The organism is Mucilaginibacter sp., assembly GCF_028287845.1.
In the GTDB taxonomy this organism is placed as follows: domain Bacteria; phylum Bacteroidota; class Bacteroidia; order Sphingobacteriales; family Sphingobacteriaceae; genus Mucilaginibacter.
This window is the reverse complement of the sequence record NZ_JAQBOW010000005.1, coordinates 1-57671: the sequence shown is the minus strand read 5'-3', so window position 1 is coordinate 57671 and position 57671 is coordinate 1. Positions and strand designations below refer to the sequence as shown.

The following is a 57671-nucleotide window of genomic DNA, read 5'->3' as shown; positions in this document are numbered from 1 at the left end:
GAGTGGGTAGCGCATGTAAATCAATCGGTAGAAATTGATTTTTATCATACGTGGCATTATCATTCGCTTGATAATACAGGCTTGCCAATTTTATTTATTTATAGTGAACAATCTGATTTTATTGCCGTACCGCTTATTCAACGCGAGATACCGGAATCAAATTACTATGACTTGACCTGTGTATATGGGTACTCCGGACCGCTATCAAACCAAAAAATGGATGGTATTGATTCAACATTGATAAGCAATTTTAAAAAAGCTTTTCTTGAATTTTTATCAGACGGAAATTATGTTTCAGTGTTTTTGAGGTTGAACCCCTTTTATAACCAACAATTGCTGCTTGAGGAATTTGGCGGTATTTACGACAATGGCCAGGTAGTAGTTATTGACCTCACTAAAAGCATTGAACAGCACCGAAAGAATTATAGACATACAACCTGGGACAGTATTAGAAACTCATTAAAAAAGGGTTACTATATTAAAGAAGAGAAAGGGCCGGACGCAATTAAAATTTTCCGCGAAATTTATAACCAGAATATGAGTAGGATAAGAGCTGCCGACTCGTACTTTTTTGATGATAGCTATTATTTAGAACTGCTTAACAATACTGAATATGACGCCCGGGTATTTACGGCATATAAAGGCGATGTAGCTACTAGCAGCACAATTGCGGTATTTACCAATGAAATAATTCAATTGCATTTAATTGGTACAAGGACCGAATACCTACAGGATAGCCCGGCAAAATTTTTAATTGATGGCATAGCACAAATTGGTTGTAAATTGGAGATGCGTTATTATAATCTTGGTGGGGGGCTTGGATTTCAAAACGACACGCTTTTTTATTGGAAAAAAGCATTCTCTGATTTGCTTCTTGACTATAAAAGCTGGCGCTATATAGCAAATCCGGTTATCTACCAGCAATTACTTGATCAAAAGGGTATTGATAAAAATACCGAAGTAGACTTCTTCCCATTATACAGGTACACGCCGGCTTTTCAAACATCCTAATTCTCTTGATTATGATCTACATCAGAAACTTACTATTTCAAGATAAGTTCCATTCCAAGTGGTTGGTGCTTTTTACAGATATGCTGATAGTTATATCATCAATTTGTCTATCGTTTTCATTAAAGGGAAAACTGAATCTAAAACATGACAACCTGTTTTATATGGCATTGTATTGCGGCAATGCGCTTTTAATTTTCACTTTAATGCGAGTACACACCCGTATTGTAAGATACTCGAACACCAGAGATATGCTGCGCGTTTTGTTTACGGTATTGCTAAGCAGCATGTCGTTTGTTTTTCTGTGTTTGTCATTATTTGGTACCTATTTTAGTGTGGCGGGGCTTGGCGCAATTTTACTCGTCAATTTTTTCATCTCGTCCTCTTTGCTTATGGGCGTGCGCATCATTATAAAAGACCTTTTTAAATACATTGACGAACCTGGTTTTTCAATAAAGAGAGATAATGTTTTAATATATGGGGCGGGAAACCATTCCATATTGGTAAAAAAGGCGCTCGAAACCCAAAAAGGCTTGCTAATCAACGTACAGGGTTTTATTGATCCCGGTTTGGATAAGCTGTATAAATATATTGAGCAAACCCAGGTTCACCCTGTAAAGTCTATCCAAAATTTGAAACAAAAGTTCTCCATATCAACAATGTTTATTACAGCCGAGGACCTTAATACAGACAGTAAAAGAAGTGCTGTAGAAAAATGCATTGAGTACGGGATCAAGGTGATAACGGTGGCTCCATCAAACCAGTGGCTAAATGGTATGCCAACTTCGCATCAATTTAAAGATCTGAAGATCGAAGATCTGTTAGAGCGTGCGCCTATTCAACTATGTAAAGAGCATATATGCAGTGAAGTTAAAGGCAAGAGGGTTTTGGTTACCGGTGCAGCCGGCTCGATAGGAGCAGAGATAGTGCGGCAAATTATGGGATATAACCCGGAGTTTGTTGTGTTATGCGACCGGGCCGAAACACCATTGCACGATATTCAACTGGAGCTTGAGGATGGTATTTATGCACATAAAAGCCGAATATTTGTTTCAGATATTCAAAACTCAAACCGGATAAAAGCACTCTTTAATCTTTATAAGCCGCAGATTGTTTTTCATGCCGCAGCATACAAGCATGTGCCAATGATGGAAAATCATCCTACCGAAGCAGTGCTGACAAACATTTGGGGTACAAAAAATCTGGCAGATATATCGGTTGACTATGGTGTAGAGAAATTCATCATGATATCTACTGATAAAGCTGTACGGCCCACCAATGTTATGGGGGCATCAAAACGTATTGCCGAAATGTATATTCAGGCCTTAAATAATTCGGTTATATACAACCAGCTTAACTATACAAAAAGCGTGGACAGCCGAAGATGTAAAACTAAATTTATTACTACACGCTTTGGAAACGTGCTTGGCTCTAACGGCTCTGTTATTCCCAGGTTTAAAGCACAGATAGAACGCGGGGGGCCAATAACTGTTACACATCCCGATATTACCCGCTATTTTATGACCATTCCTGAAGCCGTGCATCTTGTACTTGAAGCTTCGGTTATGGGTAACGGTGGCGAGATATTTATTTTTGATATGGGAAAACCCGTGAAAATAACTGACCTGGCCATTAACATGATTAAACTCGCAGGGTTTGTTCCTGATGTGGATATAAAAATACTTTTTACCGGCCTTAGGCCCGGAGAAAAACTTTATGAAGAATTGTTGAATGATAACGAGACTGTTATACCCACCTATAATAAGGATATTAAAATATCTAAAACCATACCCAACTGTTATGACGAGATAAATACCGTAATTAAAGAGTTACTGGATATTAACCTCCTAAATAACGTAGATGGAATGGTTGGTAAAATGAAAGCCATTCTACCAGATTTTATCAGCAATAATTCTCAATATCAAAAGCTGGATAAAAGTTCTATGCCTGCAGAGATCGTATAAACTTACTGGCCCGACCTACTTGTACCCCTTACCGCCGCCTTCCGGGGATTTATCAATACTCCCATGAAAAAAAAAATGCCATTCAATAGCACCGAAAGCCCTTCCGTGTCAGTATTTGATATGAATAAAAATACAATTCTGGCCTATTGGGATAGAGGTTTGATTTGTCGTTTTGTTAATAATGCTGTTTTTAATTGGTTTGGAATCCTGCCCGAACAGATGATAAATAAAATTAATCTTCGTGATTTTTTAGGGCCGGTTTACAAACAAAATGGCCCGTTTATAAAAGCAGCGTTTGATGGTAAAACACAGATTTTTAATAGTATGATCCCCACACCATCGGGTAAGGTATTAAATGCGAAGATAACCTACGTGCCCGACTTTGATGAAAACGATGTTAAAGGAATATTTGTGCATGTAGCCGATATGAATAATGTTGTTAACCCGACTTTAAATGATAACCTAAAAAAGACCTTGCCTCACAATCATCAAGGTCTTGAAGATATACAACAAGCCTTAGCAGCAAGTGTATTGACAGGATTTCCGGGAATATCAAATCTTGCTAAGAAGTATTATGTATCAGAATCAAAGCTAAAAAGAGATTTTAAGGAAAAATACGGGATAACCATATTTGCGTACTATCGCAATTTGCAGATGGAATTGGCAAACAAGTATCTAAGTGCCAAAAAGTATAATAAAAACCAGTTGGCTTTGATGTTCAATTTTTCAAATCCATCAAACTTCTCAGCGTGCTATAAAAAGTATTTAGAACACAGGCATATAAGCGATATCAATAATTATAACCTTGCAAACTATAAGGATTTTGTCGAACAGTCTGTTGCTGCAGTCGCTCTGTTTGATATAAACATGCATTTTATAACAACCTCACAAAAATGGCTTAACGAATACAATTTAAGCGATACAGAATTGGCTGGTAAAAGTCTTAACGAGGTTTTGCCCAACATTGAAGAAAAATTCAGAGCGCTTCAGCTCGACTCGTTAAAAGGAATAGTTAATAACTATGCTGACCTTGCTGTTACACAAAAAGACGGAACGCCGGGATGGATAAGATTAGATATACAGCCCTGGTACAAAAATATTGATGAAGTGGGAGGTGTGTTGATATTTACCAAGGATATAACAGCTTTAAAGCAGGCAGAAGAAAAAGACAAACAATTTTTTGAGATATTAAATAAAACCAATGAAATTGAACGTATAGGTACATGGTACCAAAATTCAATAACAAACACAGCTGTCTGGAGTAAAATTACAAGAGAAATATTAGAAGTTGATGATGATTATGTTATAGCCAACCTCGAAGCCTCGTTAAAGTTTTACAAGCAAGGTAAAAATCGCGATTTGGTTAAAAGCTCATTAAATAATGTATTCAAAAAAAGAGGGTCTTTCGATATCGAAGTGGAATTAATTACAGCTAAGAAAAATTTAAAACGGATAAGGTTAATTTGCTATTCAGAATTTAAAAATGACCAATGCGAAAAAATATCGGGAATATTTCATGATATAAGTTATTAAAAATATTATTATTTACTTTCAATTAATAAACATAATATATGATGTAAATCAAGTAGTATTTGTTAAATTTTATTCGGTTTTACTTGATATTGAGCAAATTTCATGTGCTTGCTGGTTATAAAAAGTATAAAAAAAGAAAAAAAAATATTAAATTAATACCTTTTTCAGGTATTAATTGGTCGCTAATAGGTTGTTTCATAGTGCAATACGAGCGAAATTTATATTAGAAATATTTAAGGCCATTATTATAGAGTTGATCATGTTTCTATTGACTGTGGTTAAATGATCAATACGGTTGAAATTTTCGGCTTATAATGAATTAGTTTAATGAGTAAAACTTTAGCAGTAAATATGAAAATAGTTTTCACCAATTAATTTATAATAATATGCATAACCATATCGATTATCCTGCAAATTATTCGGCGTTTGAAACAATATCTGCAAAAAATGCCGCAGAAAAACCGGAATTGCACCAGGGACGGATTTTGGAGCGTGTGGTACGCTGTGACCGAATGGGCATTAGCGAAATAGCCAGAAGACTACATGTTAGTAGGCGAACCCTGTACAACTGGTTTGAAACAAAAGAATTAGGCCTTGACATTATTTGTAAAATAGGCTTTATAATAGGACATGATTTTGCCAGGGACTTTCCGGAAGAGTTTGCAAAAAAAACAAACTTATTTAGTGGCGAGGTTATGGCCGATTTGCTCGAGCCCGGCGATAAACCCAAAGACCCCATTTATTATTGGATGGACAGGTACATTAAATTATTAGAAAAATTTAATGAATTGCTAAGCCACGAGCAAAAAAACAATGGCGAAATTACTGTTTAATAAAATTAATACCAATTTAACAACCATAAAAACCGTCCTGGCTATGCCTAAGAGGGGATAACTTTGCACATTCGTACACAGGAAATAAGAGATATGTTCTATATCTTTTAAAAATAATGACGAGATACCGCATTTTTTTAATATTAATTTTGCAGCTTTGTTATATTAAAGCTGATTCAAGTTCAAAAAGCCGCTACAAATTTTAAGAATACCTAAATTTTTAGACTTAAAGGATTGCTATGTCATTTGAGACCGATAAAACTTTTATTGAGTTAAGATTGAATGCGGCTGAAAACACAAATACAATGCTGGCTTACTGGGGCAAGGATTTGGTTTGCAAATATGCCAATAAAGCCTATATGTACTGGTTTGGTATTGAACATACAGGGCCAATTGATAAAAAACATATACGAGAATTATTGGGCCCTTTGTATCAACAAAACTTAGGGTATGTTAATACTGCATTAGGTGGAAAAGTTAGTGTTTTTGACCGCAATATTGAATTGCCAAATGGTCAGAAAAAAATAGCAAGGACTATTTACTTCCCGGATATTGAGGACGGCGAAGTAAAAGGGTTTTACGTAAATGTTTTGGATGTTAGTGATTTAAACCAAAAACCAATTACCAACCCACAGCATGTTCTTGATAACAGGATCAAAGACTTAAAACCCATAAAAGACATATTGAATGATGTTGTAGAAAATTTAAAATCACACCTTTTTGACGGATTCCCTGGTATTGAATTACTTGCCAAAAAATATTTTATCTCTGAATCTAAATTGAAAAGAGATTTTAAAGAACGGTATGGCGAAACTATTTTTGCGTATTACCGCACTTTGCAAATGGAACTGGCTCATGATTATATCACCTCAAAAAGAGCAAACAAAGGGCAGATGGCTCTCATGCTTAATTTTTCCAACCCCTCAAATTTCTCAGCCTGCTATCATAAATATATTGATGATCTATCGGCTAAAAAATCTATAAATAAGCTTCAATCAGAAAATGATGAAAAGCACAGAACCTTCATTGAGCAGGCACCGTTCGCTATCGCTATGGTTGATAATGACTTGTGTTTTTTAACTGCTTCCCGGAAATTTGTTATAGAATATAAGCTGCAAAACAAAGGTTACATAGGCAAATGTTTATATGATCTGTGGCCCCGAATAAAAGAAAAATATCAGCACAAACTTAATTTATGTTTAAAAGGAAATATAGATCATTCGGAAGGGGATCTTATAGAAAAAATTGACGGATCGTTAGGCTGGGCACGTTGGGACATACGGCCATGGTATAAAAGCGATACCATTATTGGCGGTTTATTAATATATACCGAAGAGCTTAAAAACACTAAATTTAAAGAAGAAGAGTATAAACAAATATCCACAGCGCTCAATAAAACGACTACGATAACACGAATAGGGACTTGGGAGCGTGATTTTAAAAACAATACAGGTACCTGGAGTAAAGTATTGAAAGAAATATTGGAAGTACCGGAAGATTTTGATCCGGTTCTGGATGATACCTTTGTGTTTTTTAAAGACGATGCCAGCTCAGATATGATTATAAAACTACGCAAAGACGCAATTGAAAATTGTACCCCTTTTGATATTGAAATGGATATAATAACCGGAAAGGGTAACCCTATTAGAGTCAGATCTATCGGCTTCCCCGAATTTATTAACGGAAAGTGCGAAAAAATACGCGGCATATTCCAGGATATTACTGAAACGATGAGTTATCAAGATCGTTGTAATAAGCAGCAATCGTTCGAAAAAGCAACACCAATTAGGTGATTACTGTTGATATTAATATCTAAAACACAAAAGCCTGCAATCATTTGATTGCAGGCTTTTGTGTTTTAGTCAAATTCCTTATGAACAAGGTAACTAATTGAAAGTGATAAAGAAAACACTATAATAGCTTATTCTCTTTATTTTACGTACTTATCACGAGCAAAAAAAAACGTCCTACTGTTTTGCTTTTAAAGCTTCTGCTATTGCTTTTTCAACCAGTGGCTCCATAATCTTATAACCTTCAAGCGTTGGATGAACACCATCTTTTGCAAGATTTTTAGGTAAACCCTGGTTCTCATCTACCATTGCAGTGAAGTAATCCAGGTAAACAAAATTGTTTTTTTGAGCATACTCCTTCATCATATCGTTTAAAGCCTTCACTTTTGGTTTAGGATCGATAGATGGCCGCCATGGAAATGCTGCTGCAGGCAAAACCGATGAAAGCACAACTTTTATATGGTTAACTTTAGCCAATTCGGCCATTGATATAATATTACCCATTACATCTTCTAGTTTTGAAGGGCCGTTATTTTCGGCTATATCATTGATACCCGCCAATATAACCACTACCGCAGGTTTTAAGTTGATCACATCCTCTCTAAAACGCACCAGCATTTGCCCTGTTGTTTGGCCGCTTATGCCACGGTCATAATAAGGCTTGCCTGCAAAAAAGGTCGAATCTTTATTTATCCAAAAGTCTGTAAGAGAATCGCCCATATATACCACGCGTTTTTCGCCTTTGGCTGGCGATGGTACTTTGCTGTTGGCTTGCTCGAAACGTTTAATATTTGGCCAGTCAGGGTTTTGTGCCTCAGCAGCTACCGTAACAAGCAGGAAAAGTAAAATAATGCTGTTTTTCATCGTGGCAATTTAGAAAATTATTTTTCTTTTATATCAATTCCAATTTCATCATAATGTCAGTTTGTACATCATCGCCCAATTTAAAAGGATGGCTGTCAAATGCTATAAACCCCATTTTTTGATAAAACTGTATGGCGCTTTCATTCTTATTCCATACACCAAGCCAGATGTAGGGTCGGTTTGCTTTCTTAGCCAGCTCAAATGCCTTGTTGAAAAGAAGTTGTCCAATTTTTTGACCCTGATATTCTTTAATAACATAAATGCGTTCAATCTCTAAGCCTTGTTCTTCCCATAATTCAGTTTGCGTCGCGCCGGTATTGATCTTTATATAGCCTATAGGTTCACCGTTATTCTCGGCAAAATAAAATGCTGATCCCGGTTGATTGAGTTCTTCACTTAGTTTTTGCTCAGTGAGGTGATCAGCCAGATAAGCTTCCATATTTTCTTTTGTGTTGAGGTGGGCAAAAGAATCTATAAATGTTTTCCTGCTTATTTGGTGTAACGCTTTAAGGTTAGCTAACGTAACTTGTGTTAGTTGGATGTTAGTAATATTCATAGATAGAATCAGATTTTATATATGAAAATTATGATTTATGCCTAAATTAATTAATACGTTCTAAAAGCAAAAAAGCTATTATTTCAACCGGTATACAGTCCATATATACGATCTGCTTATCCAGTTATTAACATTAAACAGATGTATCCAGTCTGGTACAAGACAGTACACTTTTGTTTTCTTGTAGCCGGCTATAAAAGGTGTAGGATCTATTTTGGGATCAACAAAAATAACGGCCCGCCCATTGGTCCGCTTTAAAATGGTATCAAGTTCATGCGTGCTATGCACAACTTCAATGTTCATGTTTTTTGGCTTATAGAAATTTATCTCCAATCCCAGGATATGGTAAGGCGAGGTTTCAAAGCTCACCAAAGTAGCAGGCTGTTTTTGCGCAAAATTGTACATGAATTTATAGTAGGCAAAAGCCTCATGAGCAGGCATGAATATTTTTACGCTAAGCAAAGCAATATTAAATCCGGCCAGTATAGGTAGCGCCCAACGAAATATTTTTTTAGCGGGATATTGTTTTAGTAACAGATCAAAACCTTGACAAGCCAAAAATATCAAAGGAAATATAAGTGGTAATAAAAATCTAATTTCTTTATGGCCTATTACGCTATGTCCCAGTATAAAAACTATGCATATCCAGCTAAATAAATGTCGTGGGTTTTTCCATAGGCCTATTAAAAATAGCGGCAGCAAAAAATAACTTATTGGCGGTACAGCATAATCAAAAAACAACTTTAAATAATACCACCAAGGGGATGTGCCATAATTATCAGCAACATGCTGAACAATATTTACCCGGTAATAATTATAAGGCGAAAAAACCCAGGCGCCGTATAACCACTTATCTGCCAGTACAGCTAACCCAATTGCCACCAGGCCAGACAATATAACAACCAGCCAGTTTTTTAAGGGCCATTTGGCATAAACTATTATCCATATTATTAGCGGTATAAAAGCAAAAGCCATTTGCAGGCGTATCATTAAAGCAAAGCCGAGTAATATACCTGCTACTATTATTTTAAAATAGCGTTTATAAGAATTTGCCGCAAGTAAACCCGGTAATAAAGTGAGTGCTGTTAAAAACAATAAACCGGCAATGTTTTCGGCAGAAAAACGAACACCTATATAGGGTATGAACCACAGCAGGAAGCTGCACCACACGTACACCTGTTTGCCTTTTTCGGTAGTAAATTGGGGCAGCATAAGTATTACTACGCGGCAGGTTAGCAACCAGGTAGCTATGCCCATTATTAACCGCATTATAAAGCTTACCCAAAATGGGTTATACAAATTCAGTATTAATAATGCTTTACTTATAATATAAGCAACAAAGGGCTGCAATGCCGACCGGCAATGTGCAGCAAATTCCCACGGCAGATCTGTTGCCGGCGAAAGGCCAAGTTTATAATTGCAAAACTCTAACACCTGGAAATGCTCGTCGCATTGGTTATAGCCCAAGCTAAACCAGGCTGCTATTAATTGTACCAATAAACCTAATAATAGTAATTTGCGGTATAAGGAGTGTTGTTGAAAAATCATTCTCAAAAATAGGTAGCGGTAAAGAAAGCAAAATAACAGGGAATAAACAAAGCTGATTTAAGTTAATATTGCTTGCTTTGTAATAGATTTACTTAGGCCAAAGAATAAATTTACCTGAATTAATTATGATCAAAAGACCATTAAACAAAAAGCTTGTAATACTTTTTATAGTAAATCTATTCTTTTTTGGCGCTGATGCACAAAGCACCAAGCCTGTAAAATTCAGCGTTATAGCATTTTACACTGCCAAGAATGACGAGGCGCACATAAGCTATGTGCATGAAGCCAATCGTTGGTTCCCCGAAATGGCTAAGCAATATCATTTTGCATATGATTCTACCAGTAACTGGAAAAATTTGAATGCCCAATTCCTGGCAAAGTACCAGGTGGTTTTGTTTTTGGATACCCGCCCCGAAGATCCCGAACAACGGGAAGCCTTTAAAACCTATATGGATAATGGTGGCGGATGGATGGGTTTTCATTTTGCGGCATTTGCGCTTACCCCTTCAGGAATACCACAAAATTGGGACTGGTACCACAACACATTTTTAGGATCGGGCCAATATAAAAGCAATACCTGGCGCCCAACAGCTGCAATTTTAAGCGTTGAAGATAATAAGCACCCAGCAACCAAACATTTGCCTAAAAGATTTAAATCGTCGCCAAACGAGTGGTATAGATGGGAGAATGATTTGACTAAAAATCCGGATATTGATATACTGCTGGCTATCGATTCTACCAGTTTCCCGTTAGGTACCGGCCCTAAGCCTCATGAAATATGGCATAGCGGTTATTATCCTGTAGCCTGGAGTAATAGAAACTACAATATGGTGTATGTAAACATGGGGCATAATGATATGGATTATGAGCATCAATACAACAAGTTTACTACTTCGCTATCGTCAAGCTTCGCCAGCCGTGAGCAGGATAAATTTATAATTGACGCGTTATTATGGTTAGGTACGGCTAATAAAAATGGCAAATAAAACATGAAATCATTGCATGTAAAAAATCTTGTTTCATTTTGTTTCATCACATTAAAATTAGCCTATTTGCAATTATTTGATTATCAGTTTAATATAGAAAATTATACCTAAAAAAACAGACGAATAAGTTGTTACATTTTGTTACATCACTTTTTCGTAGTTGTTTTATTTTCAATAGGTTAAGTCAAAATCTTGTTTCACTTGTTACATTTTGTTTCACATTCGCGTGAAACAAGATCCTTATTTTTATCCCCAAATAACTGCATCAATTTTGGGATAAATGAGTAGTTTTAAAGGCTAAAATAATATGAACATCTACCCTCAACTACGCACAGTAAATGTAATACGTTATGTAACCCCCTTACGCGAAGGCGGCTCATTGCCCGCTATTGCCGAGGCTGATGATGACTTTTTATATGTGTTAAAATTTAGGGGGGCAGGGCAGGGTGTAAAAGCGTTAATTGCCGAACTGCTTGGCGGTGAACTGGCACGTTATTTAGGCTTAAAAGTACCCGAAATTGTTTTCGCTAATTTAGATGAGGCTTTTGGTCGCACTGAACCTGACGAAGAAATACAGGACCTGCTGAAAGCAAGCGTGGGGCTTAACCTGGCCCTGCATTATCTTTCGGGTGCTATAACGTTTGATCCTACAGTTACGGTAACCGATGCAAAACTGGCATCTCAGATAGTTTGGTTGGATTGTTTACTTACCAATGTTGACCGTACACCGCGTAATACCAATATGCTGATATGGCATAAAGAATTGTGGCTGATAGATCATGGTGCATCTTTATACTTTCATCATTCATGGGATAATTGGAAAGAACAGGCTACGCGCCCCTTTGTACAAGTTAAAGACCATGTATTATTACCTCGCGCTACCCAGCTGGAGTTGGTTGACGCAGAGTTTAAGTTGATTTTAAATGAAGAGGTAATACGCAATATTGTAGGGTTAATACCGGATGAATGGCTCACTGATGAAACATTATCAGCCACAGAACGCCGGGAGGTATATATTCAATTTTTATTGCTGCGTATTGCAGCATCTGACATCTTTATAAAAGAAGCACAAAATGCCGGGGAAGTACGTTTTTGAGTACGCAGTAATTCGTGTTGTGCCCAGGGTAGAACGCGAAGAATTTATGAATGTTGGTGTAGTTCTGTATTGTAAAAAACTGAATTTTTTACGGGCGATAATTACTGTAGATGAAGACAAGCTTTGCTGTTTTACAAACGGGGATGCTGTTGAAGAAATAAAAACCAACCTACATGCGTTTGACCAAATATGTCATGGCGGACAGGAAAGCGGACCAATAGGCGAATTGGATGAAGCCTCTCGTTTCCGTTGGCTTACAGCAACACGCAGTACCGTAGTACAGGCCTCGAAAGTTCATCCGGGGCTATGTGTTGATCCGTTACAAACATTGATTAGATTGCACTTGCAACTGGTGCTATAAAAAAAGCGATGAGTATTTAAACTTATAATTTAGTTTGGATCTGTGCGCCGGAATAGCGAATAGTTTTTATTGTTTTGCCAATTGCCAAGCCTGTTCCGCTAGTCTTATTCACCAGTACTAAATTAAACACCCTGTCTTTTAGCATGTCGGGGAACGTGCCTTTTCTGTTATCTATAGTAAGGGTTTTTGTTTGATTGTTCCATTTAAAATCAATAGTACTATAAACACCGCTTTCATAATTGTAATTGTCGTTTTCATCCTCATACAAAGTAAAAGTTCCGTTTGCACCGGGGTATATTCTTATTTCCAGCTTATCTGCTTTTTTCTCAGAAGTATATTGCTGGAAGGGCCCGAATGGTATAATTGAGCCTGCTTTAACAAATAGTGGTATTTGGTCTATAGGTACTTTACTTGCTATAATATTACCACCTGTATAGGTTTCGCCGGTCCAGAAATCTGTCCAGGTACTGCCTTTTGGTAAGTATACATGCTGAGTTTTTACAGTGCCGAAATCAGTTACCGCGTTGCCCGTTGCCCTGCTAACGTATAAAGAATCTGTAACAGGCGCCACCAGGAAAGCTTTACCGAACATATATTCATTGTTGATATCAAATACCTTTTCATCCTTAGGGAAATCCATTACTAATGCGCGCATCATTGTAGATTGGTGCGCGGTAATTTGCCATGCATTTGAGTAGTTATAAGGGAGCAAGCGATAACGCAAGTTGATGAATTTTTCCTGTGCGTCATAAGCCCATGAGCCTTTTGCGCCGAATTGAAAAATTTCGCGCGGTGTACTGGTACCATGCGACCGCATTAACGGAGTAAACGTTGCAAATTCAAACCAGCGGGTATAAAGTTCATGAAATGCAGCGTCCTTTATACCTTTTGGATATTTTGTAGCCGAGAAAAAGCCGCCTATATCCGTATTCCAATAGGGGATAGCACTTAAAGAAAGATTTAACCCACCCGAAATTTGGTTGCGGAATGATTGCCAGGTACCCTGTATATCGCCAGACCACGTAGCTGTTGCATCACGCTGTTGCCCTGCAAAAGCCGAGCGGGTAAGAATAAAAACTCTTTTATCTGCCGATGTTCTGCGCTGATGCTCATACACCCCGCCAGTAGTTAATAGCGGAAATGCATTACTTACTGATTTAAAGCTGCCTGCATAAGTTCTTACTTTATCGGTATTGTTAGTATTAGCTTGCTCGGGTTCGGTTGCGTCAAGCCACCAGCCGTCCATACCCAGCGAGAATATGTTCCTGTTCATAAAATCCCAGTAAACATTGCGTGCTATGGGGTTAAACGGATCATAAACTTTTACGCCTTGTGTTGTTGGCCAGGTTTTAAAATCAAACAAAGCTTTAATATTATCCATTGCTTTAAGTATAGCCGTATTGGGCCCAAATGATGGCCATACAGAAATAATAATATGCGCATTTAAGGCATGAACACTATCAATCATTTTTTTAGGTTCGGGATACAGCGGGTTGCCAAATTCGGTCGAGTTCCATGAGGTTTCCTTGGTTCCCCAATATTGCCAGTCCTGTACTATACCATCAAGCGGCACATTTAGCGCCCTGTATTTTTTTACAATACCTACCACTTCTGTTTGACTCTTGTAACGTTCGCGGCTTTGAAAAAAGCCAAATACCCAGCGTGGAAACATAGGAGCATCGCCGGTAAGTGTGCGCATTTTTGCAACAACGCCATCGGCATTGCCGCCGTTCATAAAGTAATAATCAATGCCATCGCCTAATACAGATTGAAGCGTAGTAGTGCCGGCATTATCTTTAAAAGTAGTAGTAGAATAGTTATCCCAAAAAACGCCATAACCGCCCGATGTTTGAAAAAACGGAACAGCGATATCCATATTAAGGTTTCTTAGCACTACGGTTTTATTACGATAATTCATTATGCCCTTTTGATGCTGGCCCAAACCATATACCGCCTCATTATTTGCTAATGTAAAATCCTGCGAAATTGAATAAGAGTTTTTACCGGTATCAACAACCGATGTAAACTGTGCGCCGTTATCTTTTTCGGCAAGCAATAGTTTATTAGCAGGAGTGAGGTATTGAATTTTACCGGTATTTACATCAACCTGTACTTTTAAGGCATTGCTTGTAAGTACTAAATTATTATTGGTTTTAGTTACCGTAAATTCTGTTTTTGCAGGACGCTCTACCACACTATAGCTGTTCTTATAGAACTTTGCACCAACAGGGTATTTTATTATCCGTACTACATCAGGGTTATAGAACTGTATTTCGATGTTATTTCCGTTAACCACGGTTTGTAATCCAAGATCTGTTTTTTGAAAAGATTGAGCTTTGCTTTGTATTGCGCCAATTATTAGCAAAAGAGTAAATGTCTTTTTTAGCATGATATTATAAGTTGGTTTCACCGGTAAGGTTATTTAAATTGGTAATTCAAATATAAATAATATGTCGGCTGCGGGCTATATATAATATAATCGTTACTGTGGTTTAGCAATTAGTTATCCGGTAAAGAACCGTAATGCTGTAATGACCGGGCACATGTGCTGTCCCAGGGACACATGAATACACCTGGGACACTTGAAGTAATACACGTGAAAACGAAGCTGTTTCAAAAGCAAAATTAATGGTTATTGTTTAATAACCGGTTGATGATCGTGCAGGCGCTGCTTGCGTGTTAATGCTTCCAGGTAGTAATAATCCGCATAAATTATCGGCACATCTATCTCGCTATGGGCCGGAAGATGGCCGATGCTATGCAATAATAAAAACCCTTTGCTTTCGCCCTCTTTTGCCCTGTAGTTGGATAGATTGCTTACTATCTTATTGGCTGTTGAAGTGTATGATTTGCCATTAACACTATATGTACCCAACTCATATAAAGCCGATGCTGTAATTGCCGCAGCCGAAACATCATGAGGTTGATTAGCCTTATCCGGCACATTATAATCCCAATAGGGTATAAAATCCTTAGGCATATTGGGGTCATTCAAAATAAATTTGGCAATGTTTTCTGCCTGTTGTAAATACTTTTTGTCCTTAGTTTCCCGGTAACATAGCGTATAGCCATATAGTCCCCAAGCCTGGCCACGGGCCCAGGCAGACTCATCCGCATACCCCTGTGCGGTTACTTTATTAACCACCTTTCCGGTTTCGGCATCATAATTAATTACGTGGTAAGAGCTGTTATCGGCCCTGAAATGATTTCTTAGTGTTGTATTAGCATGGGTAACCGCTATTTTATAAAAAGTAGAATCACCGGATAAGCGGGTAGCTTCAAATAGCAGCTCCAGGTTCATCATATTGTCAATTATCACCGGGTATTTGCCAATCTTTACATTATCCCATGACTTAATTGCGCCAACTACCGGGTTAAAACGTTTAATTAAAGATTGTGCTGCCTGTACAATTACCGCTTTGTAAGCAGGGTCTTGTGTAAGGCGATAAGCATTGCCAAAACTGCAATATATCTCGAAACCCAGATCATGGGTGGTAGTGTTGGTTTTTTCCCGCTCAATAAAATCTGTATAAGTTTTTGCTTCTTTTAGCCATTTTGCATCTTTAGTATGCTCATATAAATACCAAAGCTCGCCGGGGAAAAAGCCGCTGCACCAGTCTCTTGAGTTAATCAATAAAAGATTGCCGTTTTTATCTAATGTGCGCGGAACTACTAAACTGTTATTTGTAGTTTGAGCCTTTGTATTAGCTACCTCTGTTAACATTAATGAAGTTTGTGAGGTTGCAAAATTAAAGGCGCCGGCAACATCACTTTGGGCATTCACTTTTAAAGTAAATGAACTGATAAAAATTACCAGCAGCAATTGGTATTTAATACGCATAACTATTGTGCAACTTTAATTTTTATAACTAATTTTTTCACCTTGTCGTACCCGTCAACATGTATAACCGGGCGATGCGAGTTTTGCGGAAAAAATATCATCAATGTTTCCGGGTCTGCTATATAATAATTGCCTTTAGTGTTAGCATCGTAATGTGCAATGTCTTTAGCTTCGTCATATGGGTCGGTAACCACAGCGGTTGCCGGGTTCATTACACCTATGCGCTCTTTTCCGCGTATCATTAAATGCAGATCAATATACTTACGATGCGACTCCCACATCGTTTTATCATATTCTTTAGTATTAGCATCAGTTATAGTAGCAAAAACATTATCGCCATCAATTAAATGCTTTCCCGGCGATAAGGTATCCAGCTTTGTATTGTTTATAAAAGCAAATGCCTTATCCCACGCTGCTTTATTTTTATGATATTGTTTGGCAAACTCAACATTATCAATACCGGCATATAGTTTTGTTTTAAAACCATTTCTCCATTCGCCCTTATCAACCCACTCTTTGGCAGATTTTTCGGTCCAGTTATCAGTAGTTTGCGCAATGGTTGTTTTACTGATAAAACAAATCATAATTAACACCATCAACTTGTAGTAGAGTATCTTTTTCATTTAAATAAATAATTTAGAGCCAGCCTAATAGTGATGGCGTAATTGGTTTAAAATTCAATATTACAAGTATTTGGCTATATAATATAACAACAGCATTAAAATTTACGCAAACGATGTAATTAATTTCAATGAGTGAATGAGTGAGTTTTGAATGATTGAATGTAATCCTACTTTACAAATTTAAAATTCACTCATTCACTCAATTACTCATTCACTCATTGATTACATCGTTTGCGTAAAAATATGCCTGCATATCGCTTTTAATTGATTGATAAATTGTAAAATTGTCTTGAAAATAATCATAGCTAAATTGTCTTGAAATTAATATACAGTGTACACCCCGGGGATTTTAAATCCTACCAAACAGCTGTTATACGCGAGCGGTTTTTGCTTGATGGCATAGTTAAGCAAAATGAGATCAATTGCGTTTACACGCACTATGATAGGATGATTGTTGGAGTGGCAAACCCTGTTGATAAGCAGTTAGAACTGGAAAATTACCCTAATCTAAAAGCCGAATACTTTTTACAACGCCGGGAAATAGGCATTATAAACGTAGCCGGTGATGGTGAAGTTATTGCCGACGGACAAGTTTACACTGTAAATAAACTGGATTGCCTTTATATTGGTAAAGGTGTAAAAAGCGTAAAGTTTTCAAGTAAGGATAAGGTTAATCCGGCGGTGTTTTATATGCTGTCATGCCCGGCTCACGTCAATTATCCAACTACTTTGCTAACCAATGAAAAAGCAGTTAAAGTAAATGCCGGCGACGCTTCAACAGCAAATAGCCGTACTATAAATAAATATATACATTCAGCAGGTATACAAAGCTGCCAGCTGGTAATGGGGCTTACTATTTTGGCTGAAGGGAGTGTTTGGAACACCATGCCCGCGCATGTGCATGACAGGCGCATGGAAGCTTATTTTTACTTTGATGTACCGAAGGGGCAACGTGTATTCCATTATATGGGCGAAGGGGAGGAAACAAGGCACATACTGGTAGATAATTACGAGGCCGTAGTGTCGCCACCATGGAGCATACACTCGGGTAGCGGAACGGCCAGCTATAGTTTTATATGGGGCATGGCCGGCGAAAACCTGGATTATACCGATATGGATGTTTTTGATATTGGAGATATAAAATAGATATAATAATTAACTAACAACAATTGTCATTTCGACGAGGAGAAATATTATACTCCTTGCATAATAGATAAGATTTCTCTCTCGTTAGAAATGACAGCTATAAAAATTAAAAAGTGGAAAATAAATTTTCGTTAGAAGGCAAAGTGATTGTAGTTACCGGCGGTACCGGTATTTTGGGAAACTCATTTGTAAATGGTATTGTTGAGGCAGGCGGTACAGTTGGTATATTAGGGAGAAATAAAGATGTTGCCGAAGAGCGGGCAAATGCTATCAATAAAAACGGGGGCAAAGCTATAGCCCTAATTGCCGATGCTTTGGATGAAGATGCGCTTGTAGCGGCAAAGGATAAAGTATTGGCTGCCTATGGCAAAATAGATGGTTTGGTAAATGCAGCCGGTGGCAATATGCCCGAAGGTGTTTTAATGCCCGACCAGGATATTTTTAAAATGAACATGGCCGGTATGAAGAAAGTAACCGAACTTAATTTATGGGGCACAGTTATACCTACGCAAATATTTGGCGAAGCTATTGCTAAAACAAGTGGCAGGGGCAGCATAGTCAATATATCATCCATGAACTCTAAAAGTGCTGTAACCCGTGTATTGGGTTATAACATGGGTAAAGCTGCTGTTGATTGCTATAATCAATGGTTCGCGGTCGAGTTGGCTAACCGGTATGGTGATGCTATCAGGATGAACGCGTTGGCTCCGGGATTTTTCCTTACCGAGCAAAACCGCAATTTATTGACAAAGCCCGATGGTGGCTATACAGAGAGGGGCGAAAAAGTGATTAGAAACACACCATTTAAACGCTTTGGCAATCCTGATGAACTGATAGGCGCATTGGTATGGTTATTAAGTGATGCATCGGCATTTGTAACCGGATCAATGATTTGCGTGGATGGCGGTTTTTCTATTTTTAGTGGCGTATAATAGCTGTTATAAATATAAACTTATAATTTGACGGCCCTTAATTCGGGCAAACGCATTAAGTAATACATACCGTTAGGGGGCTCCCATGGGAGCCTTTTTAACTTTACAGCTTATTTTTATAAACAGGTCCTACGGAGTCAAGTGTCCGCTTTGTTTCAGCAAATATTGGCTCCGGAGGAGCTCCCTGTTTATAGCGAGACAAGACAAATTCTTTTTGGCTCCTATTGGAGCCTCCTTGAGTTATTTTAATGCGTTTGCCCCGGTAATTATACCAGGTCGTATCTCATCAAAATTTAAATTTGTATTTTAGCAGGTATTATTTGTATAATTCAAATCCTCTATGAATTTTAAAGCTATTACAATGAATGATATTGCAAAGGCGCTGAATCTTTCAGCATCTACGGTATCAAAGGCATTAAGTAATAGCTATGAGATTAGCGAAAAAACCAAAAAGCTGGTTCTTGAATACGCGCAGGCAAACAATTATCGCCCTAATCTGATTGCCCAAAGTTTAAAACATGGGCACAGTAATTCCATTGGTATTGTTGTTGCAAATATAGATAATCACTTTTTTTCGCAGGTAATAAACGGCATCGAATCTATTGCTTACCAGGAAGGCTACAATGTTATTTTTACTCAAACCCATGAATCTTATGATCTGGAGGTTAAAAATGTAACCCACCTGGCGCACCGGTCGGTTGATGGTTTGCTTATATCCTTATCAACAGAAACCCAAAACATTGAGCATTTACAAAAGCTACAAGAACAGGGACTGCCTATTGTGTTTTTTGACAGGGTGAGTGATGAGATGGATACGCACAAGGTTATTGTAGATAATTTTAAAGGCGCTTATGAGGCTACTGTTCATTTAATTAAATCAGGTTATAAAAATATTGCACATATTACCAGTACCGCCAATACTTATGTTACCCGCGAAAGATTATCAGGTTACACACAGGCATTAACCGATAATGGTATCCTCATAAATGAGCAACTTATTAAATATTGTGAGCTTGGCGGCAGGGATCAAAACGAAATTAAAGGTATACTGAACGAGCTGTTAACCAACCCTGTAAAACCAGATGCAATATTTACCGCATTTGACAGGATAACAACGGTAACCTTAGGTTTGCTGCACCAGCTAAAAATAAAAATTCCGCAGGATATTGCTCTGCTTGGCTTTACCAATACCGTACTTGCCGATGTTTTAAATCCTTCGTTATCTACCGTTTACCAGCCCGGTTTTGAAATGGGGCAGGAAGCCACTAAAATGCTTATCAGCTTAATTAAAACTAAGCAAACTGTTACTGATTTTGAAACAATTGTGTTACCTACACAGCTTTTTTTACGGGATTCTACCGGAAAAAAATAATATAATCGTTTAATATATTAATAATCAAAAGGTTTTTGCTTATTGATTGAGGGTGATACCCGATAACGATTTCGTAAATAAAATCATATCGAATAGTAAAAAACGAACTAATCCTGATAGTTTTGATAAATAGATAACCGGCATGGTTATCAGCCAAATTATAACCCTTTTATTAATCGTTTAAATAATAGTTAATCAATTATTATGAATAGATTTTTTGTTTGCGCGCTAATAATTTTATTAAAAATTACACCGGCTGCCCATGCGCAAATCGTAACGCTTGATTATTACTTTAACCACGAAACCCACAAAACCAAAGATGGTGTAAAACGCTTCCATTACTTATGGGACGATGAGCAAAATACAGGCTTTTCTATATGGGGCGCAATTTTTAAAGCAAATGGTTTTGTGTTGGACACGCTGGATAAAGCACCAACTTTGGCAAACCTGCGCAACAGCAGTATTTATATTATTGTTGATCCTGACACTAAAAAGGAAACAGCCAATCCCAACTATATTCAGGCAAATGATGTAGAGCAAATTGCGCTTTGGGTAAAAGCAGGGGGCGTATTGGTTTTAATGGCGAATGACAGTGCCAACGTAGAATTACCGCATTTTAATACCCTGGCCGCAAAGTTTGGCCTTCATTTTAATAACGATTTGCCAAACCATGTTATTGATGATAATCATTTCAAGGATGGCGAAGCCGTGTATGTTGATAACGCGATATTTAAATCAAATCCGAAGATATTTTTGAAAGATGTATGCAGTATTAGTTTAAATGATCCGGCAGCAAAAGCCGTTTTCAAATCGGCTGATGGAGCTTCTGTAATAGCCGCGACCGTAAAGTATGGCAAGGGTGCAGTATTTGCCGTTGGCGACCCGTGGTTGTATAATGAATATGTGAACGGGCGGTTGCCGGCAATATATCAAAACGATATTGCAGCAAGGGAGCTAACCGTATGGCTTAAAAAACAAACGAAAAAATAAACTAACTATAACCAATTATAATAAACCAAAACATGAAACTTTTAATAAAACAAATTGCCTTCAGCATTTTAAGTATTTGCATAATGCTGTTTATCAATTTAAATATTGCAGATGCGCAAAAAAAGGCAAAGTCAGTTCCAGCCTTAACCTCGTTTGTCGACCCTATGATAGGCGCAGGTGGCCACGGTCATGTATTTGTGGGCGCCAGTGTGCCTTTTGGCGCTGTACAGGTTGGTCCGGATAATCATTATAAAGGCTGGGACTGGTGTTCGGGTTATAACTATGCCGATAGCCTGATGATAGGCTTTGCCCAAACCCACCTTAGCGGTACAGGTATTGGTGACCTGGCTGATATATTGATTATGCCTTATACCGGTCGCGTGCGTCTGAGTGAAGGCATAAACGTAGTGAAAACGCCCGCAACTGCCAACATGGTAGTAGTAAACGGAACGGCAGGCGTGGAGCAGGTAACCGACGATTCTTATTCATCACGTTACTCGCATCAATCAGAAAAAGTAAAACCCGGCTATTATTCGGTAAAACTGCTAAATTATGGTGTTGATGTGGAGCTTACCGCAACCGAAAGGGTAGCTTTTCACCGCTACCATTTCCCGGCAGGAAAAGAAGGGCATATTATAATTGATTTGAAAACAGGCATTAACTCTAAATCTTTCGATTGTAATATTAAACAGTTAGATCCATATACATTAGTGGGCCGCCGCAAATCAAAAGGCTGGGCTAAAGACAGGTGGATATTTTTTGCCATCAAATCATCAGTGCCGCTTACCAAGTTCAATGTATATAATGATACCCAATTAATGGAAGGTACAGACGGTACAGCCGATGCAATAAAAGGCTTAATAAGCTTTGATAAGGCGCCATCAACCGTGATGTTAAAGGTTGGTATATCACCTGTTAGTCCGGAGAACGCGTTGGATAATATTAAAGCCGAGATACCCGGCTGGGATTTTGAAAGTGTAGTAAAACAAGCAGATGCCAAATGGAACAAAGAACTATCAACCCTGAGTGTTGAAACCAGGAGCTTATCAGATAAGCGGATATTCTATACCTCTTTATTTCATACGATGATTGATCCGGCTATGTTCAATGACCATAACGGCGACTACCGTGGTACCGATAAAAAAGTATATACAAACGTTCCTTTTACCAACTACTCCATATTTTCTTTGTGGGACACTTATCGTGCGGCAAATCCTCTTTACATTTTAACACAACCTAAAAGAACCGCTGATATGATCAACACCATGCTGGCTATTTATGATCAGCAGGGTAAATTACCTATATGGCACCTGGATGGAAATGAAACGGGCACTATGGTGGGTATAAGCAGCATGCAGGTAATTGCCGAAGCTTACCTGAAAGGCATTAAAGGTTTTGACGCGCAAAGGGCGTATAATGCTATCAAAGGTACGGCCAGTCAGGATTTTAGGGGTCTTAATTATGTGAAAGACTTTAAGTATATACCGTCGGATGCAAAAGGGGGAAAGGCCCCTGTTGCCTCGGCGCTTGAGTATGGGGTTAGCGATGGTAGCACGGCTTTAATGGCAAAACAAATGGGCAAAATGGATGATTACGACTATTTCGCCAAAAGGGCACAGGAGTATAAACAATATTATGATCCTGCGGACGGCTTTTTTAAAGGCAAATTGGCCAATGGCCAGTTTGTAGCTAATTATTCGCCAACCAGTACCAAAAATAACCTTTATTCAGAAGGTAATGGCTGGCAATACCTTTGGCTGGTGCCACAGGATGTAAAAGGGCTGATCTCACTTTTGGGCGGCGATAAGAAATTTAATAATAAGCTTGATAGTCTTTTTGTTGCTAAGGCCCCGGCATCAGAAGGCGTATTAGCTGATCTTACAGGCGAAATAGGCCAGTACGCACATGGCGACGAGCCAAGCCACGCTACAATTTATCTTTATGACTTTAGCGGCGAGCAATGGAAAACCGCAGAAAAATCGCGTTATATCACCAAGAATTTTTATCCTGACAATACCGACGGAATTATTGGTAATGAAGATTGCGGGCAAATGTCGGCTTGGTATGTGTTTTCATCAATGGGCTTTTACCCGGTGTTCCCGGCATCAGGCCAATATGTTATTGGCAGCCCGGTGGTTAACAAAGCAACTATCCAAACTACCTCTGGTAAACCATTTACTGTACAGGCCGTTAATAACAGCGATAAAAACATTTACATTCAAAGCATTAGCCTTAATGGTAAGAATTATAAAAACAGCTTTATCACCCATAAACAAATGATGCAGGGTGGTACAATGATTATGACGATGGGTAGTAAGCCTAATTATAATTTTGGAACGGAAGCGGCTAATCGTCCATAATACGGCTATGGGGTGTTTCACAAAAATATGAAACACATGAAACACTCTTTTGGGTTAACTTATTGATATATAGTAATTTGATAAAATGAGTGAAACACTTTGAAACAGTACAAAAGCTTTAGGTAAAGTAGTGTTAATTGCTTGTAATAAGAATTTTATGCTATTTTATCGATTTTTGCAAATTTAGGGTGAAACACTTTTTTTTTGATGAAACAGAAGAGCAGCATATAGTATTGTTAATGACTTTTAATACAGCCTCCCGGAGGCTAGAATATATTTATTAAGCTTAAATTATGAAACTAAAATCAGCCATCGGCCTGTTGCCTGCTTGTTTGCTATTGCTGGCAGCGTGCAATTCATCAACCCATAAACAAACAGCGGATAGTACTAAAACCAGTAAAACAGATACGCTTTCAAAAACCGCGTTTGATACAACAATTAATAGTAAAAAAACGAGTCTTTATATCCTCAAAAATAAGAACCATTTACAAGCGGCTTTTACCAATTATGGTGGCAGGTTAGTAAGTTTATTGGTGCCCGATAAAAATGGTAAACTAACTGATGTGGTAGTTGGTTTTAAAAGCGTAACCGATTATAAAAACGCTACCGAACCCTATTTTGGTGCTACCATTGGCCGTTACGGTAACCGTATAGCTAAAGGTAAATTCATGCTTGATGGTAAACAGGTTACGCTTACAATTAATAACGGTGTTAACACGCTTCACGGGGGCAAATCAGGCTATCAGAATGTGGTTTTTGATGCGGTACAGCCTGATGAGCATACCTTGCAATTGAGCTATTTATCGCCTGATATGGAAGGCGGCTTCCCCGGGAATGTTAAGGTGAAAGTTACCTACACCCTAAATGATGACAATGAATTACATATGGACTATGAGGCTACTACGGATAAAACTACGGTAGTAAATTTAACTAATCATGCATTTTTTAATTTGAATGGAGAGGGTAGTGGTACCATACTTAATCATGTTGTACAAATAAACGCTGATAAGTACATACCGGTTGATTCTACGTTGATTCCTACCGGAAAATTAGTACTTGTTGCTGGTACGCCCTTTGATTTTAACAAGCCCACTGCTATTGGATTGCGCATCACTCAAAAAAATCAGCAACTAAAAAATGGTAATGGATATGATCATAATTTTGTGTTAACAGGTGCTGCTGCTGATAAGTTTGTAAACGCGGCAACTGTTATAGGCGATAAAAGTGGTGTTATAATGGATATTTATACCCGGGAGCCGGGCCTGCAATTTTACAGCGGTAATTTTATGCAAGGTAAGAACACCTTTAAAGGCGGCGCTAAAGACGATTTTAGAACCGCGTTTGCGATGGAAACCCAGCATTTTCCTGATTCTCCAAATCAGCCATCATTTCCATCAACAACTTTAAAACCGGGACAAGTTTATAAAACATCATCATATTATAAGTTTTCGGTACGTAAATAGTATAACTATGATTGGTGTATCCTCTGTTATTTCAAAAAGTATTTTGGTACTGTTTATCCCTGTTTTACTATGGATAAGCCCTGCGCATCCAATAAAAAAATCAAACAAAGCCAAAATCGATACTACAAAAAATACCTACGCTAATCCGGTAGTACCGGGCGATTTTCCTGACCCATCGGTAATACGCGTAGGCAGTACTTATTATGCTTCGGGTACATCATCAGAGTTTGGACCGCATTTCCCATTATTTGTGTCGAAGGACTTGATCAACTGGAAACAGAAAGGGTATATCTTTAAAAACAAACCCGGCTGGGCCTTGTCATCTTTTTGGGCGCCCGAACTTTTCTATCACAACAAAACCTACTATGTGTATTATGTTGCCAAACGGGCCAGCGATAAAGTTGCCTGCATTGGCGTGGCAACAGCCACCGACCCGGAAAAAGGATTTACAGATCATGGTGTTATTGTTGATTTTGGTACAGAATCAATAGATCCGTTTGTTGTTGAAGACAAGGGGCAACTATACATTATCTGGAAAGCATATGGACTGGATAAGCGCCCAATAGAATTACTGGCAAGCAAAATAACAGCCGACGGTTTAAAAATGGAAGGCAAGCCATTTACTTTATTGCGCGATGACGCGCATAAGTTAATGGAAGGGGCAAGCATGATAAAAAAGGATGGCTATTATTACCTGTTCTATTCGGCAGGTGGCTGTTGTGGCCTACGGTGCAGCTATAATGTAAGGGTAGCAAGGGCAACTGCATTTGAGGGTCCGTACACTTATTTTGAAGGTAATCCTATATTAACGGCTAACGAAAAATGGAAGTGCCCTGGTCATGGCACATTTGCTACAACCCCGGCGGGTAAGTATTATTTTTTATATCATGCCTATAGTGTTAAAGATAATATTTTCACCGGGAGAGAGGGTATGTTGGATGAACTGGCATGGGATGGTAAAACCGGCTGGCCATATTTTAAAAATGGAAACAGTCCGTCTATATATGCCGAAGTCCCTGTAAAAGACACGCGACAGGTTTTACAAAATGGCTTAACTGATAATTTTACCAAATCGGTATTATCTGATTTTTGGCAATGGGATTACAGGCATTCACGGCCAATTATAAAATTTAAAAAGGGCGAATTATGTTTAACAGGAGAAGTTGACTCGGTTAATCATACAGGTATGGCATTAACAGTACGCCCACAATCGGGCACCTATGAATTTATGGCCCGGGTATTAAATACTAATTCATCACTTAAAGGATTAGTGTTGTATGGGGATGTTAATCATGCTATCGGTATCGGTGTAACCGGCAGCACCGTACAACTATGGGAGGTAACACCTAAAGAACGTAAAATATGGAGTACAGCCGATATAAAAGCAGGTGGTTACGTATGGTTTAAAATGACAGTGCAGGACAGAACCAATTTTAAATTTTACTGGAGGCGGGATGCAGGTACATGGAATGAGCTTAATCCTGCAAGTCAACTATACGATGGTAAATCATTACCCGCATGGGACAGGAGCGCCAGGCCGGGGTTACATCAATACGGGAAAACAGATGAACAAGCTTGTTTTTCAAACTTTAAGATCACCTTTACTAAATAGTTTGGTAACTAAGATTTACGAAGTTTATATAAACTTCGTAAATCTGTTTAGCGGCAATTAGTTATAAATAAAACTACCATCTCCTCTGCGTTGCATTGCCCGTCCGTTATGTTGTGGCGAACCGCTCCATTTTTGCAGGTTAAGGCGTAAGCCAACCATGAAATATCTGCTCAGGCTGTTTGACAATGTATTGGTTACCCCGGTTGGTGTTACAGTTTGCTGTATAAACTTGTTTTGATGCAAGATGTCATAAGCATCAAATGTTATTACCAGGTTCTTTCTTTTTAGAAATTCCTTTTGAAAACCCGTATTAATAACCAAAGGGTTTGTTGTGAGGCCGCTTGAACTGGTAACAAAGCTTTTTGTAGCGCTATAGTTTACCTGGAAGGTTTTAATAAAATACATCTTTCCGTCAACGGCTAAAAGGGTTGTTTTATAAACAGTTGGTTTTGCGCCAAGCAGCGTTGTGAAATTTCTGTCAATATCATATCCTACATACGGATTAAATTCGATGTTCTCATTCGGATTTATTCTGGGCCCAAAACGCTCATCAAATCTCCAGTCTGTTTGATGGTATATAGCATCATTACTCATTGCAGGGCTATAACTGTAGGTTATGTTTCCGTTTAACGCGAAATTGTACTCACGATCATCAGATTGTTTGGAAATATTATACCGGCCCACTATGGCGTGTGTCCCGTTCATGTTAATATAATTGGTCTCATTTATATTTTCATAAGTGGTTTTTGTAGGGGTTACAACAAGCGGTACCAGTAATTGAACGGTATTGGTGGTTATCTGGTTATCGACAGAGGTTGCATTTATGCCAAATGATAAATTAAATTTAGAGTTAGCTATATAATCATTAAACTGGGCGTTTATTGAATTGGTAAATGCCGGGCCAAGGTCAGGGTTGCCCACTATTAAATTTTTTGGATTCGAATTATCCGTAAACGGCTGAATTTCCTGGAAAGAGGGGTCGGTATTTGTACCTGAATAAGTTATGGTAAACCTTTCTGTTTGCGACCACGAGTAGGCAAACCTGAATGAAGGTATTACCCGGAAGTAGGAGCGCGTTGTTGATATGTTTTGAAGGGTAGTTTCGTCAACCTTAGTACCATTTAAAACATAAGGTATAGCGGTGGCGCCAAGTGTTAAGTTAACTTTGGTACCGTTATACCGGTAATTAAGCATAATGCGCGATTGCGTGGTTGTATAATTGTAGATATTGTCTCGGGCGGTAAGTTCCTTTAACTGACCGTTAGCCAGTACGGTATCCTGTATAGATTTAGAATTATTGGTAGACTGGTTTATATTTCCGCTGAATTCAATTTGAGAAATGGAGCTAAGTGGCTCTACATAAGTTATTCGGGTGCTGTAAACTGTATTTTTATTGGTTCGGTTGGTTAATACGTTTGCTGTAGAATCTTTTATCACAGTGTTATGCGTACTGTCAGTAAAATTCTTGTAATCCTTATCAGAACCACCATTTGCTACGCTATTGTTTTGAGTAACACTAAATTGCACCGAAAAGTTTCTATGAGGTTTTTTAAACACGTGCACCAAAAGGGCGGTAAGTCCATAATTGGTAGAAGTACTTAAATTGTTTGTTGTACCCGTTTGCAGCAGATGCTCGAAATTTGGAGGGGTAAAATCCTTTACATCATCTTGTGATATGTTGGTTGCAGTAGATGTATTGGTATACCCAAAAGTAGGGTTTATTTGCAAATAGTTGGCGCTGTCCAATTCAACATCCATTTCAAAGCGCACCGTATGGCTTATAGTATTACGCTGACTGGTATTATTATTGGTAAAATTATCCGGGCCAAGGTTGGTATATTGCTGTCCATATTGATTATTTATAGAGTTATTATTATTAAAACTATAGGCATAGCTTGATATAACCTGTACCTTTTTACTCCATTGGTCGCGATAATTGAATGTAGGCGCCCCCGATTGGGTGGTACCCGGGGTGCCACCACTCGCGGCACCCGCGCCAACTCCTGTGCCGCCGCCTCCGCCATTAGTAGCGCCGCCCTGCACACCAGTTGAAGCCACACCGTTTACAGTGTTTCTCATGTTGCCAATTATGCCTAACACCTGGTTGGCATTTATTCGCTCTACAAAAAGCTGTGCATTATATCGGTCATCATTACCTCCTTGTACTATCACCCGGCCCGTAGTGCCTACTGATTTGTCGGCCTTTGTTGTAATATTCAATACTTTTTGCGGGTCACCGTCTTTAACGCCTGTTCTGGCGGCCATGTCGCCATAATCATCAACTACCTGTATTTTGTCAATTATATCAGCCGGTAAATTCTGAATGGCCTGCGCCACGCTACCTCCCGCAAATTCTTTACCGTTGAGTTTGGCTTTCATTACCTGCTGCCCCTGGTGGGTTAATGTACCGTCCGAGCCAACCTCCATACCTTCCATTTTTTTCAGCAGTTCGTCTAAGGTGGCGTTTTCATGAACCTTATAGTCGCTTGCCCTGTATTCAACCGTGTCTGTTTTATAGACTACACTTGGGGTGCCGTTAATTTTCACCTCATTAAGCTCGTTAGTCTTGGTTTTAAGTATTATGGGGTCTAAAACCAATCTTTTTGTGGCATCACTATAACTGAATTTTTTTATAAAAGTTACAGAGCCAATGCTTGATACCGTAATATTAAAAACATTGTATTTTACATTTTTTATGATAAACACCCCGTCCTCGTTAGTAGATGTACGGATGGTATCCATTTTTGATTTTAAGGTTACTAACGCGCCAATAACAGTTTGGCCGCTTTCATCTTTAATAATACCACTTACTTCGCGTGAAGCTACGGGAGGTGGCACTGCTGCTGCCGTACCGGCCCCGCCAACCCTGCGGGCCTGGCTCGACTGGCCGAAAATTTGGCATGACAATACTATAAAAATAGTTAGGGTAAATATTTTCTTCATGTTGTGGGGTTAGGTAAATAACGGGTTGGTTATTGGTGTTTAGCTGTTGTATTATTGTTTTGCTAAGGTATATTTCCCCCAAAAATCGGTTGGCGCAGCTAGTTCCTGGAAATCTATATTGTTTCTCCCGCCATTGCCGCCACCGCCTCCATTACCGCCGCCGCCATTACCGCCACGACCACCACCATTTCCTCCACGACCACCACCGCCGCCGCCAAATCCGCCGCCACCACCACCAAATCCGCCGGCTGCATTACCGCCAGCGTTGCCCCGGTCGGCACCAGGCGTACCATCATTGTTTCTTGGTGCTATTTGTATGCCATTAAGCTTCAAATTATAAGCAAATTCCCTGGGCGCATCTGCCGAAAGTTCTAACACCTTAAGCGGTACAGCCATTTCGTAAGTGAAATTTCCCTGGGCATCATAACCAATGGAGGCTTTTATGCTGTATTCGTTATAAATAGAAATAAGTGAATCTGTAATATCTTTAAATCCAAAAACTTTTATCTCTTTGCTTGCAGCAATAAATTGTTGGTGCTGTAAATCTGCAGCCGCTTTAATGGCCGAGTCTGACAGTGCTACTCCGCCATTTCTGCCGCCACCAAATCCACCGCCTCCTCTTTGTCCGCGCTGCCCACGGCCATTTGCCCTGTTTACTACCGGATAAGTAAGAATGAATGCGTCTTTATCTTTTTTCTTATCAGCAGTGTTAATAGTAAAGGTTATACCGCCTGCTGCAATTTTAGCCTTGTTAGTAGCATCTGTTGATTGTATTACCAGGTAAAGATATTTTGCATCATTAGCCATTGTGTAATACAGTTTGGTGCTTTTATTATAGGCCTGAAAATCATTTTTCCATTCGCTAAGGTTACCATCAACTTTAACTGCAGTAGCAGCCCATAAACTGTTAGTTTGTACTTCTTTTAATTTTGATTGAGCAAATGTTTTTGCAAAACAAAACACCATTATAATGGCCAGGGGAAGATATTTTTTCATTTTATTTAGAATTAGTTTTTGGCGATATTGGTTATTGACTGTGAAATTACGTGGAAGTTTAACAAAAATTTTAATGTCATATAATTGTTGCTTAAATATCATGTGATTGTTGCACAATGAGTTAGATTATGCATTGTAACTTATGGGCTGCAGGGTTTATTCACAGCCTTAAAACAAGAAAAAAAGCATCTATAAAGTTCTTTAAAAAATATTTGCAACAGTAATTTTAAAGCTTACCTTTGCAATCCCAATCGGGATGTAGCGTAGCCCGGTATCGCGCCACATTTGGGATGTGGAGGCCGCAGGTTCGAATCCTGCCATCCCGACACCAGCGATACCACTAGTATCAGAACCCTCTAAATTGTAAGATTTAGAGGGTTTTTTTTATGATTATTTCAATAATTTCCCTCCAGATTTTCGGACCGATCCCGGAAAATTATATCCACTAATTTTCTTTTTCATTGGTAGAACATTTAACATCTGATTTACATTGCACCCTTATCTTTGCAGTGCTATGATTAGAAGTTTGACGGACGAGGAATTATTGAGGAGGATTCAAATGGATGACCAGCAAGCCTTTTCGGTTATAGTTTACCGGTATAATATCAGGCTTTACAAGATTGTGCAAAGCCGGGTGCGGATGGAAGACGATGCAAAGGATATTATACAGGAAATATTTATTTCCCTTTGGAATAACCGTCACCAGATCCAGTCTGCAACCTTATATCCATATCTGTCCAAATCTGCGTTTTATGCCATTATCGACTGGCAAATACTTCATAAGAAGAATATATCCAGGCACCATTTATTGCTTGAAAAAGACGAGCCGTCTGTGTTTCCTATTGAAAATCAAGTAATTGCAAATGAGCTAAGACAGGAGCTGATGGAGGAAGTAGAAAAAATGCCTGACACAACCAGAACAGTTTTTCGTATGAGCCGGATTGATCAAAAATCGGTAAAGGAAATAGCTGTGGTCCTGAATTTATCTGAACAGACGGTGAAAAACAATATCTCTATAGCGCTTAAGCAGCTTCGTAAGCGAATGGTTAGCAATAACCTCTCCCTGCTGCTTTTTTGTGTCCTGATCAAAATATTTTGTTAAAGTGCTGATAATTTTCTGATCCTGGCTTCTTAACGAAGGCTTAATATAAACATAGCGATTTGTTAACGGTACGCCCCGGCTCTTTTTCAGACTATACTGATGAATGGATATATCATCAGAAAAGGAAGAGGCTATAGCGCTTCTTCAAAAATATAAAGCCGACCAATGCACTCCGGATGAAACAGCCCGCATCAGGCGGTGGTATAATTCTTTTAAGGCATACGACTTCAATTTCGATGATGTGCAATTGGCTGCAGACGAGGCTGCTCAACAAACGCTGATTAAACTTTTTGGCGAAAACAATACGAAGCAGCCCGGCGATAATAAAAGAAGCCTCGTTTATACCTTATTACGAATTGCCGCTTGTTTAATAGCCGGGTGCATGATTTACTTCATGGTTGGTAAATTTAAAAAATCACAATCCAGCTTAATTACTTATAGCAAATTTAGTACACGGAAAGGCGAGCGAAGAGAAATTCAGCTTTCAGATGGGTCTGTGGTTACGCTTAATGCGGCCTCAACTATTCAAATCGCTTCGGATTTTGGTGTAAAAAAACGAGACGTACTGTTGCAGGGGGAGGCGTTTTTCCAGGTAAGTAAGGATAAAACCCGGCCTTTTATTATTAAAACAGGGAAAATATATACCCGTGTTGTAGGAACATCTTTTAATATCAATGCTTATGCTGATGAAAATTCTGTAAGCATAGCGGTAGCCACGGGCAAGGTTCAGGTTGAAAAAGAAGATGTTGGCGATAAAACACTGATTGGTAAAAATCTTACGCATAATCACCTGCTGGTATATGATCTAAAAAAAGATACTTACCGCCAAACACTGGCTGATGCCGACACGTTGAGCGCCTGGAAGACAAACAAGCTTGTATTTAGTCAAGCTCCTATAACACAGATAGCCCACGTGCTTGAAAGGAACTATAATATATCAGTTGTGCTTATCGGCCAGCCCCGCAAGCCGGGTCTGTATACTGTAACATTTGATAATTATTCACTTGAAAAGCTGTTACCCTTGCTGGCAAACTTGTCTGGGATAACTTATGAGCTAAAAAGGCAGCAACTGACTATAAATATTCAAAATTGCAGATAAGATGCACAGTAACCGTATTTAAAATAATAATATATGTAGAAAGGAACTCAAAAAAAATACAGGAAATGCGCCAACATTTCCTGTACAATAACCTGCCGCTGTAGCAGCCGCAGTAATTCAAAGATTACTGAATCATTAAATATTAACAAAAATGCGAATAAATATTTACAAAAATATAGCCATACCATATACCATTAATTTTCTTTTTAAGTTTATGCGTATTCAATTTATTATCATCCTGTTATTTCAAACTATGTGCATGGCCGGTACCATAAAAGGCCAAACGATGAATGATACCAGGATAAGCTTAAGTGCTCATAATGTTTCTTTAAAGGCCGCTTTTTATGCCATAGAGCAAAAAACGGATTTTTCTCTGGGTTATAACGCGAAGGATGTTAATGCCGACCAAAAGGTGGACATTACTGCCATGGATGAACCTGTACTTGTTATCCTTAAAAAACTCCTTAAAGGTTATAAAGGAAAAATTAGCCAGGTGAATGAACGCAATATTTTTCTGAAAGTAAAGCGAATTGAATCTAACGAAAGTTTTATTGTAGAGGAAAATATCCCGGTAGTTAAAGTAACAGGACAAGTAACTGACGAGATGGGGCAACCGCTACCTGGAGTATTAGTATCCGAAAAAGAAGGTAAAAATTCCACCTCGACAGATAATAACGGAAAATATAGTATCAATGTGCCTGATCATGCAGTGCTTAACTTCCGTTTTATTGGTTACGCTGCACAGGATCAAACTGTGAAGGTAACAGGACAAGAAGTAACCATGAACATATCCATGAAAGTTGCTAATAACGGGCTTAATGAAGTTGTTGTGGTAGGATATGGCACTCAAAAAAAGATAGACCTAACAGGTGCCATATCAACGGTTAGCGGCGAAGTCTTGGCTGACAGGCCCACGCCAAACGTTGCAAGAGGATTAGAAGGGGTAGTTCCTAACTTAAATATTGTGATGACTGATGGTAAGCCCATACGGTCTCCTTCATTTAATATCAGGGGAACTACTTCTATTGGAGGTGGAGGATCGGCATTGGTATTAATTGATGGTGTACCTGGTGATCCGGGCTTGTTAAATCCTAATGATATCGATAACATATCTGTTTTAAAAGATGCCGCATCAAGTGCTATTTATGGAGCAAGAGGTGCTTATGGAGTGGTGCTGATCAATACAAAAAATCCAAAAAAGGAAAAAACCACTATTAATTTTAGTGCCAGTTATACCATTAATCAAAAGACGATAAATCCTTCTGTAGTAAGCAATGGATATGAATGGACAAAGGACTTTGCAGACTCTTACATGGGTTGGTATGACTATCGTTCGCAGCCAACAACAATAAATGGGGTTTTACCTTACAGTCCGTCTTTTTTAGATTCTTTAAAAGCAAGAACCACCAATCCCTCACTGCCACAGGTAACAGTAGATCCCGCTACCGGAAAGTATGTTTATTATGGCAATACCGATTGGTATAAACAATTATATAGACAGTCAATGCCTGCAACAGATTATTCATTAAATATTGCAAGCAGCACTAAAAATACCAGCTTCTATATATCTGGCCGCGCTTATAATCAAAAAGGAATATATACCTATAATCCTGATGACTTTAGCCGGTATAATCTTCGTATGAAAGGTACTATAAATATGACGCCCTGGTTAACCCTGTCAGATAACCTGGATTTTAATTCTTATAAGTATTTCTATCCTCTTACAAATGGCAACGCACCAGTTACAAGATACCTGGATATTGCTGCATCTCCGGTGGGGGTAATGTACAACCCCGATGGGTCGTTAACTCCGTCATCTTATCTGGCAGTTGGTGATTTAGCTACAGGAAACAATAATTCCAACACCAACCAATTGTATATAAGAAATACGGTATCATTAAATGCGGATGTAATTAAAAATTATTTAAACGTTAAGGCTGATTTTTCTTACGCATACACGAATTATAACGTATTGTCACAATTTTACCCTGTGAGCTACAGCGCAGGCCCTGGTCTTTCTGGCACTAGCGTAAATAATTATTTGAATAATTCCGGTTCAATTACTAATTATTGGGCTACTAACGTTTACGCAGAGGGAAAAAAGAATTTTGGAAAACATTCATTTAAACTCCTTGCGGGAACAAATATTGAAGACAATAAAATAAATACAAATAGTTACCAGAGAGACGGGTTGATAGATCCTTCATTACCTAATTTCAATTTATTAAACGGAACAAACTATACCATTACAGGGGGTGGTAACGAGTGGACCATTGCCGGTTTTTTTGCGAGGTTAAACTATAATTTTGACGAGAAATATTTATTTGAAGTAAATGGAAGATATGACGGCTCATCAAAGTTTCCGTCCTATTCTCAATTCGGATTTTTCCCTTCTGTTTCTGCAGGTTGGGTAATGTCTAAAGAGCATTTCATGTCGTTTGCATCAAGCTGGTTGGATAATTTCAAGTTCAGAGCTTCCTACGGCAGCTTAGGAAATGGTAATATTAATCCTTATCAGTTTATTCCTCAAATGGCTGTAGCTCAATCAACTTCAACAAGTATCAATGGCGCTTATCCCACTTATACAAAAAATCCTAATGTTTTACCTACAAACTTAACCTGGGAAACTTCAACTACTATTGATGGTGGATTAGATTTTTCTATGTTAAACGATAGGTTAACAGGATCTTTTGACTATTATTCAAGGGCCACTACCGGAATGTTTACGCCTAGTCAGCCCTTGCCGGCAACCTTTGGTGCAGCGGTTCCTAATGGCAATTTTTCTAATCTAAGAACTAACGGCTGGGACCTTTCTTTAAATTGGAGCGATCATATTTCAAAATCAGTAAGTTATTCAGTAGGGATTGTTTTGTCTAATTATACTTCAACTATTACGCAGTACAACAATCCAAATGGGATTCTTCCTTATGGCGGCGTGAACACCTACTATAAAGGCGAAAAAGTTGGAGAAATTTGGGGATTTACCACCCAGGGTTTGTATACTGCTGCGCAGCTTGCGGCGCCTCATCCAAATCAAACATCTTATATCAATGTTTCTAACTCCAATATTCCATTACCAGGAGATATTATGTTCAAAGATTTGAATGGAGACAATGCAATTAATATAGGTAAGGGTACTTTAGCAAATCACGGCGATTTGAGCGTTATTGGAAATTCAACACCGAAACTTCCTTATGGCGTTAATCTTGGTTTAACTGTTAAAAATTTCTCATTTAGTGCTTTCCTTCAGGGAGTTAGTCATCTAGACTGGTGGCCGGGAACAGATGCGGGCCTGTTTTGGGGGCAATACAACCGCCCTTACGGATCGATACCTTCTAATATGATGGCAAATGTATGGTCTGATAGTAATCCTAATGCCTATTGGCCAAGATACAGGGGATATGTTGCTTTAAGTGGTACAAGGGAATTAGCTGTAGTACAAACCAGGTATTTGCAAAATGCTGCTTACCTAAGATTGAAAAACATCAACCTTACTTACAATATCCCTCAAAGCTTGGTATCAAAATTAAAAATAACCAACGCGAAAATTTTCTTCACCGGTCAAAATCTTTTAACCTTTACTCCATTGAGCAAGTACGCCTCGAATTTCGATCCGGAAGTGATTTATGGTTCAGACCCCGAGGTTAATCCCGGCGTTAATATCGGTAACGGGTACTCTTATCCAATGTTAAAGTCTTATTCTTTAGGTATCAATTTAACTTTTTAGATCTTTTAAAAAAATATATATGAAAAAGTTCATTTTATTTTTCACCATCCTTTCTATCCTCGGGTTTACGAGTTGTAAAAAATTTTTAAATGAACAGCCGTTCTCTAATCTAACTCCCCCGCAGGTATTTCAAAACAGTGGTGATTTGGCACTATACGTAAATTCTTTTTACGTAGATCAGGTTCCTTCCGCTGCAACTCTTGCCACTGCAGATAATACTTCTGATTATATTACCGGCAACACCATTCCTCCCCTTATGGCTGCATCTACTAATGCAAATAATCCTGTGGCTGATCCTGCTACTAATGGAAATAATGCCGGAGGGTGGTCATGGACAATTTTAAGGAACATTAATTATTTTTTGGACAACAACACGAGTAGTAAAATACCTGTAGGTGTTAGAAATAGTTACAATGGTACAGCAAAATATTTTAGAGCTTTATTTTATTTCAAAATGCTTAAGCAATATGGTGATGTACCCTGGTACAGTCATGCAGCTTCCCCAGGAGACAGTAGTTTGTATAAGCCAAGAGATCCGCGAACTTTAGTAGCAGATTCTATTGTAGCTGATTTGAATTTTGCCATTAATAACTTAACGGCAACAAAAGATCCAAGCAGTACAACCATTACCAAGTGGGTTGCTTTGGCCCTTAAATCAAGATTTTGCTTGTTTGAAGGTACTTTTAGAAAGTACCATACGGAATTAAATTTAACTTCGACAGCTTCTGTTTTTTTAAGTGCATCATTAGATGCATCGAATCAAATTATAGCTTCGGGTAATTACAAGTTACACAACACCGGTAACCCTTTATCAGATTACAGAGTGCTGTTCACAACTCAAGCACCCTGGAGTGATGAAGTTTTGCAGGCTTCTGCTTACAGCAGTACATTAAAATTGTATAGTTCATTAAACTCGCTTTTTACAAGTCCAACCCTGGGCTTCAGAAGCAGTTTAAACAAGCAGTTTGTTGACTGTTATTTAAATGCAGATGGAAGCAGGTTCACTGATAAAGGCAGCTTTGATACGATTTCGTTTGTAAATGAAATGAAGAACAGAGATCCCAGATTACAACAAACCATCCGTTGCAATGGCTATAAAAGAGCAGACGGCTCGGCAGCTCCTCCAGACTTTTCTTATACTTACACCGGGTATGATATTTTAAAATTCACACTCGATGATAAAACTTTGGATTATAGTTCATTAAATAATAACTCCATTCCTATATTCCGTTATGCAGAAATTCTTTTAAATTATGCAGAAGCAAAAGCAGAGTTGGGCCAGTTTACCAATTCAGACTGGGTTGCCACAATACAGCAAATAAGACAAAGAGCCGGCATTACTAATTCGCCTTATCCAACAATAGCAGATCCTTATTTAACTTCCACTTATTTTCAAAATATATCAGACCCGGTATTATTAGAAATAAGAAGAGAACGGGGAGTAGAACTTTTTTGCGAAGGATTGAGATTTGATGACATTAAAAGATGGAAAACAGGACAGATGATGTCTTTGCCTTATCTGGGTATATATGTTCCTAAAATGAACACAAATTATGCTACAAACGGAGATGGGGTTTTGAATGTTAACTTTGTTTCAACAGTACCTACACCTACAGTAAAAGGAGTGTTTTATTATCTGGTTCCGGTTACTTCGGCAAATCTTACAAATGGCACCACTGGTAACATTCATTGGCTGCCAAACTATGATGCACAGAGACAGTGGAATGATAAATATTATTATTATCCCATTCCAACAACAGAATTGGTATTAAATCCAAAATTAAAGCAAAATCCTGGTTGGTAAACTCAATTGCAATTTAAAAATCTCTTAAGCAATATGCATCATACGTGTTTTCGTGTGATGCATTTGTTGAAACTCAAATAAATTAACTTAATACTACCATGAAAAAAAAACTTTTTATTGCATTTGCAATGCTTGTTTCGTTCAAAGCAGGCGCGCAAAGCTTAGCTGACATAGAGAAGCAAAGAATCATGTTGCCAAATGGATGGGGCATAACAAAAGTTGGCGAAAGCTTACCCCTGGGCGATCTGCCTTTAAATATTGCTGTCAGCAAGCAGAAAAAATATATGGCTGTAACCAATAACGGGCAAAGTGAACAGTCTATCCAATTAATAGATGTTGCTTCGGGAAAGCTTGCAGATGAAGTTACTATCCCCAAATCATGGGGCGGGATAGTATTCAGCGCTGACGAAAAAAGCCTTTATGCATCAGGCGGGAACGACAACTGGATCTTAAAATACACTATACAAAACAATAAGCTGGTTACGGCAGATACGATTAAATTAGGAATCCCCTGGCCCAATAAAATTTCGCCGACAGGAATTGAACTTGATGATAGCAGGCAAATATTATATGTAGTAACCAAGGAAAACAATTCGCTATATGTTATTGATCTGCAAACCAAAAAAGTTCTGCAGCAATTGCCATTAGGAGCTGAAGGGTATACCTGTATGCTTTCGCCTGATAGAAATGAGCTGTATGTAAGCGTTTGGGGAGGTGATAAAATATTAATTTACGATACTAATAAAAACAAATTTATTGATAGTGTTAAGGTAGGAGATAACCCCAATGATATTTGTCTTACCCATAACGGAAAATACTTGTTTGTAGCCAACGCTAATGATAATACGGTTTCTGTAATTGACATAAAAAAAAGAAAGGTACTGGAAACATTAAACGCGGCTTTATATTCAAGTGTGCTTAGCGGGTCAACAACTAATGGTTTAGCCTTATCATCAAACGAAAAACAACTATATATTGCTAATGCTGATAATAATTGCCTGGCCGTATTTGATGTTAGCAAACCCGGTTTCAGTAAGTCTATGGGTTTTATTCCTACAGGTTGGTATCCTACTTGTGTTAGGGTAATTAATAAGAAAATTTATGTATCAAATGGGAAAGGGTTTTCTTCAATGGCTAATCCACATGGCCCTAATCCTGCCAGCAAAAAGCAAACCGTGGTATTACATAGAGCGACAGAGAGTCCGGTTCCCGTACAATATATAGGCGGTTTATTTAAGGGCACATTAAGTATTATTGATGTTCCGTCAACGCAATTATTATCAATTTATTCGCAGGCTGTATATCATAATACTCCTTATAGCAAAGCAAAAGAGCTTGTGGTATCAGGCGAAGAAGCAGGAAATCCAATACCTAATAAGGTTGGTGCGCCTTCACCTATTAAATATGTATTCTATATTATAAAGGAAAACCGCACTTATGACCAGGTTTTAGGCGATGTTAAGGAAGCCAACGGAGATACCAGCCTGGTATTATTTGGTGAGAAAGTAACTCCTAATCAACATGCTTTAGCCCACGAATTTGTTACGCTGGATAATTTTTATGTGGATGGAGAGGTTAGTTCTGACGGGCATAACTGGAGCATGGGTGCTTATGCAACAGATTTTTTGGAAAAAACCTGGCCCACCATGTACGGCAGGAGAGGCGGAACTGAGGCATCTTCTGGATATAATGCTACCGCAAACAACAAAGACGGCTATATCTGGGATCAAGCCAGCAGATCGGGAGTGAGTTACAGAACCTACGGAGAATTTGCCAATAATGGCAAAGCTAACATACCCGTGTTAAAAAACCATTTCTGTACCTATTACCCCACTCTTAATTTTCGTGTGAGAGATACAACAAGGATAAATTTCTGGATGAAAGAGTTTGATTCATTGATTGTTGCACACGCTGTGCCTCATTTAAATACTATCAGATTAAGCAACAATCATACAGAAGGGACCGCTACGGGCAGGCCTACTCCTTTTGCTCACGTTGCAGATAATGACCTGGCTGTTGGTATGTTTTTAAATCATTTAAGCAAAAGCCCTATCTGGAACGAAAGCGCTGTATTTATTGTTGAAGATGATGCTCAAAATGGCCCGGATCATGTTGACGCTCACCGTAGCCCTGCGTTTGTTGCCGGTGGGTTTGTAAAAAGGGGGTTTGTTGACCATACGATGTATTCAACTTCATCAGTGCTGCGCACTATTGAACTTATTTTAGGTATGCCACCCTTAACCCAGTATGATGCCGCCGCAACGCCTATGTGGCGCTGTTTTACCAATAAGGCAGAGAGCAGTACTTTTATTGTGAGACCAAATAAGGTAAATCTGAATGACAAAAATGTGGTACAAAATAAATTCAGCGCGATATCGAACAAGCTTGATTTTTCGAAGGAAGATCTTGCGCCGGATCAAGTATTAAACGAAATTATCTGGAAAGCTGTTAAGGGTGAAAATTCACAGTTACCCAGCCCAACCAGAGCTGCATTTTTTAAAGAAACAAAAACTGACAAGGATTAAGTGAGATCTCATCACTATCCGAATAAATCAAATAAAAAGACGACCACTCACTCGGTGGGCAGCAATACCTGGTCGTTATCAGGCGTAACATTTACCGGTAGCAATACCTGAAAATAAAAATAACCGATGCGGCGGGTAAATCACCACAGTGAGCTATCGGAAAACCTCTTCAAAGAAATTTGGAGAGGTTTTTTAATTTAATAACGATATTTGATAAAAACCGCTATACATTGTGTCATAAAGTATTTGCGTAGTTTTAATATAAAAATGTTTATATACCCTTTCCATTTACTATTCAATGCTATTAATTTATAAGCGGTAAGTTTAATGAGTTAAGAATAACAAATATATGTTACAACAGGTTTTATCATATCAGATAGCTGACAGTATTGATATAAAAATGTTCAAATCTGCCTTTAAGTCTGATTTGTATTTTAGCGATACTGATGAATTATTTTATATAATAGATGAAGGCCAATATATTTATGTTTTTAAATACGGGGTTGTTTGTTTTTTAAACTATGATGCGGTCAAGATATCTGAATTTTTAAGGTTAATATCCTCTTATTGCAAAAACAAATTTGACCAAAGTTTTGAAGAGGAATTTAAGATACAAACGAACTCGGTTAAAAACAAAATAGGTTTCAATTCAATAGAGATCATAGGAGAAGATATTGAAGTGTTGCGTTTAATAATGCTGAATGTTTCACAATCAGTCGCACTTGATTATTATCATGAGCAAACGACTAAACTGATGGAGGAAACAAATTATCATACCCAGATACTGGAAACCAGGGGTCGACTTGATCTATCAGGTATAAACCTAAAAAAATATATAGGCAGAACACTGGTATTAAAAAACCGAATAGCTGAAAACCTCTATATTTTTGATTCTCCTCCCGAAACATGGGAAGATGAAAATCTAAATAAAATCCACAACGATCTTAAACGGACCTTTGACTTGAAGGAAAGGTTTAGGAATATACAGGAAGGGTTAAATATTATTAAAGATAACTACGAACTTTTTAAGGACCTGTTGCAATATCGAAACAGCTACAGGCTCGAATTAGTGATCATTATCCTGATCCTTGTGGAAGTGCTGAATATTTTCGCTCAAAAAATATTTAATTGAATTTAACGGGAAAAGATCAGATACATGATTTTTAAAAAAAATCGCTGATCAATTTTGATTCAGCCCGTTTATAAAAGGGGCTCCATAGCTTTAATTTTTTACTTCCAGTTATACTTGGTTTATATTATGTCAACATTCAATTAAATATAAACTCATGTTTTATAAATAGTTACAGTAAACAGCGCTGCGTTTCCATTTATATTTTGACTTTGGAATTAGCAGTTACCTTATTTATCCCTTTTCTTTGATAGGTCGTTTAATGGCCCACACCACAATGTAATTGTCAATTATAAACCATGAAATCGGATCAAAAAATCTGATCAATTTTTATGCGTGTTTTTTAGATTTAATTACAGCGAAACGGTATATAACCCACCACTTAAAAAATAAAATTATGAGTATCAAATTTAATTGCATCATCATTATTTTGGTTTTTAAAACATTTATTAGCCCGGCGCAGGAAAACCGTGGTGCTACTATTCCCTGGACAACATACGAGGCAGAAGATATGAAAACAACCGGAACTGTCATGGGGCCCAAATACGGTCCATACCAGGTTGAAACAGAATCGTCAGGACAAAAATGTGTAAAACTGAGCGAAAAAGGACAATCTATTGTATTTACATCCAATACAAATGCTAACAGTATGGTAATACGTTTCAGTCTTCCCGATAGTAAGAATGGAAACGGTACAAATTCCACACTTTGCCTATACGTTAATGGAAAACTTATTAAGAATTGTAAAATCAGATCGAATTATGCTTGGCTATATGGAAAATATCCGTTTACAAATAGCCCGGATGCAGGGGTGCCCAGGCACTTTTATGACGAAGTACGAATAAAGGATTTGAAAGTTCGCAAAGGCGACCTGATCAGCATAAAACGCGAAGATCAGGAAGGCGACGATGCTGGTTACAGCATAATTGATTTGGTTGATCTTGAAGATATTGCACCACCATTAAAGGCGCCCGTTAATTCCCTGTCAATTACTGACAAAGCCTTTACAGAAAGTGGCCTTACAACGGACTATACGCAAGCGCTTAAAGACTGCATAGCTAAGGCTATAGAAACCGGCAAGAGTGTCTGGATCCCTGCCGGAACGTTTAAAATTACTGGTGACATCATTGTACCGGCAAATTTAACCATTCAGGGCGCAGGCATGTGGTACTCCATACTGGCAGGTGATGAAACACTTTATACCAATATGAACAGGCGGGTAAGATTAACAGGCGATGGCAGTAACATCCATCTTGCTGATTTTGCTATTGTTGGAAAACTGAATTATAGAAAAGACAATGAACCCAATGATGGTATTGTGGGATCTTATGGAACAAACTCCACTATTTCACGGATTTGGATCGAACATACGAAAGTAGGAATGTGGGTAGAAAATTCACAAAACTTAAAAATTACCGATTGCCGTATGCGGAATACAATGGCCGATGGTATAAATTTTTGTGTTGGTATGAGCCAATCTACTATAAGAAACTGCACCGCGCGCGGTACAGGAGATGATTGCTTTGCCATTTGGCCCGCTACGTTTAAGGTACAAAAATTTTCGCCGGGGCAAAATCTGATAATCAATTGTACCGCTCAATTGCCATTTTTGGCCAATGGGGCAGCTATTTACGGGGGCGAAAGCAATAAAATAAGTAATTGTTCATTTGTTGATATTTCGCCGGGGTCGGCTATTTTGATCAGCACCACCTTTCCAACCGAAAGTAAAGACAAACGCATCAATAATAATTTCAGCGGTACTACGGTTGTTGAAAACTGCGATATAAAAACAAGCGGCGGCTTTGATCATGAATGGGATTGGCGTGCCGCTGTTGAGATATGTATTGATAAGCGTAGCATTGCAGGTATTAACATGCGTAACTTAAATATTGATAACAGCCTGTCGAACGGATTAAGTGTAATTGCTAAAAACGGTGATGGGCAAACCGGTGTGTTAACAAATACTATCCTGCAAAATATAAATATTTCAAACTATGGAATTGGTGTAAAAGGCAGATATGGCCTATACATCTCTAATGGTGCCTATGGTAGCTTAAATGTTAAGCGATCAAATATTCGGGAAATGAAGAATGTATCTGAGAATTTCACGATAGTTCAATAAACAAAACAGTTATTTCTAAGTTGTATATGAGCAGGTGTTTATCCGGCCAGGCCTGCTGTCATTCGCATGGCAACATAAAAGGGATAAGGACCTGATTACTGATATTTTAAGAGTTGCTTTTTATACCGGTAGTTTGCAGGGCGATGATGCGTATTCGTTAACTTTATGTTATATTCGTTTTAAATTAACAACTTGTGAGCGCTATTCATTTACTTGATGATGATCAATTGGCCGGGCTGCTGCGGGATGGAAATGAATTGGCTTTTACAGAGATTTATAACCGGTATTGGGATAAATTGTATTACACAGCTTATAAATTATTAAAAGATACAGACGCGGCCGAAGAGATAGTTCAGGACGTGTTTTTTATTTTATGGAAAAAAAGAGAGACCCTGGCCATTAAATCCTTAGCTGCTTATTTGGCCTCAATGACCCGTTATGCGGTTTATCGTTTGATCTCGAAAGAAAAAAACATAAAAAAACAAGAAAATATTGCCGGTTTGTTAGGGGTAGCGGCTATGTCCGAGATGAATGTCGATAACAAAATATTACTGGAGATCATTACCCTGTTATCGAATAAACTGCCCGAGAAATGCCGCCTGGTATTTCAATATAATAAATTACAGGACAGATCGCTTGCTGATGTCGCTGTGCAATTAAATATGTCGCGGAAAACTGCGGAAGGGCATTTGACAAAAGCCTTAAAAATAATTAGAACCAGCATGGGTAATTTCATGGCTTTGCTATTCTAGGTACCTCCCTATAATTTCGTCTTTTTCCTAAATCCATTCCTTTAATTTCAAAAAAAAGCATTTCGTACCGAGGGTGTTTTGCTCCGACTTGTCTCTATAATATAAAATAAGGTTATAAAAGTTTGAAATGAGCATAAACCAACTAAAGCGCCTGGCGAAAAAATATTTTGCAGGTACCGCATCCGTAGCAGAAAAAGAAATGCTTCATCAATGGTATGACGCTGCCAGCAAGGGCTGGGTGGAAATAGTTGATACCAGCGTACCCGAAACTGAGGAGCAGGTAAAGCAGCGTATATTTAAAAACCTGCAACAACGGATACAGCTTGATAAAGTAGCACAGCCCCCAATAATGAAGGCGGATTATCCTTTAAGACGCTTTTTATGGCCGGCAGCTTCCGTAGCGGCAATTTTATTAATTGGCTTTTTTGCTTTACAGTTATATAATAAGCAAATATTGCCTGTTGAAAAACAAATTGTTAAGGCACCATCAAACAAAGTTATCCGGATCATACTCGCGGATGGATCAAAAGTTTGGCTGAACGCGGGGTCTGTATTTAAATATCCCAAAACTTTTAGTGCCAAAACCCGTGAAGTAGAACTGGTAGAGGGCCGGGCCTTTTTTGACATTAAGCACATGGATAATCATCCGTTTGTGGTTAAAACCAATAATTTAAATGTAACAGTTTTCGGTACCTCCTTTGATGTTCGTGCTTATAAACGCGAAGGCACCACTAAAGTTAGTGTAGTTACCGGTAAGGTTGGTATCACAATACCTAACCAGCCCGCTAAACCGGCTATTATGCTTATAGCTAAAGAGGAAGTTGTTTTAAGTACGGCTACCAAACGCGTGGTTAAGGCAGTTACAAGAGAAGCTGTTGTAAACTTATGGTGTAAAAACGTGCTGGTGTTTGACCAGGAAGATTTGGGCAACGTATTTAAAGCGATAGAAAAAAAGTATAATACCAAAATAACGGTAATGGATAAGGACCTTTTAAAAGAGCACATATCAATAACACTGGGCAACCAGCGCCTCGATACAATAATGGAAATATTAAGTTTTACTAAACACTTTAATTATAAAATGGCCAATGACAGTACAGTAGTTGTTAAATAAGGCATTCCTTTCTTAGTAGCTAAGAAAGAAAAACCGGGAACATAAATGCCCCCGGAATAGATTAGCCGGCTGTAAACATGCTTGATACCCATAAACAGCACAGGCTCAGTTTAATATTTAATTTTAAACCATTACAAATATGAAGAATTTTTACGGCAAATTATTGCCTATACTTCGAAAATGCATGCGCATTACTACAATTATTATTGGAATTCAAGTATGTTGTACCGCAATGTTGGCAGCAATGGGCACGCGCGCCCAGGAAATGAATTTAAATGTTGAAAATGCAAGTGTTAAACAGGTGTTTAAACGTATTGAGCAACAGGCGAATGTAACGTTTGTTTACGATGCGCAGGTAATTAATAAATTACCGGCACTTACCCTGCATATTACCAAACAACCCCTTTCCGAAGTTTTAACCGAGTTGCAGGAAAAAACCCATTTACAATATAAGCTGGTTGGTAATTTTATAGGTGTCGCGCAAAACTCAGGGAGTATGCCCGTACTTACATTAGCCAACCCCGAAGTAAAATCCACCATTAAAATAAGTGGTGCTGTGCGCGATGCAAGCGGACAGCCGATTATTGGGGTAACTGTTTTATTAAAAGGCACACAAACGGGTACGCAAACTAACGAAAACGGGCAGTTTACCATTGATGCTAATATTGGTGATGTACTGGCATTTAGTTATGTTGGCTATATAACAAAGGAAGTTATCATTACCTCACCGGCTCCAATGAGCATATTACTGGATGAAGATTCTAAACAACTTAGTGAAGTTGTAGTGACCGCTTTAGGTATAAAAAAAGAAAGAAAAGCATTAGGCTATTCTATCACAGAAATTAAAGGCGATGAGCTTACCCAGGCACGGGAGCCAAACCTGATGAACTCTTTAGAAGGCAAAGTTGCCGGATTGAATGTCAGCGGTACAGCCGGCGGTCCGGGGTCATCATCAAACGTTATTATTCGTGGTGTGTCAAGTTTAACCCAAACATCGCAGCCATTATATGTAATTAATGGCGTGCCTATGGAAAACAATCCAAACAGTGCTATGGGTACCCAATATGATAACCAGCCCGATTTAGGTGATGCCATTGGTAATATTAACCCGGATGATATTGAATCCATATCCGTATTAAAAGGAGCTGCAGCTTCTGCATTGTATGGTTATCGCGGTAAAGCAGGTGTGATTTTGATCACCACCAAAAGCGGTAAAGGCAACAGCATTGAGTTTAACTCCAATTACGTTGCCGAGTCTGTTATCAATTCAACCAACTGGCAATATGTGTATGGCCAGGGTGCGAATAATATTAAACCCGCCGATGTTACTACAGCTTTTCAATCGGGCCAGTCAAGCTGGGGCGGAAGATTAGATGGAACTAATGTTGTACAATTTGACGGCGTTTCACGTCCCTACATTGCACAACGAAATAATATAAAGAATTTTTACCGCACCGGCGGAACGGCAACAAACACCATTGCCTTAAACAGGAGTTTTGACGGCGGATCGATCCGTTTTTCGGCCAGTGATCTGACCAACAGGGCCATTACGCCTAATTCCGGCTTAAACAGGCAAACATTCAACTTAACGGCTAACTATAATATTACTAAGCAATTAACAGTTGATGTGCGTAATAATTATATACTTGAACAAGCGCATAACAGGCCGTTTTTAAGTGACGGGCCGGGTAACTCTAATTTTAACGTTACCTTATTGCCTACAAGCGTTGATGTGAATGTTTTGAAAAAAACAATTAATGCTGATGGCAGTGAGTATAGTTATTCAGGCAATACGTTTGCAACAAACCCATGGTTTGCTGCAAATAACTTCATTAATAATACCAATAGAGAAAGGTTAATATCATCAGCTACTTTACGTTATAGCTTTGATAATGGTTATTTTATACAGGCACGCGCCGGCAGAGATGCTTATAATGACCGATATACCGCTGTTGTACCTACCGGAACAGCGTATCGTCCATTGGGCACGTTAGGAGAAACCACCACTAATTTTTCTGACCTGAACACCGATGTATTATTTGGAAAAACATTCAAAATACAGGATTTTACGTTAACTCCTAATATCGGCGGAAGTTACAGGCGTACAAAATCAGAGTCGTTTTTAATGGGCGGTAATAACTTTATTGTTCCTGGCGTTTACGTCATATCAAATATAGGCCAGGCAAATCCTACCACCTATACCCCTTCTGATCTGGAAGTACAATCATTATACGGTACCCTGGAGCTGGCTTATAAAAACTACCTGTACCTTACCGGATCGGCACGTAATGACTGGTATTCTACGCTGGCAACACCGGGAATAAATAATCCTTTAAATAAATTTTACCCATCAGTAAATGGATCATTTGTATTCACAGAATTTGTACATAACGATTGGTTAAGCTTTGGTAAACTGCGTGCAGGCTTTGCACAAGTGGGGCAAGCTACCAATCCCTACCAGACCCAGCTGGGCTATAACTTTAACTCATTATTAAACGGCAGTCCGCTTGGTGTAATTGCCAATGTAAATATTCCCAACAGTAGTTTGGTAGCCTCGTTGGCGACAGAGCTTGAAATTGGTACCGAACTACGTTTCTTTAACGATCGTTTAAGTTTAGATGTCACCTGGTATAACAAAAATTCAAAAGATGAGATTGTTGCTGCCCCGGCATCAATTACTTCAGGTTATGGAGGTGCTATATTAAACATTGGTAAATTACAAAACAGGGGTGTTGAGGTGTTAATATCCGGCAGGCCACTTAAATCAACCAGCTTTTATTGGACAACCTCACTTAACGGATCCATCAATAATAACAAGGTTATTGCTTTAGCAGCCGGCCAAACTTCATTGCCGGGGGCTACCTCACGCACAGGCAACGGTTTTACGCAGGATATTGTGGGCCTGCCGGTGAATCAGGTCATGGCCTTTGATTACAAGCGCGATGCCGGCGGCAATATTCTTAAGGATGCAAATAACGTACCGGTACAAGGCGACCTGAGAGCCTATGGCTCTGCCTATGCTAAATGGGTTGCGGGCTGGAGCAACGAATTCTCTTATAAGAAATTCACACTGTCATTCCTGATCGACGGTAAATTTGGCGGAAAATTATTCTCTGCGACAGATTACTATGGTTATTTTTTAGGTCTGCATCAGGCTACATTGGTTAATCGTGATGCACTGGGTACACAGGCAGCTACTTATTATCAAACACTTGCAAATAATGTATCCGGCTTATTTGTTCAGGATGCCACCTTTATTAAACTGCGTCAGGCAACACTTGGGTATAGCTTACCGGCAAATTTGTTCCATGGTGCTGTTAAATCAGCATCAATAAGCCTGGTAGCACGTAATTTATTTTACTTGCTTAAAAGAACGGATAACATTGATCCGGAATCTGATTACAGTTTTAATGCGCAAGGCCTTGAACTAGGTGGTGTACCTGCAACCAGGACCTATGGTTTGAACCTTAATGTTAAATTCTAATATTAACCACTACTAATCTTATTAAGATGAAAAAGATATTTAAATACGCTTTGTTAGCTTTGGCGGGCATAATTTTTTCAACGAGCTGTAGAAAGGATTTTGAAAAAATTAATACGAACCCGGCCACCTATAATCAATCTACTTTTGATCCTAATTATTTGCTAACCAGTGCCCAGTTGGGTTACTCGGGCAGTACAGATTTTAGTTATGATACCTGGAGGGCAAATTTAATTTATTGTTCCACCATGATTCAGGGATTATCAACCGTTATTGGTTACTGGGCCGGGGATAAATATATACTCAACTCTGGTTATACTGCAGCTTATTGGGGATTCTCTGGTACAACACCAACAGGGGGTGACGGCGCTTACCCTGAACAGGTAAGGCCAATAGTTGATATTGTACAATCAACAACAGGTAAGGCACAATATAAAAATCTGCACAATATGGCCCGTATAATGAAGGCGCTTATTTTTGAACGTATTACAGATCTATATGGCGATGTGCCGTACACGCAAGCCGGTGTAGGTTATTATACTAAAACATATTTTCCGGTGTATGATAAGCAACAGGCCATTTATACAGACCTGCTAACGGAAATAGCAGATGCTACAGCACAACTGGATCCTGCTGCTGATAAACCAACAGGAGATAAATACTATAATGGCGACATTGCCAAATGGAAAAAATTTGGTAATACCCTATTGTTACGCGTAGCTATGCGTTTAAGCAAAGTTGATCCGGCTACGGCTAAAATTTATGTAGCAAAAGCTATTGGAAATACCATGACCAGTAATGCAGATGATGCCTTTTTACTGGGCGATGCCACAGGTGGCAGAACTACAGTTAACCGTAACAGCCAGATACTTTTAGGCGACGGCGGCCAGGAAAACTTTTATACCCGGTGGTCAAAAACTTTTATTGATTTTTTAAAGACCAATAATGATCCGCGTTTATCAAAAATAGCCGTAACTAATTTATATGTAACTGATGTTACTAAAGATCAAAATCCTGCTGCTAACTCTAACGCTGCAATACAAAAAGGTATGCCTAATGGTAAAGACCTAAGCGGTATAGCCGCCCAGGATGTGCGCCAGGACCCAAGCTTCACGGCATTTACAGATTACTCATCACCAAGCCCGGCTTTAATAAAAAGGAACGGTCCAACCTTCGTACTTACTTATGGCGAGTCTGAATTGTTGTTGGCCGATGCTGCAGAGCGTTTTGGTATAGCCGGTAGCGCTGCAACCCATTATCATGACGGCATGGTAGCAGCGATGACTTATTTAAGCGAATATGATCCGGCAGCAGCAGTTACTGTTGCGAGCGCTGAAGCTTATGTAATTGCCCACCCTTATGTGCCGGCTACGGGTTTACAAATGATAAATACCCAGTACTGGGCGCTTACCAATACAATGCTTGATTTTTATGAATCATGGTCAAACTGGAGAAGATCGGGTTTTCCTGTTTTAACTCCTGTAAATTATCCGGGTAATAATACCGGTGGTACTATTCCGCGCCGGTTCCCTTATCCGCTAACCGAGGCCGGAAATAACACCGTCAATTATAATGCAGCGCATAATGCTGTAGTCGGCGGCGATCTTTTGACATCCCGTGTTTGGTGGGATGCCCAATAGTTGATTTATTAAAACCCCTGCCGCCTGGCGGGGGTTTTAACTCTGTTAATTTTACCATAAAAATTTAATTGCCTTATATTACTATGCCCAAACTAAATCTACTAGAAGAAACCCGCTACGAAAAACTAACCGTAACAGTATATCCTGATCAGAATATAGCCGCTATACAAGTGGCTAAGCGTATAGCCAAAATTATCATCAATAAACAAGAAAATAGTGAGCCCGCTGTATTGGGCCTAGCAACAGGGGTAACCCCTGTTGGTGTTTATGCGGAGTTAGTGCGTATGCATCGCGAAGAAGGTTTAAGCTTTAAAAATGTGATCACCTTTAACCTGGACGAGTATTACCCCATGAAGCCTACAGCCGCGCAAAGCTATGTGACCTTTATGAACGAGAACTTGTTTAACCATATTGATATTGACAAGGAGAATATTCATATCCCGGATGGAACTTTACCACAAAACGAAATTGCCCAATTTTGCCTAACGTATGAGCAGAAAATTACTGCGTTGGATGGTATTGATATCCAGATTTTGGGTATTGGCCGTACCGGGCACATCGGCTTTAATGAGCCGGGGTCTGCACCTAATTCAGGCACGCGCCTGGTTACTTTGGATGACCTTACCCGAAGCGACGCTTCGCGGGATTTTGGTGGCAAAGAGAATGTGCCGGATAAAGCGATTACCATGGGTATTGGCACCATATTTAAAGCCCGCGAGATTATTTTGATGGCCTGGAACCAAAAGAAAGCTGATATTATTAAAAAAGCAGTTGAAGGCGAAATATCCGGCATAGTGCCGGCTACCTATCTCCAGCTATCAGACCATGTAGAGATTATTTTAGATGAGGGCGCGGCAACTGCACTTACACGTTTTGATACACCCTGGCTGGTTAAAGATTGTGAGTGGACGAACAGGCTTAAAAAGAAAGCAATTATTTGGCTCGCTGATACGCTTGGTAAACCCATACTAAAGCTTACCGAAGAGGATTATAACAATCATGGCATGGCGCAGCTGGCCGTGCAGCAAGGCCCCGTTTATAATATTAATATTGATATTTTTAACCGGGTACAGCATACCATTACCGGCTGGCCCGGCGGCAAGCCGGATGCTGATGATTCGCAACGACCGGAAAGGGCCGAGCCTCCGGTTAAAAAAGTGATCATATTTTCGCCTCACCCGGATGATGATGTTATATCAATGGGCGGCACATTTATCCGTTTGGTTGATCAGGGACATGAGGTGCATGTAGCCTATCAAACTTCAGGAAATACTGCGGTTTGGGATGACGATGTGTTGCGTTATATGGAGTTTGCAATTGATTTTAATAAAAGTATAGGCGATGATCATAATAGGCTGACGGGTATTTATAACGATATGCGTCAATTCTTTGCAGGTAAGTTACCAAATCAAATTGATACTGCCGAAATACGTGAGGTTAAAGGATTTATTCGAAAAAGCGAAGCAATATCTGCAGCGCGTTATGCAGGTTTACCAGATGATCATATTCATTTTATGGCGCTGCCTTTTTATGAAACCGGCAAAACCAGGAAAGATACAGCAGGTGAGGCAGATATAAAATTAACGATAGAACTGTTACAGCAGGTAAAACCACATCAAATATTTGCAGCCGGCGATTTTGCCGACCCACACGGAACACACGTGGCATGTTTTCATATTCTGCTTGCTGCATTGAACCGTTTAAAAGAAACCGAAGATTGGGTGAGAGATTGCTGGCTATGGCTGTATAGAGGCGCATGGCATGAATTTGCTACTTATGAAATTGAGATGGCCGTGCCTTTATCTCCGCAGCAAGTAATCAGCAAACGCAATGCTATTTTCAAGCATCAGTCGCAAAAAGACAGGCCGGTCTTTCCTGGCGAGGATGCCCGCGAGTTTTGGGTCAGGGCCGGTGACCGGAACCGGGAAACAGCACATTGTTATGACCAGCTGGGTCTGGCCGAGTATGAAGCGATGGAGGCTTTTGTGCGCTATGAATTTTAAGCTAATGATTATAGCGATATGGCCGCGTTACCGGGTGCGGGCCTGTGGTACAGGCCGTATCAGCTCTTTAATTTTACTGGCCACGCTGTTAACAGTTAACGCTTTTGCCCAAGTAAGAGCCGTAGATCTGAGTATTAAATGGGGGGTAATTGAAAATAATTATGGGAATAAAGCACAATCTCTTTCAGAACTGACCCTGATTACGCGGCATCAATTTGCGTTACCGGCAAAAGGCTGGAAATTGTATTTCAATTTTGCAGCGCCGGTTGTTCCACTTTCTTCAACAGGCAATGTCAATATTACTCCTGTTAACGGCGATCTTTTTTACCTTTCGCCTACAACAGATTTCAAAGGAATCAATAAAAATGATTCATTAAAAATCCGGTTCGTGGCATCCAACTGGCTAATTAATAAAACAGATGCTCCGGAAGGGTTTTATTTGATATGGGACAATACCCCGACCAGGTATTATGCTATAAGGCCTGTTATTTTAAAACCATCTACCGGGCCAGGACAATTTTTACGTTCGCCTTTAGATAAAATTGAAGTAAGCACACCTCAATTAGTATTTGAACAAAACAAAACCATCCCCTATATACCCGCTGATAGTTTGATAAAAATATTCCCGACACCCCAAACATATCAGCTAAGTGCTGTTAAATTCAAGTTGGACAGAGGCGTTAAGGTAATTGCCGATGCCCGGTTTAAAGCAGAAGCCTTGTATTTAAAAGAGGAGCTAGCCAGGTTATTGTTACCTACGGTTACCCCATCAAAAAATACCATAAACCTGGTAAAAAAACAAATGCCGGAAGAGGCTTATGAACTGGAAATAACCAATAATCGAATAACGATCGCAGCAGCATCAGGCGCTGGTATTTTTTATGGGTTGCAATCACTTAAAACATTGATATCGCCGTTGGCCTACGGCAGCGCCCAAAAAGTTATCCGTATACAAGGGGTGAAAGTTGCTGATCAACCGCGCTTTGGTTACAGGGCCGTTATGATAGATGTGGCGCGCAACTTTCAGTCTAAAAAGCAACTACTAAAACTGCTTGACCTGATGGGTTTGTATAAATTGAACGTACTCCACTTTCACCTTACTGATGACGAAGGTTGGAGGCTGGAAATACCTGCCCTGCCTGAGCTGACAGCCATTGGAGCTAAAAGAGGCCATACACTTGATAATAACCAAAAGTTGCAGCCGTCATTCGGATCCGGTCCTTTCACTAGTAACCGTTCAGGTAGTGGATTTTACACTAAGGCCGATTTTATTGAGCTGTTGAAATACGCTACCGCGAGGCATATAAAAATCATTCCTGAAATTGAAAGCCCGGGACATGCACGTGCTGCAATAAAGGCAATGGATGCGCGATATAATCGCTATGCCAGGCAGGGTAAAATGGTGCAGGCAAACCAATACTTGCTGCATGACAGGATGGATAGCTCGAAATATACTTCTGTACAGTATTGGAACGATAATGTGATTGATGTTTCCTTACCATCAACGTATAATTTTATGGAAATAGTTACGCGGGAGATAAAAGAAATGTATGCCGCAGCACGAGCCCCGCTCCAAACCATACATTTCGGCGGTGATGAAGTACCCGCCGGTGTATGGGAAAGATCGCCGGCTTTTTTCAGATTAAAGAAAGCTGATACAGCGATAAAACGTACGGATGACTTATGGCCCTATTATTACCGCAAAATAGTTCATATGTTAAACGCAAATGGTTTATATCTCACCGCATGGGAAGAAGCGGGCTCAAACAAAATTGTGCAAAACGGCAAAATGACAAGTGTTATTGATACAGAGCTGACGGATAAAAACGTACACCTGGAAGTGTGGAACAATGTATTGGGTTGGGGTTCAGAGGATCTGGCTTATAAATTGGCCAACCGGGGTTACAAAGTTATATTATCATGTGTGACCAATCTTTATTTTGACCTTGCCTATGTGAAAGCGTTTGATGAGCCCGGCTATTATTGGGGAGGGTATTCGGATGTAGCTAGTTCATTCCGCTTTATACCTTATGATTATTTTAAAAACCCGGCAAAAGATAGGATGGGTAATACAGTAAACCCATTGTTTTTTTTAAATAAAGAAAAATTAACCGCTGCAGGAAAAAATAATATTATCGGTTTGCAGGGAGCTCTGTGGGGCGAGAATTTACACAGCGCCGCAAAAATGGAATATATGTTATTGCCCAAATTATTGGGATTAGCAGAACGGGCATGGGCCAGGGAGCCTGCCTGGGCAACAGCAGCTGATACAATTAACAGCGTCTTGTATGATGATAGCTGGGCGAGATTTGTAAATATATTAGGCCAGCGTGAACTTCCCCGCTTAACCTATTACGCGGGCGGGTTTAATTATCGCATACCAAGTGCGGGCGTAAATAGGGCCAACGGCCATATCATTGCAAACTCCGGTTTGCCCGGTTTTGAAATTCATTATACTACCGACGGTAAAACACCAACCCTAAAAAGCGCTGTTTTTAAAGATTCTGTCAAAACCGGGCACTTAAAAATAGGTTTATTTAACCCTGCGGGACGGTCAGGGCAAATAGTAACTCTTGAAAATAAATAGGAGTTTTCCAGAGGTTAGCTACCGGCACGCTTCGCCGCAGGCTGCTTATTTGATAAACGCCGGGTAATGCAAAAAGTACAGGCAAGTGGTTCAAGGTAGGTCAATGGTAGGCCAGGGTCAATGTCATTAAGTTAAGAGAGATCATTTTAAAAAATGCGCCGTAGGGGCAAAATGTCGGTAGAAAATATCATATAAATTATTTGGCGTGCCGTCAGGTACGCAACATCGGCGAGGTTTCGTACCTGACGGCACGGGCATTTCTTTGGTATTTATTCTTCTACCGACCTTGAACCCCGATGGGGTTTCTCTTAACTTAATGACATTGAGGTCAGGGTAGGTCAGGTAGGTCAGATCAGGTAGGTCAGGGTAGATCAGGTAGGTCAGCCACATCTTGCTCCATTCTAAAACAAAAAAGCAAAGATTTTCGACTTGAAAATGGACTCAAAACGTGACTATCCCGCTCTGAAATTATTAGGAAGATCAGGATATTTTTAAAACAATATTACTTTTAAGCTGTGTTTAATTAGAGAAGCTTTCATGTTTTTTCATTCTCACACCTACCATAGCGCTATTTCAGCCAATAACCTTTCTATCAAACCGCATATAAAATTTATTAAATAAATCTAAAAAATTGAAAGGAGATAAATTATTGAAAAGAAACAATTTAAATGTTAGGTATTATTTAGCCCTTATTAGCATTTTCAACAACTAATAAAGTTATTCAGAATTTGTAGGCTATAAAAACAACGAGGCCAAAAAACATTAAAGGAAATGCCTACCCCAATAAATGTAGGCACTAACCATAATTTTTAAAAAAATGCAAACACAATCAAAAAACACAGCCCCTGTTGAAAGGTTTTTCAACGAGGTAATTAACTTGCACAAACCGGAAGTATTAGACCAACTTCTGAGCACCGATTTTGTTAGCCATGATTACCCTAAGCCCCATATCAATAATAGCAGAGAGTCATTAAAAGATGGGATGAATGCGATGATTAAGGCATTTCCTGATATCAATATAAAGATAGAAGATATGAGAGAAGCGGGAAATGAAGTAGTAACCCGTGGCACCTGGACAGGTACACAAAAAGCCGACTACATGGGAATTACAGCGACAAATAAAAAAGTAAATGTACATTTTATTGATATCTGGAAAGTTGAGGATGGCAAACTAAAGGAAAATTGGGTACAGATGGATACAATGGAATTGATGCAGCAACTGGGCAAGATACCGCTTTCCTGAAAATGATTAAAGCAGGTTTTGCCTTGGTAGTTGTTTTCATGTACAACCTGAAAATAACTACCAAGGCAAAATAATCCTGTTAATCCCGTCTATCCTACCAATCTTGATTCAGACAAGGCAGTGGCCCACGTTAGGGATAGGAGCGGATACCGGCCCAAAGCCTAATGCCTGCAGGCGTATGAGTGTATAGCCTGTTAAAACGCCCAAATCATTGTCGTATTCTATTACTTTACTAATAAAACACAATATGTAATGTGCCTGCACAATTCAAACACTCACAATCACAGCATAAAATTAAGATGCAAAGTATTGTATTTCTACGAATTCAATTTTAAAAAGGGCATATAAGGATGTACAATCCAACCCCTCACTTAATCAACCAATAAACTATCTTACCATCTATTGTAATTGTGTAATAATACAACTATCTTTGCACCCACAATTAATAGAATTATTTACGCTTTAGTATTATTCAAGTAATGTATTTAAGTAAAGAAGCAAAAACAGAGATTTTTGCAAAACATGG

At 38.9% G+C, this 57671-nt stretch carries 37 protein-coding genes and 1 tRNA gene (1 of these 38 running past the window's edge); 30 read left to right on the top strand and 8 right to left on the bottom strand.

Annotation, left to right across the window (positions count from 1 at the left end; translation table 11 throughout):
- From JWP71_RS00585 to JWP71_RS00565, 5 genes are all read left to right on the top strand, one after another.
- Positions 1-1011 carry the 3' portion of a GNAT family N-acetyltransferase gene (locus tag JWP71_RS00585; RefSeq protein ID WP_299495905.1) on the top strand. It extends 33 nt beyond the left edge of the window, so 1011 of the gene's 1044 nt are visible here — the last part of the coding sequence; its start codon lies off the left edge, out of view; its stop codon occupies positions 1009-1011.
- Positions 1012-1214: 203 nt separating this feature from the next.
- The gene (locus JWP71_RS00580; RefSeq protein ID WP_299495902.1) at positions 1215-2972 is read left to right on the top strand and encodes a nucleoside-diphosphate sugar epimerase/dehydratase; all 1758 of its coding nucleotides are present in this window, start codon (positions 1215-1217) and stop codon (positions 2970-2972) included.
- A gap of 63 nt (positions 2973-3035) precedes the next feature.
- Positions 3036-4505, top strand: a complete 1470-nt coding sequence (locus JWP71_RS00575) for a PAS domain S-box protein (protein WP_299495900.1) — start codon at positions 3036-3038, stop codon at positions 4503-4505.
- Positions 4506-4891: 386 nt separating this feature from the next.
- Complete coding sequence (locus tag JWP71_RS00570) at positions 4892-5338, top strand: helix-turn-helix domain-containing protein (RefSeq protein ID WP_299495898.1); 447 nt, start codon at positions 4892-4894, stop codon at positions 5336-5338.
- Positions 5339-5577: 239 nt separating this feature from the next.
- Positions 5578-7131: a PAS domain-containing protein gene (locus tag JWP71_RS00565; RefSeq protein WP_299495896.1), complete on the top strand. Its 1554-nt coding sequence runs from the start codon at positions 5578-5580 to the stop codon at positions 7129-7131.
- 174 nt (positions 7132-7305) lie between these two features.
- Here JWP71_RS00565 and JWP71_RS00560 read toward each other — a convergent pair whose 3' ends face one another.
- The 3 genes from JWP71_RS00560 to JWP71_RS00550 form a co-directional block, all read right to left on the bottom strand.
- Positions 7306-7992 (bottom strand): SGNH/GDSL hydrolase family protein, encoded by a 687-nt coding sequence (locus JWP71_RS00560; protein WP_299495894.1) that lies wholly within the window; start codon positions 7990-7992, stop codon positions 7306-7308.
- Between the two features lie 28 nt (positions 7993-8020).
- Positions 8021-8548 carry a GNAT family N-acetyltransferase gene (locus JWP71_RS00555; protein WP_299495892.1) on the bottom strand — a complete coding sequence of 176 codons (528 nt, stop codon included), beginning with the start codon at positions 8546-8548 and terminating at the stop codon, positions 8021-8023.
- Positions 8549-8626: 78 nt separating this feature from the next.
- Positions 8627-10096, bottom strand: coding sequence for a hypothetical protein (locus JWP71_RS00550; protein ID WP_299495890.1), 1470 nt, complete (start codon positions 10094-10096; stop codon positions 8627-8629).
- Between the two features lie 125 nt (positions 10097-10221).
- On the opposite strand from JWP71_RS00550, the gene JWP71_RS00545 reads away from it, so the two are divergent.
- The 3 genes from JWP71_RS00545 to JWP71_RS00535 all read left to right on the top strand — a co-directional run bounded on the left by JWP71_RS00545 (position 10222) and on the right by JWP71_RS00535 (position 12539).
- Complete coding sequence (locus JWP71_RS00545) at positions 10222-11082, top strand: ThuA domain-containing protein (protein WP_299495888.1); 861 nt, start codon at positions 10222-10224, stop codon at positions 11080-11082.
- A 307-nt stretch (positions 11083-11389) separates the two neighbouring features.
- Complete coding sequence (locus JWP71_RS00540; protein ID WP_299495886.1) at positions 11390-12178, top strand: HipA family kinase; 789 nt, start codon at positions 11390-11392, stop codon at positions 12176-12178.
- Complete coding sequence (locus JWP71_RS00535) at positions 12156-12539, top strand: DUF3037 domain-containing protein (protein ID WP_299495883.1); 384 nt, start codon at positions 12156-12158, stop codon at positions 12537-12539. Before JWP71_RS00540 ends, JWP71_RS00535 begins: the two co-directional genes overlap by 23 nt.
- Before the next feature lie 22 nt (positions 12540-12561).
- On the opposite strand, the gene JWP71_RS00530 is transcribed toward JWP71_RS00535, so the two are convergent.
- The 3 genes from JWP71_RS00530 to JWP71_RS00520 form a co-directional block, all read right to left on the bottom strand.
- Positions 12562-14928: a TIM-barrel domain-containing protein gene (locus tag JWP71_RS00530; RefSeq protein ID WP_299495880.1), complete on the bottom strand. Its 2367-nt coding sequence runs from the start codon at positions 14926-14928 to the stop codon at positions 12562-12564.
- A 243-nt stretch (positions 14929-15171) separates the two neighbouring features.
- The gene (locus JWP71_RS00525) at positions 15172-16380 is read right to left on the bottom strand and encodes a glycoside hydrolase family 88 protein (RefSeq protein WP_299495877.1); all 1209 of its coding nucleotides are present in this window, start codon (positions 16378-16380) and stop codon (positions 15172-15174) included.
- Positions 16381-16382: 2 nt separating this feature from the next.
- Positions 16383-17003 carry a YhcH/YjgK/YiaL family protein gene (locus JWP71_RS00520; RefSeq protein WP_299495874.1) on the bottom strand — a complete coding sequence of 207 codons (621 nt, stop codon included), beginning with the start codon at positions 17001-17003 and terminating at the stop codon, positions 16383-16385.
- Positions 17004-17318: 315 nt separating this feature from the next.
- On the opposite strand from JWP71_RS00520, the gene kduI reads away from it, so the two are divergent.
- The 7 genes from kduI to JWP71_RS00485 all read left to right on the top strand — a co-directional run bounded on the left by kduI (position 17319) and on the right by JWP71_RS00485 (position 26878).
- On the top strand, positions 17319-18149 hold the full coding sequence (gene kduI, locus JWP71_RS00515) for a 5-dehydro-4-deoxy-D-glucuronate isomerase (RefSeq protein ID WP_299495872.1): 831 nt from the start codon (positions 17319-17321) through the stop codon (positions 18147-18149).
- Positions 18150-18262: 113 nt separating this feature from the next.
- Complete coding sequence (locus JWP71_RS00510; protein ID WP_299495870.1) at positions 18263-19081, top strand: SDR family oxidoreductase; 819 nt, start codon at positions 18263-18265, stop codon at positions 19079-19081.
- Between the two features lie 361 nt (positions 19082-19442).
- The gene (locus JWP71_RS00505) at positions 19443-20453 is read left to right on the top strand and encodes a LacI family DNA-binding transcriptional regulator (protein ID WP_299495867.1); all 1011 of its coding nucleotides are present in this window, start codon (positions 19443-19445) and stop codon (positions 20451-20453) included.
- Between the two features lie 204 nt (positions 20454-20657).
- A complete protein-coding gene (locus JWP71_RS00500; RefSeq protein ID WP_299495864.1) occupies positions 20658-21443 on the top strand; it encodes a hypothetical protein in 786 nt (261 codons plus the stop codon).
- A gap of 32 nt (positions 21444-21475) precedes the next feature.
- Complete coding sequence (locus JWP71_RS00495) at positions 21476-23803, top strand: GH92 family glycosyl hydrolase (protein ID WP_299495861.1); 2328 nt, start codon at positions 21476-21478, stop codon at positions 23801-23803.
- Positions 23804-24096: 293 nt separating this feature from the next.
- A complete protein-coding gene (locus tag JWP71_RS00490) occupies positions 24097-25266 on the top strand; it encodes an aldose epimerase family protein (RefSeq protein ID WP_299495858.1) in 1170 nt (389 codons plus the stop codon).
- A 7-nt stretch (positions 25267-25273) separates the two neighbouring features.
- Positions 25274-26878, top strand: a complete 1605-nt coding sequence (locus tag JWP71_RS00485) for a glycoside hydrolase family 43 protein (protein WP_299495856.1) — start codon at positions 25274-25276, stop codon at positions 26876-26878.
- Positions 26879-26935: 57 nt separating this feature from the next.
- Here the strand turns inward: JWP71_RS00485 and JWP71_RS00480 are convergent, their stop codons facing one another.
- Both JWP71_RS00480 and JWP71_RS00475 read right to left on the bottom strand, forming a co-directional pair.
- Positions 26936-29821, bottom strand: coding sequence for an outer membrane beta-barrel protein (locus JWP71_RS00480; protein WP_299495854.1), 2886 nt, complete (start codon positions 29819-29821; stop codon positions 26936-26938).
- Between the two features lie 51 nt (positions 29822-29872).
- Positions 29873-30817, bottom strand: a complete 945-nt coding sequence (locus JWP71_RS00475; protein WP_299495852.1) for a hypothetical protein — start codon at positions 30815-30817, stop codon at positions 29873-29875.
- Positions 30818-31069: 252 nt separating this feature from the next.
- Here JWP71_RS00475 and JWP71_RS00470 point away from each other — a divergent pair.
- The 15 genes from JWP71_RS00470 (at position 31070) to JWP71_RS00400 (ending at position 57145) form a co-directional block, all read left to right on the top strand.
- Positions 31070-31143: transfer RNA gene (locus JWP71_RS00470), tRNA-Pro, on the top strand.
- A 188-nt stretch (positions 31144-31331) separates the two neighbouring features.
- On the top strand, positions 31332-31919 hold the full coding sequence (locus JWP71_RS00465; RefSeq protein WP_299495850.1) for a sigma-70 family RNA polymerase sigma factor: 588 nt from the start codon (positions 31332-31334) through the stop codon (positions 31917-31919).
- A gap of 103 nt (positions 31920-32022) precedes the next feature.
- Positions 32023-33018 carry a FecR domain-containing protein gene (locus JWP71_RS00460; protein ID WP_299495848.1) on the top strand — a complete coding sequence of 332 codons (996 nt, stop codon included), beginning with the start codon at positions 32023-32025 and terminating at the stop codon, positions 33016-33018.
- Positions 33019-33169: 151 nt separating this feature from the next.
- Entirely contained in the window at positions 33170-36745 is a 3576-nt protein-coding gene (locus JWP71_RS00455) for a SusC/RagA family TonB-linked outer membrane protein (protein WP_299495846.1), read from the top strand.
- A gap of 19 nt (positions 36746-36764) precedes the next feature.
- Positions 36765-38549 carry a RagB/SusD family nutrient uptake outer membrane protein gene (locus JWP71_RS00450; protein WP_299495843.1) on the top strand — a complete coding sequence of 595 codons (1785 nt, stop codon included), beginning with the start codon at positions 36765-36767 and terminating at the stop codon, positions 38547-38549.
- Between the two features lie 98 nt (positions 38550-38647).
- Positions 38648-41074: a bifunctional YncE family protein/alkaline phosphatase family protein gene (locus tag JWP71_RS00445; protein ID WP_299495841.1), complete on the top strand. Its 2427-nt coding sequence runs from the start codon at positions 38648-38650 to the stop codon at positions 41072-41074.
- A 349-nt stretch (positions 41075-41423) separates the two neighbouring features.
- The gene (locus tag JWP71_RS00440; RefSeq protein WP_299495838.1) at positions 41424-42206 is read left to right on the top strand and encodes an RMD1 family protein; all 783 of its coding nucleotides are present in this window, start codon (positions 41424-41426) and stop codon (positions 42204-42206) included.
- 394 nt (positions 42207-42600) lie between these two features.
- On the top strand, positions 42601-44325 hold the full coding sequence (locus JWP71_RS00435; RefSeq protein ID WP_299495836.1) for a glycosyl hydrolase family 28-related protein: 1725 nt from the start codon (positions 42601-42603) through the stop codon (positions 44323-44325).
- 194 nt (positions 44326-44519) lie between these two features.
- Positions 44520-45077, top strand: a complete 558-nt coding sequence (locus tag JWP71_RS00430; protein WP_299495834.1) for a sigma-70 family RNA polymerase sigma factor — start codon at positions 44520-44522, stop codon at positions 45075-45077.
- A 127-nt stretch (positions 45078-45204) separates the two neighbouring features.
- Positions 45205-46191: a FecR domain-containing protein gene (locus JWP71_RS00425; protein WP_299495833.1), complete on the top strand. Its 987-nt coding sequence runs from the start codon at positions 45205-45207 to the stop codon at positions 46189-46191.
- Between the two features lie 139 nt (positions 46192-46330).
- Positions 46331-49675, top strand: a complete 3345-nt coding sequence (locus tag JWP71_RS00420; RefSeq protein WP_299495831.1) for a SusC/RagA family TonB-linked outer membrane protein — start codon at positions 46331-46333, stop codon at positions 49673-49675.
- 26 nt (positions 49676-49701) lie between these two features.
- Complete coding sequence (locus JWP71_RS00415) at positions 49702-51312, top strand: SusD/RagB family nutrient-binding outer membrane lipoprotein (RefSeq protein WP_299495829.1); 1611 nt, start codon at positions 49702-49704, stop codon at positions 51310-51312.
- Between the two features lie 83 nt (positions 51313-51395).
- Complete coding sequence (nagB, locus tag JWP71_RS00410; protein WP_299495827.1) at positions 51396-53315, top strand: glucosamine-6-phosphate deaminase; 1920 nt, start codon at positions 51396-51398, stop codon at positions 53313-53315.
- 4 nt (positions 53316-53319) lie between these two features.
- Positions 53320-55902: a family 20 glycosylhydrolase gene (locus tag JWP71_RS00405; RefSeq protein ID WP_299495825.1), complete on the top strand. Its 2583-nt coding sequence runs from the start codon at positions 53320-53322 to the stop codon at positions 55900-55902.
- Positions 55903-56719: 817 nt separating this feature from the next.
- Positions 56720-57145, top strand: a complete 426-nt coding sequence (locus tag JWP71_RS00400) for an ester cyclase (RefSeq protein ID WP_299495824.1) — start codon at positions 56720-56722, stop codon at positions 57143-57145.
- The last annotated feature ends 526 nt before the right edge of the window (positions 57146-57671 follow it).

Coding starts and splice junctions, on each gene's coding strand:
- JWP71_RS00580 (WP_299495902.1), top strand. CDS start 1,215: ATGCGAGTACACACCCGTATTGTAAGATACTCGAACACCAGAGATATG.
- JWP71_RS00575 (WP_299495900.1), top strand. CDS start 3,036: ATGAAAAAAAAAATGCCATTCAATAGCACCGAAAGCCCTTCCGTGTCA.
- JWP71_RS00570 (WP_299495898.1), top strand. CDS start 4,892: ATGCATAACCATATCGATTATCCTGCAAATTATTCGGCGTTTGAAACA.
- JWP71_RS00565 (WP_299495896.1), top strand. CDS start 5,578: ATGTCATTTGAGACCGATAAAACTTTTATTGAGTTAAGATTGAATGCG.
- JWP71_RS00560 (WP_299495894.1), bottom strand. CDS start 7,992: ATGAAAAACAGCATTATTTTACTTTTCCTGCTTGTTACGGTAGCTGCT.
- JWP71_RS00555 (WP_299495892.1), bottom strand. CDS start 8,548: ATGAATATTACTAACATCCAACTAACACAAGTTACGTTAGCTAACCTT.
- JWP71_RS00550 (WP_299495890.1), bottom strand. CDS start 10,096: ATGATTTTTCAACAACACTCCTTATACCGCAAATTACTATTATTAGGT.
- JWP71_RS00545 (WP_299495888.1), top strand. CDS start 10,222: ATGATCAAAAGACCATTAAACAAAAAGCTTGTAATACTTTTTATAGTA.
- JWP71_RS00540 (WP_299495886.1), top strand. CDS start 11,390: ATGAACATCTACCCTCAACTACGCACAGTAAATGTAATACGTTATGTA.
- JWP71_RS00535 (WP_299495883.1), top strand. CDS start 12,156: ATGCCGGGGAAGTACGTTTTTGAGTACGCAGTAATTCGTGTTGTGCCC.
- JWP71_RS00530 (WP_299495880.1), bottom strand. CDS start 14,928: ATGCTAAAAAAGACATTTACTCTTTTGCTAATAATTGGCGCAATACAA.
- JWP71_RS00525 (WP_299495877.1), bottom strand. CDS start 16,380: ATGCGTATTAAATACCAATTGCTGCTGGTAATTTTTATCAGTTCATTT.
- JWP71_RS00520 (WP_299495874.1), bottom strand. CDS start 17,003: ATGAAAAAGATACTCTACTACAAGTTGATGGTGTTAATTATGATTTGT.
- JWP71_RS00505 (WP_299495867.1), top strand. CDS start 19,443: ATGAATGATATTGCAAAGGCGCTGAATCTTTCAGCATCTACGGTATCA.
- JWP71_RS00500 (WP_299495864.1), top strand. CDS start 20,658: ATGAATAGATTTTTTGTTTGCGCGCTAATAATTTTATTAAAAATTACA.
- JWP71_RS00495 (WP_299495861.1), top strand. CDS start 21,476: ATGAAACTTTTAATAAAACAAATTGCCTTCAGCATTTTAAGTATTTGC.
- JWP71_RS00490 (WP_299495858.1), top strand. CDS start 24,097: ATGAAACTAAAATCAGCCATCGGCCTGTTGCCTGCTTGTTTGCTATTG.
- JWP71_RS00485 (WP_299495856.1), top strand. CDS start 25,274: ATGATTGGTGTATCCTCTGTTATTTCAAAAAGTATTTTGGTACTGTTT.
- JWP71_RS00480 (WP_299495854.1), bottom strand. CDS start 29,821: ATGAAGAAAATATTTACCCTAACTATTTTTATAGTATTGTCATGCCAA.
- JWP71_RS00475 (WP_299495852.1), bottom strand. CDS start 30,817: ATGAAAAAATATCTTCCCCTGGCCATTATAATGGTGTTTTGTTTTGCA.
- JWP71_RS00465 (WP_299495850.1), top strand. CDS start 31,332: ATGATTAGAAGTTTGACGGACGAGGAATTATTGAGGAGGATTCAAATG.
- JWP71_RS00460 (WP_299495848.1), top strand. CDS start 32,023: ATGGATATATCATCAGAAAAGGAAGAGGCTATAGCGCTTCTTCAAAAA.
- JWP71_RS00455 (WP_299495846.1), top strand. CDS start 33,170: ATGCGAATAAATATTTACAAAAATATAGCCATACCATATACCATTAAT.
- JWP71_RS00450 (WP_299495843.1), top strand. CDS start 36,765: ATGAAAAAGTTCATTTTATTTTTCACCATCCTTTCTATCCTCGGGTTT.
- JWP71_RS00445 (WP_299495841.1), top strand. CDS start 38,648: ATGAAAAAAAAACTTTTTATTGCATTTGCAATGCTTGTTTCGTTCAAA.
- JWP71_RS00440 (WP_299495838.1), top strand. CDS start 41,424: ATGTTACAACAGGTTTTATCATATCAGATAGCTGACAGTATTGATATA.
- JWP71_RS00435 (WP_299495836.1), top strand. CDS start 42,601: ATGAGTATCAAATTTAATTGCATCATCATTATTTTGGTTTTTAAAACA.
- JWP71_RS00425 (WP_299495833.1), top strand. CDS start 45,205: ATGAGCATAAACCAACTAAAGCGCCTGGCGAAAAAATATTTTGCAGGT.
- JWP71_RS00420 (WP_299495831.1), top strand. CDS start 46,331: ATGAAGAATTTTTACGGCAAATTATTGCCTATACTTCGAAAATGCATG.
- JWP71_RS00415 (WP_299495829.1), top strand. CDS start 49,702: ATGAAAAAGATATTTAAATACGCTTTGTTAGCTTTGGCGGGCATAATT.
- nagB (WP_299495827.1), top strand. CDS start 51,396: ATGCCCAAACTAAATCTACTAGAAGAAACCCGCTACGAAAAACTAACC.
- JWP71_RS00405 (WP_299495825.1), top strand. CDS start 53,320: ATGATTATAGCGATATGGCCGCGTTACCGGGTGCGGGCCTGTGGTACA.
- JWP71_RS00400 (WP_299495824.1), top strand. CDS start 56,720: ATGCAAACACAATCAAAAAACACAGCCCCTGTTGAAAGGTTTTTCAAC.